The sequence below is a fragment of the Kitasatospora sp. NPDC092286 genome, assembly GCF_044755565.1.
Lineage (GTDB): Bacteria > Actinomycetota > Actinomycetes > Streptomycetales > Streptomycetaceae > Kitasatospora.
The window spans coordinates 1-56,896 of sequence record NZ_JBIVRD010000025.1; the positions used below are offsets into that span (position 1 = coordinate 1).

General features: G+C 71.0%; 49 protein-coding genes and 1 pseudogene (1 of these 50 cut by a window edge). 25 read left to right on the top strand and 25 right to left on the bottom strand.

Going from position 1 to position 56,896, the window contains the following annotated elements; translation table 11 throughout:
- Positions 1–63 precede the first annotated feature (63 nt).
- A pseudogene (locus tag ACIQIB_RS24190) lies at positions 64–327 on the top strand (tyrosine-type recombinase/integrase); the annotation flags it as partial.
- A 177-nt stretch (positions 328–504) separates the two neighbouring features.
- Here the strand turns inward: ACIQIB_RS24190 and ACIQIB_RS24195 are convergent.
- The 4 genes from ACIQIB_RS24195 to ACIQIB_RS24210 all read right to left on the bottom strand — a co-directional run bounded on the left by ACIQIB_RS24195 (position 505) and on the right by ACIQIB_RS24210 (position 2,057).
- On the bottom strand, positions 505–870 hold the full coding sequence (locus tag ACIQIB_RS24195) for a hypothetical protein (RefSeq protein ID WP_400760524.1): 366 nt from the start codon (positions 868–870) through the stop codon (positions 505–507).
- Between the two features lie 4 nt (positions 871–874).
- Entirely contained in the window at positions 875–1,231 is a 357-nt protein-coding gene (locus tag ACIQIB_RS24200) for a hypothetical protein (protein ID WP_400760526.1), read from the bottom strand.
- A gap of 192 nt (positions 1,232–1,423) precedes the next feature.
- Positions 1,424–1,675 carry a hypothetical protein gene (locus tag ACIQIB_RS24205; RefSeq protein WP_097238191.1) on the bottom strand — a complete coding sequence of 84 codons (252 nt, stop codon included), beginning with the start codon at positions 1,673–1,675 and terminating at the stop codon, positions 1,424–1,426.
- A gap of 76 nt (positions 1,676–1,751) precedes the next feature.
- Positions 1,752–2,057: a hypothetical protein gene (locus ACIQIB_RS24210; RefSeq protein ID WP_400760528.1), complete on the bottom strand. Its 306-nt coding sequence runs from the start codon at positions 2,055–2,057 to the stop codon at positions 1,752–1,754.
- Between the two features lie 181 nt (positions 2,058–2,238).
- Here ACIQIB_RS24210 and ACIQIB_RS24215 point away from each other — a divergent pair, with 181 nt between their 5' ends.
- The gene (locus ACIQIB_RS24215; RefSeq protein ID WP_400760530.1) at positions 2,239–3,441 is read left to right on the top strand and encodes a helix-turn-helix domain-containing protein; all 1,203 of its coding nucleotides are present in this window, start codon (positions 2,239–2,241) and stop codon (positions 3,439–3,441) included.
- Between the two features lie 548 nt (positions 3,442–3,989).
- Here the strand turns inward: ACIQIB_RS24215 and ACIQIB_RS24220 are convergent.
- Positions 3,990–4,370, bottom strand: coding sequence for a winged helix-turn-helix domain-containing protein (locus tag ACIQIB_RS24220; RefSeq protein WP_400760532.1), 381 nt, complete (start codon positions 4,368–4,370; stop codon positions 3,990–3,992).
- A gap of 329 nt (positions 4,371–4,699) precedes the next feature.
- Here ACIQIB_RS24220 and ACIQIB_RS24225 point away from each other — a divergent pair, with 329 nt between their 5' ends.
- The 3 genes from ACIQIB_RS24225 to ACIQIB_RS24235 are packed head-to-tail and all read left to right on the top strand — an operon-like array spanning position 4,700 to position 7,862.
- A complete protein-coding gene (locus ACIQIB_RS24225) occupies positions 4,700–6,370 on the top strand; it encodes a replication initiator (protein WP_400760534.1) in 1,671 nt (556 codons plus the stop codon).
- Positions 6,367–6,552, top strand: coding sequence for a helix-turn-helix domain-containing protein (locus tag ACIQIB_RS24230; RefSeq protein WP_400760536.1), 186 nt, complete (start codon positions 6,367–6,369; stop codon positions 6,550–6,552). The genes ACIQIB_RS24225 and ACIQIB_RS24230 overlap by 4 nt, the downstream gene beginning before the upstream one ends.
- A complete protein-coding gene (locus tag ACIQIB_RS24235) occupies positions 6,552–7,862 on the top strand; it encodes a tyrosine-type recombinase/integrase (protein WP_400760538.1) in 1,311 nt (436 codons plus the stop codon). Before ACIQIB_RS24230 ends, ACIQIB_RS24235 begins: the two co-directional genes overlap by 1 nt.
- Positions 7,863–8,089: 227 nt before the next feature.
- On the opposite strand, the gene ACIQIB_RS24240 is transcribed toward ACIQIB_RS24235, so the two are convergent.
- Entirely contained in the window at positions 8,090–8,443 is a 354-nt protein-coding gene (locus tag ACIQIB_RS24240) for a DUF6086 family protein (protein ID WP_400760540.1), read from the bottom strand.
- Positions 8,440–15,480, bottom strand: coding sequence for a polymorphic toxin-type HINT domain-containing protein (locus ACIQIB_RS24245; RefSeq protein ID WP_400760542.1), 7,041 nt, complete (start codon positions 15,478–15,480; stop codon positions 8,440–8,442). Before ACIQIB_RS24245 ends, ACIQIB_RS24240 begins: the two co-directional genes overlap by 4 nt.
- Positions 15,481–16,174: 694 nt before the next feature.
- Between ACIQIB_RS24245 and ACIQIB_RS24250 the strand changes: the two genes are divergently transcribed.
- A complete protein-coding gene (locus tag ACIQIB_RS24250; protein WP_400760544.1) occupies positions 16,175–19,831 on the top strand; it encodes a ricin-type beta-trefoil lectin domain protein in 3,657 nt (1,218 codons plus the stop codon).
- 316 nt (positions 19,832–20,147) lie between these two features.
- Here ACIQIB_RS24250 and ACIQIB_RS24255 read toward each other — a convergent pair whose 3' ends face one another.
- On the bottom strand, positions 20,148–20,672 hold the full coding sequence (locus ACIQIB_RS24255; RefSeq protein WP_400760547.1) for a hypothetical protein: 525 nt from the start codon (positions 20,670–20,672) through the stop codon (positions 20,148–20,150).
- Positions 20,673–21,527: 855 nt separating this feature from the next.
- Positions 21,528–21,992, bottom strand: a complete 465-nt coding sequence (locus ACIQIB_RS24260) for a hotdog fold thioesterase (RefSeq protein ID WP_363609334.1) — start codon at positions 21,990–21,992, stop codon at positions 21,528–21,530.
- A 260-nt stretch (positions 21,993–22,252) separates the two neighbouring features.
- On the opposite strand from ACIQIB_RS24260, the gene polA reads away from it, so the two are divergent.
- Positions 22,253–24,952: a DNA polymerase I gene (gene polA / locus ACIQIB_RS24265; protein ID WP_363609350.1), complete on the top strand. Its 2,700-nt coding sequence runs from the start codon at positions 22,253–22,255 to the stop codon at positions 24,950–24,952.
- Between the two features lie 80 nt (positions 24,953–25,032).
- Here the strand turns inward: polA and hrpB are convergent, their stop codons facing one another.
- A complete protein-coding gene (hrpB, locus tag ACIQIB_RS24270; protein WP_400760549.1) occupies positions 25,033–27,579 on the bottom strand; it encodes an ATP-dependent helicase HrpB in 2,547 nt (848 codons plus the stop codon).
- Between the two features lie 21 nt (positions 27,580–27,600).
- Complete coding sequence (locus ACIQIB_RS24275; protein ID WP_400760551.1) at positions 27,601–28,455, bottom strand: class I SAM-dependent methyltransferase; 855 nt, start codon at positions 28,453–28,455, stop codon at positions 27,601–27,603.
- 414 nt (positions 28,456–28,869) lie between these two features.
- Between ACIQIB_RS24275 and rpsA the strand changes: the two genes are divergently transcribed.
- Together rpsA and ACIQIB_RS24285 are read left to right on the top strand one after the other, a co-directional pair.
- Entirely contained in the window at positions 28,870–30,360 is a 1,491-nt protein-coding gene (gene rpsA / locus ACIQIB_RS24280; RefSeq protein ID WP_329487183.1) for a 30S ribosomal protein S1, read from the top strand.
- A 236-nt stretch (positions 30,361–30,596) separates the two neighbouring features.
- Complete coding sequence (locus tag ACIQIB_RS24285; protein WP_400760554.1) at positions 30,597–32,855, top strand: MMPL family transporter; 2,259 nt, start codon at positions 30,597–30,599, stop codon at positions 32,853–32,855.
- A 37-nt stretch (positions 32,856–32,892) separates the two neighbouring features.
- Here the strand turns inward: ACIQIB_RS24285 and ACIQIB_RS24290 are convergent, their stop codons facing one another.
- Positions 32,893–33,342: a MarR family winged helix-turn-helix transcriptional regulator gene (locus ACIQIB_RS24290; RefSeq protein ID WP_400760556.1), complete on the bottom strand. Its 450-nt coding sequence runs from the start codon at positions 33,340–33,342 to the stop codon at positions 32,893–32,895.
- 62 nt (positions 33,343–33,404) lie between these two features.
- Here ACIQIB_RS24290 and ACIQIB_RS24295 point away from each other — a divergent pair, with 62 nt between their 5' ends.
- Together ACIQIB_RS24295 and coaE are read left to right on the top strand one after the other, a co-directional pair.
- The gene (locus tag ACIQIB_RS24295; protein ID WP_363609324.1) at positions 33,405–34,046 is read left to right on the top strand and encodes an MBL fold metallo-hydrolase; all 642 of its coding nucleotides are present in this window, start codon (positions 33,405–33,407) and stop codon (positions 34,044–34,046) included.
- A 72-nt stretch (positions 34,047–34,118) separates the two neighbouring features.
- On the top strand, positions 34,119–34,715 hold the full coding sequence (gene coaE, locus ACIQIB_RS24300; protein WP_400760559.1) for a dephospho-CoA kinase: 597 nt from the start codon (positions 34,119–34,121) through the stop codon (positions 34,713–34,715).
- Between the two features lie 90 nt (positions 34,716–34,805).
- Here the strand turns inward: coaE and ACIQIB_RS24305 are convergent, their stop codons facing one another.
- Both ACIQIB_RS24305 and ACIQIB_RS24310 read right to left on the bottom strand, forming a co-directional pair.
- A complete protein-coding gene (locus ACIQIB_RS24305) occupies positions 34,806–35,444 on the bottom strand; it encodes an HD domain-containing protein (protein ID WP_400658065.1) in 639 nt (212 codons plus the stop codon).
- 59 nt (positions 35,445–35,503) lie between these two features.
- Entirely contained in the window at positions 35,504–36,241 is a 738-nt protein-coding gene (locus ACIQIB_RS24310; protein ID WP_400760562.1) for a hypothetical protein, read from the bottom strand.
- A 76-nt stretch (positions 36,242–36,317) separates the two neighbouring features.
- On the opposite strand from ACIQIB_RS24310, the gene ACIQIB_RS24315 reads away from it, so the two are divergent.
- The gene (locus ACIQIB_RS24315) at positions 36,318–37,208 is read left to right on the top strand and encodes a LysR family transcriptional regulator (protein WP_400760564.1); all 891 of its coding nucleotides are present in this window, start codon (positions 36,318–36,320) and stop codon (positions 37,206–37,208) included.
- A 234-nt stretch (positions 37,209–37,442) separates the two neighbouring features.
- Positions 37,443–37,742 (top strand): hypothetical protein, encoded by a 300-nt coding sequence (locus ACIQIB_RS24320; protein WP_400760567.1) that lies wholly within the window; start codon positions 37,443–37,445, stop codon positions 37,740–37,742.
- A 195-nt stretch (positions 37,743–37,937) separates the two neighbouring features.
- Here the strand turns inward: ACIQIB_RS24320 and ACIQIB_RS24325 are convergent, their stop codons facing one another.
- Positions 37,938–39,734 (bottom strand): Scr1 family TA system antitoxin-like transcriptional regulator, encoded by a 1,797-nt coding sequence (locus ACIQIB_RS24325; RefSeq protein WP_400760569.1) that lies wholly within the window; start codon positions 39,732–39,734, stop codon positions 37,938–37,940.
- An 846-nt stretch (positions 39,735–40,580) separates the two neighbouring features.
- Positions 40,581–40,964 carry a hypothetical protein gene (locus tag ACIQIB_RS24330; protein WP_363609310.1) on the bottom strand — a complete coding sequence of 128 codons (384 nt, stop codon included), beginning with the start codon at positions 40,962–40,964 and terminating at the stop codon, positions 40,581–40,583.
- Between the two features lie 97 nt (positions 40,965–41,061).
- Here ACIQIB_RS24330 and ACIQIB_RS24335 point away from each other — a divergent pair, with 97 nt between their 5' ends.
- Together ACIQIB_RS24335 and ACIQIB_RS24340 are read left to right on the top strand one after the other, a co-directional pair.
- Positions 41,062–41,559 (top strand): MarR family winged helix-turn-helix transcriptional regulator, encoded by a 498-nt coding sequence (locus ACIQIB_RS24335; RefSeq protein WP_363609308.1) that lies wholly within the window; start codon positions 41,062–41,064, stop codon positions 41,557–41,559.
- 446 nt (positions 41,560–42,005) lie between these two features.
- Entirely contained in the window at positions 42,006–42,356 is a 351-nt protein-coding gene (locus tag ACIQIB_RS24340; protein ID WP_400760571.1) for a hypothetical protein, read from the top strand.
- Positions 42,357–42,524: 168 nt separating this feature from the next.
- On the opposite strand, the gene ACIQIB_RS24345 is transcribed toward ACIQIB_RS24340, so the two are convergent.
- The 3 genes from ACIQIB_RS24345 to ACIQIB_RS24355 form a co-directional block, all read right to left on the bottom strand.
- On the bottom strand, positions 42,525–42,734 hold the full coding sequence (locus ACIQIB_RS24345) for a DUF397 domain-containing protein (protein ID WP_400658051.1): 210 nt from the start codon (positions 42,732–42,734) through the stop codon (positions 42,525–42,527).
- Positions 42,735–42,822: 88 nt separating this feature from the next.
- A complete protein-coding gene (locus tag ACIQIB_RS24350; protein WP_400658048.1) occupies positions 42,823–43,032 on the bottom strand; it encodes a DUF397 domain-containing protein in 210 nt (69 codons plus the stop codon).
- Entirely contained in the window at positions 43,029–43,883 is an 855-nt protein-coding gene (locus ACIQIB_RS24355) for a helix-turn-helix domain-containing protein (protein ID WP_400760573.1), read from the bottom strand. The genes ACIQIB_RS24350 and ACIQIB_RS24355 overlap by 4 nt, the downstream gene beginning before the upstream one ends.
- 260 nt (positions 43,884–44,143) lie before the next feature.
- On the opposite strand from ACIQIB_RS24355, the gene ACIQIB_RS24360 reads away from it, so the two are divergent.
- From ACIQIB_RS24360 to fxlM, 4 genes are all read left to right on the top strand, one after another.
- Positions 44,144–44,611: an ATP-binding protein gene (locus ACIQIB_RS24360; protein WP_400760576.1), complete on the top strand. Its 468-nt coding sequence runs from the start codon at positions 44,144–44,146 to the stop codon at positions 44,609–44,611.
- On the top strand, positions 44,608–44,892 hold the full coding sequence (locus ACIQIB_RS24365) for a hypothetical protein (protein WP_400760578.1): 285 nt from the start codon (positions 44,608–44,610) through the stop codon (positions 44,890–44,892). The genes ACIQIB_RS24360 and ACIQIB_RS24365 overlap by 4 nt, the downstream gene beginning before the upstream one ends.
- The gene (locus ACIQIB_RS24370; RefSeq protein WP_400760580.1) at positions 44,889–45,086 is read left to right on the top strand and encodes a hypothetical protein; all 198 of its coding nucleotides are present in this window, start codon (positions 44,889–44,891) and stop codon (positions 45,084–45,086) included. Before ACIQIB_RS24365 ends, ACIQIB_RS24370 begins: the two co-directional genes overlap by 4 nt.
- 287 nt (positions 45,087–45,373) lie before the next feature.
- Positions 45,374–46,579 (top strand): methyltransferase, FxLD system, encoded by a 1,206-nt coding sequence (fxlM, locus tag ACIQIB_RS24375; RefSeq protein WP_400760583.1) that lies wholly within the window; start codon positions 45,374–45,376, stop codon positions 46,577–46,579.
- Between the two features lie 261 nt (positions 46,580–46,840).
- Here the strand turns inward: fxlM and ACIQIB_RS24380 are convergent, their stop codons facing one another.
- Entirely contained in the window at positions 46,841–47,266 is a 426-nt protein-coding gene (locus ACIQIB_RS24380; protein WP_400760585.1) for a hypothetical protein, read from the bottom strand.
- A gap of 218 nt (positions 47,267–47,484) precedes the next feature.
- On the opposite strand from ACIQIB_RS24380, the gene ACIQIB_RS24385 reads away from it, so the two are divergent.
- Positions 47,485–47,934, top strand: a complete 450-nt coding sequence (locus ACIQIB_RS24385; RefSeq protein ID WP_363609288.1) for a MarR family transcriptional regulator — start codon at positions 47,485–47,487, stop codon at positions 47,932–47,934.
- On the opposite strand, the gene ACIQIB_RS24390 is transcribed toward ACIQIB_RS24385, so the two are convergent.
- The 5 genes from ACIQIB_RS24390 to ACIQIB_RS24410 all read right to left on the bottom strand — a co-directional run bounded on the left by ACIQIB_RS24390 (position 47,931) and on the right by ACIQIB_RS24410 (position 53,286).
- Complete coding sequence (locus ACIQIB_RS24390) at positions 47,931–48,557, bottom strand: cysteine hydrolase (protein WP_363609286.1); 627 nt, start codon at positions 48,555–48,557, stop codon at positions 47,931–47,933. The genes ACIQIB_RS24385 and ACIQIB_RS24390 overlap by 4 nt on opposite strands.
- Positions 48,558–48,614: 57 nt before the next feature.
- Positions 48,615–50,048: an MFS transporter gene (locus tag ACIQIB_RS24395; RefSeq protein ID WP_400760587.1), complete on the bottom strand. Its 1,434-nt coding sequence runs from the start codon at positions 50,046–50,048 to the stop codon at positions 48,615–48,617.
- 162 nt (positions 50,049–50,210) lie between these two features.
- Entirely contained in the window at positions 50,211–51,266 is a 1,056-nt protein-coding gene (locus tag ACIQIB_RS24400; RefSeq protein ID WP_363609282.1) for a type III polyketide synthase, read from the bottom strand.
- Between the two features lie 315 nt (positions 51,267–51,581).
- Entirely contained in the window at positions 51,582–52,787 is a 1,206-nt protein-coding gene (locus ACIQIB_RS24405) for a cytochrome P450 (RefSeq protein ID WP_363609280.1), read from the bottom strand.
- A gap of 343 nt (positions 52,788–53,130) precedes the next feature.
- Positions 53,131–53,286 carry a DUF6131 family protein gene (locus ACIQIB_RS24410; RefSeq protein WP_363609278.1) on the bottom strand — a complete coding sequence of 52 codons (156 nt, stop codon included), beginning with the start codon at positions 53,284–53,286 and terminating at the stop codon, positions 53,131–53,133.
- A 194-nt stretch (positions 53,287–53,480) separates the two neighbouring features.
- Here ACIQIB_RS24410 and ACIQIB_RS24415 point away from each other — a divergent pair, with 194 nt between their 5' ends.
- The 5 genes from ACIQIB_RS24415 to ACIQIB_RS24435 all read left to right on the top strand — a co-directional run.
- The gene (locus tag ACIQIB_RS24415; RefSeq protein ID WP_363609276.1) at positions 53,481–54,005 is read left to right on the top strand and encodes a GNAT family protein; all 525 of its coding nucleotides are present in this window, start codon (positions 53,481–53,483) and stop codon (positions 54,003–54,005) included.
- 136 nt (positions 54,006–54,141) lie between these two features.
- Positions 54,142–54,606, top strand: a complete 465-nt coding sequence (locus ACIQIB_RS24420; protein WP_363609274.1) for a hypothetical protein — start codon at positions 54,142–54,144, stop codon at positions 54,604–54,606.
- Entirely contained in the window at positions 54,593–55,498 is a 906-nt protein-coding gene (locus ACIQIB_RS24425) for a class F sortase (protein WP_400658023.1), read from the top strand. The genes ACIQIB_RS24420 and ACIQIB_RS24425 overlap by 14 nt, the downstream gene beginning before the upstream one ends.
- A 141-nt stretch (positions 55,499–55,639) precedes the next feature.
- Positions 55,640–56,491, top strand: a complete 852-nt coding sequence (locus ACIQIB_RS24430; protein WP_400760591.1) for a hypothetical protein — start codon at positions 55,640–55,642, stop codon at positions 56,489–56,491.
- Positions 56,488–56,896, top strand: partial view of a response regulator transcription factor gene (locus tag ACIQIB_RS24435; protein WP_363609269.1) — the beginning only. It continues 419 nt past the right edge of the window; the window shows 409 of its 828 coding nt (coding positions 1–409); its start codon is at positions 56,488–56,490; its stop codon lies off the right edge, out of view. The genes ACIQIB_RS24430 and ACIQIB_RS24435 overlap by 4 nt, the downstream gene beginning before the upstream one ends.

Here is a 56,896-nt window from a genome sequence, read left to right on the forward strand (position 1 = left end):
GGATCAGGCTGCCCTCAGCTCCACCGTCCTGCTGCGACAGGATCAGCGGCGAAGGCCTCTCACCTCCACTCGAACCACAGCGCCTCACGGCGCACCCACGACCTCCGGCACACGGTGGCGACCCTCCTCCTGGAACAGGGCGTCGAACTCGTCGTCATCAAGGAGCTGTTGGGTCATGCTCACATCGGCGTCACCGCGACTGTGTACGCCCACGTCCGACTCCGGCTCCAGCGCGACGCCATCGACCTCCTCGGCAACGCCCTCCGGACCCCGGCCCACCCCGCCGACGGCGATGAACCACCCGTTTGTGCAGCACCCGTCCGCTGACGTTGCCGTCAACTACTGCCGTCAGCAGCCCAGAAAGGCCCACCAATACCCCTTGGTGGGCCTTTCTGAATGAGCCGAACAGTATCAAGAACCTTCAGGATCCGTCGGAGCCACGAGTGCCGAAGGGGAAGTTAATCACCCCGGAGCGCACCCTCTCGCCGACGATACCTACGGAAACTAATTCTGCCAACCGATCCCACGGCGCACAGCGACTCGCTTGCACACAACAAAACCCTTATGAGTGGCATCTGAAACCTCAAGGTTCATGAACCCGCGTTCGTAGCGGCCTGGCGCTTGCAAGAAGCCATCCATTTCCGATGCATCGGCCGCAACCGCCACGGTGAGCCTTTTATAGTCGGACGCAAGCTTCATTCCGATCACGGAGGTAAAGACGACATCTACATAATGATCGTAATCCTCACCGGGACGCCCGCGCAGGACGAGCGTTCGATGTGACTTGCTGTATGACCACAGCTGGAAAGGGTGCTCCAGGTCCAGCGGTAGCGATTCATTGCCTTCTGGCATCTCTCGAATACCTTCCACCCTACTAAGGCTTCGCGAAGGGATTGCTGCCGTTTGCCCACTGGACGCGTGCTTGCACCTCGGGCGGAGCGGCCTTAATCATTGCTAGCTCCCAGGCAGTCAAATCTGACGCATACGGGTTTTTCAGGTTTGCAGTCTCGGCCCACTGGGCAGGGTTTCTGATCCCTTCAAGGTTGAAATGGATAATTGTTGTGCTATCAGGCTTCAGTGCAGCCCTAACAACAGATTCGAAGTCTTCCCAGTGGTCGTAGTACTGTGCACCCTTGCTGTCAGCAAAATCCTGCAAAGCGTAACGGTTTGAATCGGTCTTCGTCAGCCCCAACGCGATGGCCGTGGGGCAGCCATCCGTATTGTGAACCAATACTGGCGTGGTCCCGGCGAGTACATAGTACGTGTGCTACGCGACCCCTCTCCACCTGCCTTTTCGCAGGTCAACGGTGGTTTGACGGTCCGTTGGTGTCCGTGGATGTGCGCCGAAGTCCGTGGTTGTTGCCGTCGCTACTGCCGTCAGAGGTGTAGACCAGTTGTGCTGTCATCGGCTGCGCGCGTGATCCTACTGCCACGCTCCGGGCTCGGCACGGACGATGGTGTGGGTGGTCTGCCGATAGGACTGGTGGCCGGTCTGCGCGCAGTGTCCGGCGATCCAGCGCGTCAGGTCATCGGGGGTGTGCATCTCGCCGGACGCGGCCGCGCAGTCCTGTTCTTCGCCGGTGACGCAGAGCGCCTCGAAGGTCGGCAGCGCCAAGGGGTCCGGGTCGGTGGTCACGTTGTACTCGCGGAACCGGTAGCGGGTGGTCGTCCCCATCAGTGTGGTCCTTTGCCTCTGTCGCGTCATCGGGTCTCGAAGGTCTACCGCCGTGGTGGTGTCGCGGACTTGGCCATCAGTTGTGCTCGTCAGGCCGGGCACCCTCGGTCGCCTCCTGTGGGGCGCGGATGCGCTGCCCGCGCGAGTCCGCGATTCTGAGCACGTCCGACAGGGCCTCGGTCAGGCGGCAGGCCAGCCAGCGGTATTCGACGGCCGGCCGTACGGGCGCACCAGGTGCCAGGACGCCTCGGGCGTACTCCAACAGTTCCTCACCCATGCTGATCTGCACCGTTTCGATGTCGTCGGCGAGGGTCGAGAGGTACCCCCTACCGTCGGTGCTCAGGTAGCAGGGGTTCCCGTCCGGGGAGGTCCACGGGAGCAACCGAGGCCCCTCCCCTGCAGACTCCGCACTCCGATGAGGCAGGCGTTCCGCTTGGCTGCTGTTCTGGTTCATCGTGCCCGCCCGTGGTCGGCTCCGCTGTGGCTGTTGATCAGGGTCCCCTTTGGCGCGAACCTTGCGGAGTAGCCAGCGTGTCTGCCTCCGTGTCTGCCAAGCTGGCTTGGTGCGGGAGACGGTCGGGGAACTGGTCAGGCGGCTGCGCCTGGCGCGCGGTTGGAGTCAGCGGCGGCTGGCCGAGGCGCTGGCCGATGCTGCTCCTGAGCGCGTTCCTCCGACGCGCAACGACGTGTCCCGCTGGGAGATCGGCACGCGGTCCCCCCGGGCGTGGCTGCCCTTCCTCGCCCTGGTGCTGGAGGTGCCGCGCGAGCTGCTGGAAGCGGCGAAGGCAGTCCAGCCCCCCAAGTCCGTGCCGCGTGCGCTGACCGTCGCCGACTTCCTGCCCGAGAGCGACCCGCTGTCCGCGCTGACGGCGCGAACTGGTCGCCGGATCGGTGCCGGGCAGGTTACCGACCTGGCCCGGCGGGTGCACGGGCTCCGGCTGGCCGACGATGTGGTGTACGGGAAGGACCTGATCGCCCCGGCCCTGCGGGAACTGCGGACGGCGGTCACGCTCTACCGCGAGGGCACCCACACCGAGCAGGTGGGCCGTGAACTGCTACGGACGATTGGCGAGTTGGCGCAGATCGCCGGTTGGGTCGCCTCCGACGCGGGCGAGCATGCCGAGGCCGAGCGGATCTACCAACTCGGGATCAGTGCCGCCCGTGCCGCCGGGGACGGGGTGCTGTCGGGGAACGTGGCGGGTTCGCTGGCCTACCAGTGGAGCAACACCGGACGCCCCCGCGACGCGGTGGACCTGGCTGCCGCCGCAGTGGCAGAGGCCGGCCCCGATGCTCCGGCGAAGGCCCGCGCGCTGTACCTGGACCGGGTGGCCTGGGCGCACACCCGCGCCGGCCAGGACCGCGCAGCGATGACCGCGCTCGGGGAAGCCGGCGAGGCCCTGGCCAAGGACTCGGCCGGTACCGAGTCGCCCTCGTACCTGTACTGGATGGACGCTGGGGAACTCCAGGTCATGGAGGCCCGCGTCTACACCGAGCTGCACCGGCCGCTTCGCGCCGTACCGCTGCTGACGGACGTCCTGGGTCGTTATGACGCCAGTCACGCGAGGGAGTTGGCGCTGTACCTGTCCTGGCTGGCCGTGGCCTACGCCGACGCGAACGAGCCCGAGGCCGCAGCCGGGACCGCCGGCCGGATGCTCTCCCTGGGGCAGAGCGGCAGCGAACGCACCACCGAGCGCGCACGGATCGTCCTGGACCGGTTGCGAGCGTTCCGCGACGTTCCCGAAGTCGCCGAGCTGCTGGCGTCCTGATCGTCCCGATCGCGCGGGGGGCGAGTTCGGACTGCTGCTTGCGGGCGTCTCGGCACTCGGCGGGCTTGCGCACGGTGTGGTCGCTCGGCACAGGAGCGGTCGTGGGTCGGCGGGGAGCCTGCGCTGCGGAGCCGGGGCGGCGTCGGACACCGCCCTCGGCGGGCCCGGCGGTGGAAACGGAGGGTCGGACCCCTGGCCGACCCTGTGCCCGCGATCCGACCGTAGGACGGTCGCAGGCGACAACTTGCTCCGCGACGCGGGCAAGGAGTCCATAGGACACAACTTGCTCCGACCCTGGGCGGTGCTGGGGTAAGCAGCGCTTACCCCACAACTTGCTCCCACCGGGCACCAGTCGCCCCCCGCTCACGACCTGGTGGACCACTGTTCGCCGACACCCGTGAAGACCTCGGGGCCAGTCAGCCCTGGGTCGGTCGGCGACGGCGGGCCACCTCCAGCGGGCGGAGCCCGCCTTGAACCTCGTAGAGAAAATCTGGACGCACAGCTCCAGCCCCGGGTCTCCAGCCCCTGGCCGTCCAGGGGCCGGCGGGTCAGCGGCCTCGCTCGGTGCCGCCCGCTTCCAGGGCTTCGACGCGGGCACGCAGGGCGGTGAGCTGATCAAGCATCTCGGCCAGTGCCAGCTCCAGCGCCTCGACGCGCGCCGCCGTCCCTCCGACGGGCGTGTTCCCCGCCTCCCCGTCACCTGAGTCACCGTCGGCGTCGGGGTGGGCGACAAAGGCTCCCTTGCCGGGCCGGGAGATCGCGTAGCCGTCCTGCTTCAGCAGGGCCATGGCCTTCTGCACGGACAGGCTGGAGGCCCCGTACTCCGCCATCAACACGGCCTGCGTCGGCAGCGCATCCCCCGGCTTCAGCCCACCAGAGCGGATCCGCTCCCGCAGGGCCTCGGCGATGACCTCGAACGTCAGCAGCACCGTGCCGCCCGCCGGTCTACGCCCCCGCCGCCCCACCGTCACCACAGGTCACCCCGCCCTCTCTGCGCCATTACCACCGAAACTCGGCCCGTCCAAACCGGAAAACCAGGCCACAGTACCCGCATCCGAACCACCCACCGAAACAGATGAGGAGGGATGCACTTGAATGCGCCCTTGAAGCGATGCTACCTTCACGCACCGCCGGTGAACACCACCGCTGACCAGGCCAGACGCCCCCCGGCCCACCGCCCGCGCCCGCCGTTCCCTCGCGCGCCGGCCACTCGGTTCACCTCTCCTCTTCTCCCGACTCCTGCCGGAGGTCTGTCCCCATGCCCGCACAGCTCCAACTCCTCTCCCCCGCAACCACCTCCGCTGCGGCTAACGGGGCGTCCGCCGCACCGGCGCTCGCCAGGAGCGCCGACACGTCCGCGAACAGGGACTCGGCGCTGGAACGCCGGGGTCGCCTGACGGCCCGGTTGGCCAAGCTCGCCGCCGCCGGTTACTTCGCGCCCCTGGCCCGGCAAGTCGGCTCGCTGGGCGGCTGCGCCCGCCCGATACGCATGACAGGGCACCGCACCCGCCTCGATGCTGCCACCGGGCAGATCCTCGACCACTTCGACACCCGCCATCTGCCCGCCGGCGAACTCCTGGTGCGCTGCGGCAACCGCCGCACCACCCGCTGCCCGGCCTGCTCGAACGTCTACCGCTACGACACTTACCAGCTCATCGCCGCCGGACTACGCGGCGGCAAGACCGTCCCCACCAGCGTCTCCACCCACCCCCGCGTCTTCGCCACCCTCACCGCCCCCGGCTTCGGCCCCGTCCACAACCAACCCAGCACCACCCCCTGCACCTGCGGCACCCGGCACACCGACGGCGACCCCCTCCTCGGCACCCCGCTGAACCCGCAGCGGTACGACTACACCGGCGCGGTGCTATGGAACGCCCACGCACCCGCTCTGTGGGCCCGCTTCACCACCCACCTGCGGCGCGAGATCGCCCACGCCGCCGGACTGACCCAACGCACCCTGCGCCACCACGCCACGCTCTCCTACGCCAAGGTCGCCGAATACCAGAAGCGCGGCCAGATCCACTTCCACACCGTCATCCGCATCGACGGACCCACCGGCCCCGCAAGCACCCCGCCTGCCTGGGCCACCACCGCGCTCCTCGACCACGCCGTCCGCGCCGCCGCGAAGCGGGCCCGCGTCCAGCGCCAGCACCGCTCCGCGTCCGGAGAGACCGACGGGATGCAGCCGCCGGAGTCCACGGTGTTCCGCTTCGGCCGACAGATCGACGTCCGCGCGATCCGCAGCACCGACTTCACCGGCGACGCCCCCGTCACCGACCGCCACGTCGCCGCCTACATCGCCAAGTACGCCACCAAGGGCGCCGAAACCACCACCGGCACCCTCGACCGCCGACTGCGCTTCCTGGCCGAACTCGCCCAGCACGACCTCACCGACCACGCCCGCCGCATGATCCACACCGCCTGGCACCTCGGAGCTCAGCCCCAGCACACCCACCTCCGCCTGCGCCAGTGGGCCCACATGCTCGGCTTCCGAGGCCACTTCTCCACCCGCACCCGCCACTACTCCACCACCCTCACCCACCTCCGAGCAGAACGAACCACCTGGCGCACCCGCCAAGACGACGCCCAGGAGCGGGCTGGCGAGGGGCGGTCGGTCACTGACCAGCAGAGTGACCGCGCTGACCTGACCGCCGGTCACACCGACCCCGACTCCGGTCACCGCGCCGGTCAGCGCACAAAGAGCGGGCGGCGCGTCGGCACGGACACGACCATGGTGATCTCGCACTGGCAGTACACCGGAAGCGGCCTCCTGCCCGAACTCGCCCACCTCGCCGACCTCCTGGCCGCCGCACCAAAGCCCCGACCCGACCAGGCAGCCCGCCCCCGGCGGACGCGACGTGCCAGTGACCGGGCCGGTCACTCCACCAGCCCACTGACCGCACCCGTCCAGACGGAGGTGACCGGGTGACCGCCGACGCCGAGCTCCTGACCGTCCCCGAGGTCATGGCGCGCCTGAAGATCAGCCGCTCCACCGTCTACGACCTCATCCGCACCCGGCAACTCGCCTCCATCACCATCGGCCGCGCCCGCCGTATCCCCACCCACGCCCTGTACACCCTCGTCCACCACCAACTCGAACAGGCAGCCTGATGACCACCCCCGACACCAACCCCACCCCCAGCACCAGTTCTCGCAGGGCCCGCGCCAACGGCGACGGCACCGTCTACCAGCGCAAGGACGGCCGCTGGGAAGCCGCCGGATACGTGCTGGCCGTCGGCGACACCCGCAAGCGCGTCCGCGTCTACGGCACCACCCGCAAAGAGGCCCTTGCCAAGCTCACCGAGAAGATCGCCACCAGCAACCGCGGAGTCCCAGCCCCGTCCGCACAGGGCAGCGTCGCAGCGTTCCTCACCTACTGGCTGGAGACCGTCGCCGTCCACCGACTCCGCGAGAACACCCACACCCGCTACACCGCCTGCACCCGCCTCTACCTCATCCCCGGCCTCGGCAAGAAGAAGCTCTCCAAGCTCACCGCCAAGGACGTCCGTACCTGGCTCGACCAGCTCCGCACCACCTGCCAGTGCTGCGCACGCGGCCTCGACACCGCCCGCGACCAGCCCCAGTGCTGCGCCACAGGGAAGTGCTGCTCCAAGCGGCTGTCCCCGCTGACCCTGGCCTACGTCCACTCCGTGCTCAAGTCCGCCCTAGAGCACGCCGTCCGCGAAGAGGAGATCCCCCGCAACGTCGCCCGCAACGTCCGCATGGGCACACCCCGACCCCGCCGCTTCGAACCCCTCACCACCCAGGAAGCCCGCGCGTTCCTCGCCGCCAAAGAAGGTCACCGGCTGAGCGCACTGTTCGAACTCGCCCTGCGCACCGGGCTCCGCAAGGGCGAACTCCTCGGCCTGCGCTGGGAAGACCTCGACCTGGCCGGCGGAACCGCCAGCATCCGCCGCACCCTCCAACGCACCAACTCAGGCGGCCTGACCGCCCTGCCGACCAAGACTCAAAGCTCAGAACGGCGGATCGCGCTGCCCACGCCATGCCTGCGCTCCCTCGAACAGCACCGCGACCAGCAGCGCCAGGAACGCGAAGCGGCAGGCACCGGCTGGCAGGACACCGGCTACGTCTTCACCCGGCCCAACGGAGCCCCCATCGAAGGGGCCACACTCACCCGACACTTCACCGCCCTGCTGCACCGGGCCAGGCTCCGTCGAATCCGCTTCCACGACCTCCGACACTCGGCGGCGACCCTCCTCCTGGAGCAGGGCGTCGAACTCGTCGTCATCAAGGAACTTTTGGGCCATGCCCACATCGGGGTGACCGCGACGGTGTACGCCCACGTCCGGCTCCGCCTCCAGCGCGACGCCATCGACCTCCTCGGCAACGCCCTGCGCGACCCCGCCACCCGGCCCGACGACGGCGACGGCCCGCCGCTTTGTGCAGCACCCGTCCGCTGACGTTGCCGTCAACTACTGCCGTCAAGACGGCAAATCCCCCGCCGGAATCCGTTCCGGCGGGGGATTTAACTATTCCAGCTTCAACTTAAGATGGCTCGGCGCGCGAGGGCTGGCAAGTCGCCCGTAAGAATCGCCAGAAAACGGCCCGCCAATTCCTACCTCGCCCCTCATTTCGCGTCATCCATCGGTCTATCGCTCGATCACGTCGAGAGCTATCCGATTTGCTCCTACATCGAGCGTGCGAAGATTTCCACTTCCCCCAGAAGGGAGGCTTCCCGCTCGGACTTCGGGGCAATCACAACCCCTCCGCGCTCCAATATGACGAGGGATGTGAGTAGCACACCGCGCATTAGGCCATGCTGAACTGGGTGTCGCGTCGAGGCATAGCATTCGAGCAAGCCATCGACGAACTGCCGAAATACCTGCACGTTCACAGTGCACGTATCATCATCCGACGGCGTCAACCCAGTCGGGCGCTGGACCAGCTCAGCTGCAGCCTCCGCGAAAGACAGGTACCACTTTCCAATCCGGAGAGAGGGATCCCATACGGTTTCGCCGGAAACCTCGAAATAGTAGCTCATTGAGCGAACTCCAGCCTGATATCCACACCAGGATTCGCCTGCCGCAGATTATCAATGTGTGATTCAAGCGCAGATCGGAAGCGAGGATCAATCGAAGGATTAGTCAGCCGGAAACCGATGGGAGCATTTTCATATCCAGGCATGTACTGGCGAGCCTCGATGTACTTCTTCAGCTTCCCGTCAATCTGCTTCGAAATCCATGCGTCGTCGCCATATAGTGCGCTCTTCTCTTCCCAGAGCACACCCCCGCCGACGTGATCAATATCGGTGATCCTATTTCCGGTCGTTGGGTGATACACATCGTAATCCCGCTCACCCTCAAGCAGTCCACAGCCCGGTCCAGTGTTATGAACGAGCACCGGCGTATTCCCAGCCAGTACATAGTACGTGTGGAGGTCGGCGACGGTGAGGTTGTAGGCGGGCTGGGGGTTGGTGCGGTAGGTGCGGGTGGCAGTGACGGTAAGGGTGCTGCCGTCGGGGGTGAGGAGCTGGTGGCCGACCGCGAGTTCGCCGGCGTTGGTCCAGCGTTCGGTGGTGGTGTCCCAGTAGGGGTGGTGGTAAGTGGAGGTGAGAACAGCCTGGTCCGGCCGGTCTACCGGGTCGGTGGCGCCGACGGGGGCGAGAGTGAGGTCGGTGAAGCTCTCGTCGTCGGGGGTGAGGATGGTGTCGGTGACGGGCTTCGCAGCAGTCTCGCCGGTCTGCGGGTCGGTGGCGGCGACGAGGTCGCCCTCGGTGAGCTCCTCAATGGGCTTGGCACTGCCGTCGGCGAGCAGGACGAGGGTCCCCGGGGGGAAGCTCTTGCACGCCCGCCTGGCCGCGGTCAGGGCGTCGCCGGTCGCCCCCTTGGCATTGCTCCGCGGGTTGACGCCGATCGGACTGTCGGCCTGAGTGGAGACCATCTCCTCCAGGGCGAGGCCCGCGCACTCCAGCACCATCGCCGCGCAGACCGGTACGGCCGCGACGGCCAGGGAGACGAAGGAGACGGAGTAGACGATCCCGCAGGTGACCTTGGTGTCGCAGCCCCGCGAGTTGGGGTTGTTGAGGGGGTAATTGCCGAGGAGCAGCTCCGGCTGGCTGCCGGCCGCCGGGGTGCTGGACCCCGTACTGCCGGACGGCCCGCAGTTGTACCGCATGCCCATGGCGTAGATGCAGCCGCTGTCTTTGCTCTTCGCCTTGGTGGTGGTGCCGCCCTTGCCGTTTCCATTGCTGATCGTGGTGGCGATGTACTGCTGGGTCTTCAGGTTGGACTGGTGGTATTCCCAGCTGGAGGTCTGTTCGGCGCACTGGAGGGTGGCGCAGAAGCTGGCCGGGGCGAACGGCTCCGGGGCGCGCGGGCTGTAGTGACCGCCGCCGCAGCGTCCTTCCTTGCAGTCGTCGATGATCAGACCGCTGGCGTCGCTGTGATTGACGGGGTCGTTGTTGGCGTACGCGTACGCGTTCCACTGCTGCGGGTCGGCGGGGTCGAGCAGCGGGTCGGGGCTGATGAAGCGGCCGGTGGCGGGATCGTAGTGGCGGGCTCCCAGAGTGGTGAGCCCGGTGGTGTCGTCCTTGGTGCCGCCGACGAAGCCCTTGCCGCCGGCCCAGCTGTCCGGTGTCGGCGGGGTGCCGCGGACGTTGCCGAAGGGGTCGGTGGGCCGACGGGTGACGGTCTGGCCGGGGTTGCAGGCGATCTGCACGCCGTTGGTGCCGTGCGGGTCGGCGGCCTGGACGAAGAGCGTGCCGCCGCCGATCGGCGCGGTGACCCTGGTCAGCGAGAGGCCACCGGGGGCTCCGATGTAGCGGACGTTGCTCATCGACCCGGACGCGGTGTCCAGGGTGAGCTGGTCGGTGGTGAGCAGGAGGGTGCTCTTGCCGGGGTTGCGGCGGACGAGCAGGTTGCCCTCGGCGTCGTAGATGTAGCCGTTGGCGCTCGCCTGCTCGGTCTTGGTGAGCGTCGTCAGCTTGCCCTGGTTGTCCCAGGCAAGGCTGGTGGTGCCGCCGGTCTCGGTGATGGCGGTGGTGTTGCCGGCCGCGTCGTACTGGTAGCCGGTGGTCCTCGTGCCGGTGGGCGAGGTTGTGGTGGAGCGGAGCAGGGCGTGGGGCCCGCCGGTGCCGCCGCCGGTGTTGGCGGCGGTCGTCGGGCTGTTGACGGTGCCCGCAGGACCGAAGGTCTGGGTGGTGACGGCGTCCTTGGTGCTGTCACCACCCAGGTCGTGCTGGGTCAGGCTCTTACGATTGCCGGTGGCGTCGTAGGTGTAGCTCTGCCAGTACGGGTTCGGGCCGCCCACCGTCCGGCCGCCGGCAGCCGCTGCCGGGCCGGAGCCGTTGTTGCAGCCGCCGAGCCCGGGCACGCTGGTGCCGCCGCCGGTGCCGTGCTTGACGCCGGTGGAGTCGGTCCAGTCCGCCACCGTGTGCACGCCGCCGGTGTCGGTCCACGCCTGGGTGAGCCGGCCGAGGTGGTCGTAGGTGAAGCACTGGGTGTCGGTGACGGAGGCGGTCTGCAGGTCGGTGACCGAGGTCAGCCGGCCTGAGGGTGTGTAGGTGTAGCCGGTCTGCGAGACCGCCACCGTCCCGGACTGCTTGTCTACGAGGGAGTTGACCACCCGCCCGGTCGCCCAGTCGTACTGCTGGGTGGAGACCACCTGGGTGCCGTAGTCGCCCACCGTGGTGCGGACCGGGCGGCCCAGCGCGTCGTAGGCGACGGCCTTGACCAGGGCCTGTTCGCCACTCATCGCGCCGGTGAGCAGGCCGGTGTCGGTGTAGGAGTAGGTGAGCGTCTCGGCTGGCAGGCCGCCGGCCGCGGGCACGCTCAGGGCCGCGAGCGCGCCGGTCACCGGCTTGTAGGTGGTACTGGTGGTGTAGGTGCCGGCCAGCGCGCCCTCGGCAGCCGGGATTGTCACCGCCGTGCCCAGCGGCCGGTACACGGTGTCGTACCCGGTCACCGCCTTGGTGTACGCCGGACCGGCCGCCCCTGCGGTGTACCGGGTCGACGACGTCAGCTGCCCCTTCGCGAGCGTGTCGTACACGAAGCCGGTCAGCTGGTTCGTGGGAGACACGCTGCCGGAGTACTCGGCGGTCTTACGTCCCAGGAGGTCGAAGGTGTTGACGACGGTGCGTCCGCGCGCGTCCGTCGTCCGCTCGACGCGGGAGTTCACGTCGTAGCCAACGGTGCTGGATCCCGTGTCGGGGTCGTCCGCGGCGATCTGCCGTCCGCGCAGGTCGTAGCGGTAGGTCCAGGTGTTGCCTGCGGAGTCGGTCCGCCCGGCCGACTGCCCCGAGGGCGTGTACCGGTACGTCGTCACGTCCGCGTCTGCGGGGTTGCCGGTCGGCGTCGCCGTTCGGTACTGCCACAGCGAGGTGACCCGCCCCCGTGCGTCCGCGACCTGCGTTGCCGGGGCGGCGCCCTGCGGAAACGTTACATCCGTGCGGTCCGCGCCCGGGTAGGCCGTCACCGTCGCCCACTGCGCGTTCGCGTAGGAGCGGAACTCCTCTCGCACCGTCCGCCCCATGCCGTCGTACGAGATCCAGCTCTGCGCCGGCACCTGCGAGTCGTTGCCCGGCACGAACAGGTTCTTGCCCGGCAGACTCGACGCCTCGTAGTACGGCGACGACGCCTTCACTGGCCATCCGTGCGAGTCGTACGCCGTGTCGGTGATCAGTCGACCCGTCGGCTTGGCGTCCGACGTCTGCTGCGTCTGCCGTAGCCGGCCCAGGCCGTCGTACAGCTCCGTCTTCGACGAGTACGTCAGCCCGTTTCCCTGCAGCCACTCCGTCATCACTGCGGACGGACCGGTCGTGCCGTTCACGAAGTACGAGTACTTGAGGCTTGCCTTGTCGGTGGTCGAGCGGTCCGGCTCCCAGACGGCCGTCAGGCGGCCCAGAGCGTCGTGCTGCTCGGTCGTCCGGCGTCCGTTGACGTCGGTGTGGGTGAGGGCCTGGCCGCGGCCCGGGTCGTACTCAATGCGGGTGGTCCAGTCGGATCCGAGCGGGCCCGTGGTCGCGACCTGGGTGGGTAGCGCGCCGGTGGCCGGGGTGTTGGCGATCAGTGTGACCGCCGGCGTCGTGGTCGGGGCCCCGGTCCGGATGCCGTCCTTGTCGTAGGTGGAGCCGTCAGTAGTGGCGGTCCTGGTCGGCCGGCCGTACGCGTCGTAGGCCACGGTGCCGTGCAGCAGGTAGACGGGCGCGGTGCCGTCGAACCGTTCCAGGACCAGCGAACCGGTGTGGTCACCGGTTTCGCCTGCCTGCCCGAAGGGTTTGTCGTCGAAGAGTGTGCGGCTGGCGGAGATGGTGTTGGCGGGGGTCGCCGGGGTGCCGCAGGGCGCCGCCGTGTACGTCGACTGCGCGATCAGCTGCCGGAGCATCGGACCGGTGGCGGTCGCGTAGGTGTTGGTGGTGCAGGTCTCGGGGGTGGCGGCCGTGCCGTCGCCCTTGTCGGCGACGTGCACCAGCCGGTTGCCGTTGGCCGGATCGCTGGTGGAGACCATCGTGGTGGTCCGCCAACTGCCGTCGGTCAGCTTGGTCTTGGCGATGGCCGTGACCTGGGCAGCGGGGTAACGGGCGTAGCGGAACGGGATGTCGCCGCTGCGTGCCTGGGTCGCGGTGACCTCCTGCCCGGTGAAGAGGCTGCCCTTGACGCTCTGAACGCTGCCGCCGGCCCGGTCATAGATCTCGGTGGCCACGGTGGAGCCAGCCAGCCAGTAACTGTCGGTGACGGTGCCGCCGAGCGGGCTGGCGACCTGGACACTGCGTGTGGAGCCGTCCGCCTTCAGGTCGCCGTCCATGCCGCGCAGGTACGTCACCTTCTGCTGCGTCTTCGGCGCCTCGCCGTCGTATCCGCTGCCGGTGGTCGTCGTCACCGCCTCGAAACCGCGGAAGTCGTCCCACGTCCGGGTCTTGGGGTCCGCGTACTCCGCATCGTTGCGGTGCCACGCCGCCGTGCCGTGGTACGTGTACTCCGTCGCCTTCACCGCCGACGCGCCCGTCACCGCGTCCTGCTCGGTCACACTCGTCACCAGCGGCTTGTTGAACCAGTCGTTCACCGGCGTCGACGAGCCGGGTTTGTACCACTTCGCCGGCATACACGCCATCGTGTTTCCGTCCTCCGATGACGGCATCCGCCCCGCCACTCGCGAGCACGCCGACGAGGAGTAGTTGACGTTGATCCGCCCGCCGGTCTCCGTGTCGATCCGGGAGATCCGCGGCCTCACGAACATCGGCGCCGCCGGCACCAGTCCGTCCACCCGGTTCGCCAGCCCGATCGCCGAGAACCTCACCAGCGGCAGCGACTGCGCCGTACGCCCGTTGCTGCCCGTACGCTTCACCGAGTCCAGCCACAGCGTCTTCGGCGTTCCGTCACCCGGGTCGAAGAACGACTGCCCCAGGTCCCACGTGTCAACCGTCGTCCGCGCCGAACCCACCAGCACGGACGTCGAGATGGCGGTCAGCCGCTTCGTCGAAAAGAACGAGGGTCCCCGGTTGGCGCACGCGCCGGATACAGCGCACAGCTGGTCGATCGGGACGTCGGGCCAGAAGGCGGCATTCGCAGCGGTCCGCTGCGAGTCGGCGCAGGTCACCGCGCCCGAGGGCAGACAGCGCTCGGCCGTGGTGAAGTCCACCCGAGCGGCCGGCTGGGCTGCGCCCTTGGCGGCGACCTGTTCGGGGAGGCGCTGACCGTAGGAGATCTGCTTCAGGTACGCGGAACGCTGATAGGGCGTCAGTTCGCCGGTGCCGCCGTGCTGCCCGGCGCCACGGCTGTAGTGGTTGGTCTCGGCCGCGTACGCGTAGGTGGTCAGGTTCTGGTGCGGGTCGACGACGTAGTCCAGCTGCCAGCGCCAGCCCATGGTGCACCACGAGCCCTTGCCCTTGGCCGCGTCGTAGCACGGTTCACCGCTGTTCGGCGAGTACACCGGCACGCCCAGCGCAGACTCCGCCGCCGGGTCTGTACCGTCGCCACCGGGCAGACGATTGCGCCCGAAGTAGTACTGCACCCCGTCCGACGTCGTCACCCGCCAGTACTCACCACCGTTCAGCCCGTTCGGCGCACCCGACAGCTGTTCCACCTTCGAGCCGTCGTCGCCCTGGAGGTGCCACACGCCGGTCGCGTCGTCGCGGATCAGCGCACCCGAGTGACCGCCGAGCGCCAGGTTCGCATTCTGCCCGGCCCAGCACACATCACCCGAACCCGTGATTCCTGCTTTGTCGCACGGCTGGTAGGAGCGCTCGATGAACCCCGACTCGTACCCCCAGCCGTCCCCGATCCACGAGGACTGCGAGTTCGTCGCCGAGGTCCGCCCGTCCACCGCAGCCGAGTTGTACGACAGGGAGACGGAGGGCACTTGGCCGCCGAGGGCCGGCGGCACCTGGATGGGGTAGGAGTAGAGGAAGTTGCCGGCGTTGGACCCGGCGGTCCAGGCCATCGACGGTGCGAGCGAGGTCGCCGCGTAGCTGCCGCCCGAGCCGGCGGGCGCGGGCTCGGCCGTCAGCACCATCGGCTGGGCAGCTGAGGGGCTGGCCTGGGTCGCCGCAGCGGCGGGGGCCGACACGGGTGCGCTCGCGGCACCGATCGGCGCCGCGACCGGCGCGGGCAGGGTCACCGTGGCTGTCAGCGTCGCACCGCGGGCGTCGGCCACCGCCTCGACCGGTGTGCGGGTGCGGCACTCCGCCCGGTCCGGGTCGGTGAGGACGCAAGCCGGAAGCGTCACCAGCCGGGCGCGGTCTGCCCAGGCGGCACCCTGGAGGCCGGCCAGGTCCACCGTCACCTGTACCTCGCGGCCGCCGTCCGGGCCCTGGGTGTCGACCGGCGCTTCGGCATCGGTGAGGGTCAGCAGCGGGCCTGCGACACCGGCCGCGCGGCCCCGGTCTGTGCTGGTCACCTCGACGGTAACCACGTGGGCAGGCCGGCCGCGCCCGTCCTCGGGCGCCAGCAGTACCGGCAGGGCATCCACCCGTGCGGCGGTCGCGCCGCCCGACGCCGGAGACGCACCACCGCTGCCCGCCCGCGCCGCCTTGGCCTCGGCGCCGTCCACGCCCAGTGTGACCGTGGCGGAACCGGAGACCACCGGACGAGCCACGGCCGGCGCCGGGCCGGACGAGGACACCGGACCGGAGGGCAACGGCACCACCACGAGGTCATCGCCGGAAATCGACGGAGTGTCAGCGCCCATCGGTGTGTTCGGCGGCACCCACACCTCCCCCTCCCCGGTCGATTGGCGCGCAGCCGCCCACGCCGCCGTGGAGGGGGTGCCGACCAGACCGATCAGCATCGCGAGAACGGCCACCACGGCCGCTGGGCCGGGCCTCCGCCGGAGCGGGCCGGCGAAACCGCCACCCGCCATCCGTACACGGACACGCCAAATCATCGTGATCCCCCCAGATGTGATGTGCCGCCATGCGGTGTAACGGATCGCACACCACGCGATGAGCGCCACCGACCCTAGAAGACCATCGAAGAGGTGGTCTATACCTACCAGCCGGTAGGTTCAGCTCCTGCAATGCGCACCGTGCCATGGCACCGGGGCCATTTCAGGTGCCTATGAAACCAGGAAGAATTCCACTTGACCTGACGGCAGTTCCCCACCCACAGTTCCGATCCGAACGTCCGCCCGCCGGGGTGGCAATCGGGGAGGGTCACACATCATCGCCATGACAACCACACCGCGCACCACATACCACGATTCCGCGCGTTCGCGCCCGTACCGCCGCAAAATCGGCCGGATCGCGGCACTTGCCGCCTCCGGAGTTCTCGTCCTCGCCGTGACGGCCTCACCCGCGCAGGCCGACCCCGGCCCGTCCGGACGCGGCCCGGACGGCTTCACCACCCCCGCGCCCGCTGTACAGACAGCCGAGCAACGGGCAGTCGCAGAAGCCGTCGCGCAGGCCAAGCGGACCGGGCAGCCCGTCCAGATCGAAGCACTGACCACCGAGACGTCCTCCACCGCCGCCACCTCCGTCGGCCGACTGGTCACCACCGACAGCGCACAGCCCGTACGGACACGGCGCAACGGCACCTGGGCCGACCTCGACGCCACACTGCACCGCAACACCGACGGAAGCGTCACGCCCGCCGTGGCCCTCTCCGGGCTCATCCTCTCCGGGGGCGGCGACGGCCCGATGGCCAGCCTCACCACGGACGACGGCAAGAAGATCGCCGTCAGCGCCCCCTTCGCCCTGCCCATGCCCATCCTCGATGGCGCCACCGCGACGTACCGCGACGTCCTTCCAGAAGTCGATCTCCTCGTGACGGCGCTACCGGCCGGTGGCTGGCGGAACGTGCTGGTCGTCCGGACCGCGCAGGCCGCCGCCCGGCCAGAACTGACGGTTCTACGATTCCGTACCGACGCAACCGGTCTGACTGTTGCCGCGGACGCGGCCGGCAACATCGAAGCCAAGGACACGAGCGGGCGGACGCGTTTCAACGCTCCCGCCCCGATCCAATGGGACTCCAGCAACACCCCGGCCGCCAGCTCCACCGGTTCGCCCTCCACTGATCCCGCTCCCGCCTCGAAGGCCGTACGCGACGCCGAGTCCGCGCAGGCGTCCGAGGCTTTGCGGGAGACGCCGGCCCCGTCCACCGCCGAGAGCCCCGGTGACCACGCGATCGTCGCCCGGATGGCCACCAAGGTCACTGACGGCGCAATCGAGCTGACCCCGGACCAGAACGCGCTCGGTAAAGGCACCGGCCCCTGGTACCTGGACCCGACCCTGGTCGCCACCAGCAGCAGCCAGGGTTCGGTCGAGGTCCAGGAGAACCACCCGGGCGCCAAGAACTACGACGCCTACGCCAACCTTTCCACCGGTTTCTGCGGCTACAGCGACTGCGTCCCGAAGGGTCGTCAGCGCGCCTACTTCAAGATCGCGATCAACGATGCGCTCCGCGTCTGGCCCAGCGGTGCCCCGAACCCGCCGAGCATCTTCGGCTCGGTCCTGAATACCACCGTCACCTGGGCGGCCAGCACCGGCACTCCAACTCCGTTCGGCTTCTACTGGGCTCCCAACGGCGACATCAACACGGGCACCGACTGGGGCAGCCAGCCCTGCGGTTACGCCGGCAGGATGGACAACTGCCCCCGGATCGGCGACGGCTCGATCACCGGCGCCGGCGCTCTGAACGTCACCGTGACCTCTGCCGTCCAGCAGGCGGTCTCCCAAGGCAAGACCCACATGATCATCGGGATCGCACCGGACGACGAGAACAACATGTTCTACCGGCACCGGTTCGCCAACAACCCGTCCATCACGACGGAGTACGACCACACCCCGAGCGTCTGGTACCCGCGCACCGGCCCGTACCCGTACTACGCCAAGGAGAACCGCTCCGTCGACTGCACCGTCGGCATCAGTGGCAGCCACCCCTGGAGCAACCCTGGCTGGATCGGTGCCAACCAGAACATCTGGCTCAGCTTCAACAGCTGGTCGCCCGCCGGGTTCAACCTCACCAACCAGTTCCACGTCTGGGACGACAACGACGCCGGCTGGAGCTCCACTCCCTCCGCCGGTGGCGGGGCCTGGAACGCGCCCGCCTCCGTCCCGGTCGGCAGCCTCGCCGACGGCCACCAGTACGGCTGGAACGCCTGGTCCACCGACGGCACGCTAACCTCCGCCAGTACAGCCCTCTGCTACTTCCGCGTCGACCGGACGAACCCGCGCGCCAGCATCAGCTCGCCCGACTTCCCGCCATCCGGCACGCCGAACGACAACCCCACAGCCTTCTCCGACACCAACGCCACGTTCACCCTCAGTGGTACCGACCCGGCGCCGACCAATGGTCTCCAGGCCTCGGGGCTGGCTTGCTTCCGGGTCAGCACCGACTCGACCCCGGTCACCGGCTGGCACTGCGGCGACGCCGGCACTGTCACCGCCGACGGCAACGGCAACGGCACCTTCCGGCACACTCCCGGGAACTGGGGTACCAACCTCCTCTACGCCCAGGCACAGGACAACGCAGGCAACTACAGCGACGTCGCCAGCTACAGCTACTACGCTCCCTGGCGGGCCGGCTCGCTGCCCGTCTTCGGTGACGTCGACGGCGACCGCAAGGCCGACATCCTGCTCCCCGACGCTGCCGGCAACCTCAACGCCATTGGCGCCAACACCGACCCGACCCGCACGAACTCCGCCGTCGCGGCCTCCGCGCCCGGCAACGACCAGGACCACCACCCGACCTGGAACGACTACCTGATCACCCACCGCGGCGCCCTCATCAGCGGAGCCGACGTGGACCAGATCATCACCCACAACACCACCGACCCCGAGCTCAAGAAGCTGCTGAACCTCGTCTACAACGACGGCGCGGGCCACTTCGACAACCTCGTCTCGACCAGCCTCACCCGGCCCGCCAACTGCAAGCTGACCCTCGGCGGACCGCTCACCACCTGCTCCACCACCGGCGCCTACGCCGAGGACTGGTCCACGGTCACCCAGCTCATCGCCATCGGCACCCCCGAAGGGGAACGCAAGTCCGGCGCTGTCATGACCACCCGCACCTCGCTGCTCACCGTCGAGCGGGACGGTCGGCTCTGGCTGTACCGCCCCGGCGGCGCCAACGATCTCAGCCCCACCGCCCAGCTGATCCCCACCGAAGCCGGCCACGGCACCTGGAACGACTATGAGCTCATCAACCCAGGACCGGCCAACGGCGCCCTGAAGATCTCCGACACCGAGTCCGTCCAGCAGGCCACCGTCTGGGCCCGCTACCGGGGCCCCGGCGACCGCCACGGCAACGTCTACGCGTACGCCATCACCGGCACCGTCAACGCAGACAAGTCCGTGACGCCCGACTACACCGCCCTCACCCGGCCCGATACCGGCCGCCTTATCCTCGGCGCCAGCGGCACCAGCACCGCCGCCTACCCGCAGATGGGCTCCTCCGGCGACCTCAACGGCGACGGACTGGCCGACCTCTGGGGCATCGACACCTCCGGCAGCGTCCACATCTGGCGCGGCCTCAGCAGCGGCGGCATCGAAGGCCGGGTCGACGGCTTCGCCGGGCCCGCCTTCATGGGCAAGTCCGGCGCCACCACCTCGATTCGGTCCGCCATCGCACCTGCCAGCTGCCTCGACGCCGTGGGCGGGGTCTCCGTCGGCGCCCCCATCGCCATCTACGGCTGCTGGGGCGGCGACAACCAGCACTTCAACTTCGCTGGCGACGGCACCCTGCGCAACAACGGCCTCTGCCTCTCCAGTCGGGACAACGCGCTGGCCCCCGGCACCGGGCTGATCATGCAGGCGTGCGCCAACCTCGACGGGCAGAAGTGGGCGCTGAACTCCGACGGCACCCTGCGCAACACCGCTTCCGGCCTCTGCGTCGATCTGCCGTCCTGGAAGACCGACCCCGGCACCCGGCCGGTCCTGTGGGGCTGCAACCAGGGCAACAACCAGCGTTGGACGGCCACCGCAGAGAAGCTCACCTGAGCCGTCCCGCCCTGTTCCACCAGCTGCCGCCGCCCGCCCCTGGGCGGCGGCAGCCGCGTTCCGGGCGGGCGACGCGGCAAGGAGTAAGGGCTCGCAGAGAATCAACGTGTTGCTTCCCGTTCTGCGACTCGTTGATGTGGTACGCGCATCTCTGATCCGAATCCGCAGGTAGTGGCCGACGGTCAGTCAGTTGATCTCCGCGCTGGCCGTCGGTGTCGTTCCGGGGTGTGCGGGTAGGTGTGTGGCCCGGCTGTCGTGCCGGGTGGGCGGCTTTCCAGGGCTGGTGCGGGTGGTTCGGGGCCGTTCAGGCGCTGGGTCAGTCTGCCAGGAGTGGTCTCGTGCTGCGGATGCGGGCCAGGGCCTGGGCGGTCAACTCGCCTGCTTCGGCGGGGAAGTGGATTTCATGGCGGCGGCCGGTCGTGGTCCAGCGGGCGGCGCGGCGGATCAGCAGCCGGCGCCCGGTGGCGATGCGACGCTTCGCGGCGCCGAGTGGGCCGAGCATCTGCAGCCAGGCGGACAGGTTGCACGCCGGCGGGGCACCCCACATCCACATGCTGTTGACGGAGTGGGAGCCCGACGGCAGATGGCCCAGCCTGGCGCCGTGGGCGGTGTCGCGGAACAGCTCCTCGATCCTGGTGCGGCGGCGGAACTCCCACTCCGCCGTCGCGATCTCCTCGTCCAGGTCCGGTTCCTCGTTGGTGGCGATGAACGAGTAGGCGTATGCCTGGTCGGCGATGCCGTCCAGGACCAGGGCGAGTTGGTCCTTGCCGACGGTCCGCGAGCGGTGCGAGCGCGGGTCGGCGGACAACTCGGCGCCGTCGTAGGGCACCCGGCGCGCCATCACGCGGGCACCCCGGGCCGGCCGGACGGCACGTAGTCCAGCAACGCGACCTGCGCGTGCGGGTGGTCGAGCGCGTCGATCCAGTCGTCCTCGCGTACGGCGGCCACTGCCCGGCACAACGGCCGAGAGCGCGGCACCCCGAGTCGGAACAGCGCCTCGCGGGCCACGATCTTCTCGGCGACCTTCCCCGCGTAGTAGCCGGAATTGCCCTGGAACAGGATCTTCCCGTCCGCCCGCCCGCCCCGTTCGCGCGCACGGCGTCCACCGCCGGGTCGATCTGGGCCTGGGACGCGGTGCGGCCGTGGGAGCGGCGAGCGTACGGGCGCCGATCTGGGCCGTAGCCCGCTCGATGCCATCACGCCGGGCCTGGCCGAAGCGGGTCGCCAAGGTGGCGGCGGTGGTCGCGACGGGGACCGGCGCGGGCAGCAGCCCCTCGTCGACCGCGTCCGCGCGCAACCGGTCGAAGCCGACCAGGTGGTTCTCGTCGGTCAGCTGCACCACCGCCATCGCCAGCGCGAACTCGCCCCCGGACAGACCCCGGTCACGCTCCTTGACCGGGGCTGATCCCGGCGTCCAACGCGCGGGTGACGCCCAGCGCCCGGTCCAGCTCGGCCACCAGCACCAGGCCGCCGTTCTCCGTCAGCGACCCATCCGGCGGACCCGCCCGGGCCTCCAGCCTGGCCCGGCGCGGGCCCGGGGCACGGGAGACAGTACGGCGACGCGATAACTTCTTCGCCAGACAGGTGCGCTTTCATGTTCGAGTCGATTAGGCGTAGGAGCCTCGATCTTCTCAAACAGAAAGCGCACCTGTCGCCGTATCCGCCGCCGGACTTCGCCACTACCTGAGGATTCGGGTCAGAGGTCGCGCAGCATGCAGGTCAGGCGGCAGCTGGTGATCCGCTTGCCGGTGTCGTCGGTGATCGCGATCTCGTAGGTGGCGGCGGTGCGCCCCTTGAAGACGGCGGTCGCGACCCCGGTGACCAGTCCGGAGGTGGCCGAGCGGTGGTGGGTGGCGTTCAGGTCCACGCCCACCGCGTACCGCCCCGGGCCGGCGTGCAGCATCGCGCCGATCGAGCCGAGGGTCTCGGCGAGCGCGGCCGAGGCGCCGCCGTGCAGCAGCCCGTACGGCTGCTGGTTGCCCTCGACCGGCATGGTGCCGACCACCCGGTCGCCCGAGGCCTCGACGATCCGGATGCCGAGCTTCTCGCCGAGGTGGCCACCGGAGAAGGTGGCCGGTTCCACGCCCAGCTTGGCGAAGTGGTCCAGCACGTCCTGGGGGACCTTCAGGACGGTGGACGCGTCGGGGGTCGCGCCGGTCATGGGGAAGCTCCTGCCGCTCGGGGTCACGTCGTCGTGCTGCCTGCGATCGTACGACCGTGCTACTGGGCGGTAGCGACCGCGGCGGCGGGCAGGCGCGTCGCCCGCCCGGCCCCGCCCCGCGCGGCGTCCCTTTTGTCGGTGCCGGGCCATAGGATCGGGGGCCGGTAGTGGAATCGGCAGGAACGGACGTTGACGTGGCTACGCAGAGTACGGACAAGGGCGCGACGGGTGGCGGCGGGGCCGGATCGCGGCCCCGGCTGATGCTGCTCGACGGGCACTCGATGGCCTACCGGGCGTTCTACGCGCTGCCCGTGGAGAACTTCAACACCTCCACCGGCCAGCCCACCAACGCGGTGTACGGCTTCGCCTCGATGCTCGCCAACACGGTGCGGGACGAGCGGCCCACCCATGTCGCGGTGGCCTTCGACCTCTCCCGGCAGACCTTCCGCTCCGTCGAGTTCCCCGACTACAAGGCCAACCGCGCCAAGACACCGGACGAGTTCCGCAGCCAGGTCCCGCTGATCGGCGAACTGCTGGACGCCATGCGCGTCCCGCGGCTGACCGCCGAGGGCTTCGAGGCCGACGACATCATCGCCACCCTGGCCACCGCCGCCGAGGCGGCCGGCTACGACGTCGACATCGTCACCGGCGACCGCGACTCCCTCCAGCTGGTCACCGAGCACATCACCGTCCTCTACCCGACCAAGGGCGTCTCCGAGCTGACGCGCTACACCCCGGAGAAGGTCGCCGAGAAGTACGGCGTCACCCCCCGCCAGTACCCCGACCTCGCCGCCCTGCGCGGCGACCCGTCGGACAACCTGCCCGGCATCCCCGGCGTCGGCGAGAAGACCGCCGCCAAGTGGGTCAACCAGTTCGGCTCCTTCGACGAACTGGTCTCCCGCGCCGACGAGGTCAAGGGCAAGATCGGCGAGAAGCTGCGCGAGCACCTGGACTCGGTCAAGCGCAACCGCGTCCTCACCGAGCTGGTCCGCGACGTCGAACTCCCGCTCGGCGTCGACGACCTGGGCCGCGCCGCGTTCGACCGCGAGGCCGTCGGCACCCTGATGGAGTCGCTGGAGTTCCGCAACGCCAACTTCCGCGACCGCGTCTTCGGCATCGACCCGGGCGCCGAGCAGCCCGCCGCCGAGGCCGAACTCGCCCCCGGCGTCGAGGTCGACGGCGAACTGCTCACCGACCCGGGCACGCTCGCCGCCTGGCTCCGGCAGCACGCCGCGGGGAAGACCCCGGTCGCCCTCGCCGCCGTCTACCAGTGGGCGCTCGGCACCGGCGAGGTCACCGAGGTCGCGCTCGCCGTCGGCGAGGGCGCCGCCTGGTTCGACCCGGCCCTGCTCGCGGAGGAGGACGAACGCGCCTTCGCCGCCTGGCTGGCCGACCCGGCCGCCCCCAAGGCCCTGCACATCGCCAAGCAGGTCATGCGCGCCTTCGCCGAGCGCGGCTGGCGGATCGAGGGCGTCGCCGCCGACACCGCCCTCGCCGCCTACCTGGAGAAGCCCGGCCGGCGCACCTTCGGCCTGGAGGTGCTCGCCGAGGAGTACCTCGGCCGCTCGCTCACCCCGGCCCCCGTCGCCGAGACCGGCCAACTCGCCTTCGACGCCCCCGAGGAGGAGGACGGCACCGACGGCACGGCCGCCCGCGCCCAGGCGCTGATGCTCCAGGCCCGCGCCGTGCTCGACCTCGCCGCGCTCTTCGACACCCGCCTCGCCGAGGTCGGCGCCACCGAGCTGCTGCGCGACATGGAGCTGCCCATCGCCGCCCTGCTGGCCCGGATGGAGCGCACCGGCATCGCCGCCGACCGGGCCTGGCTCACCGGCCTGGAGGCCCAGTTCGCCGCCGAGATCCAGCGCGTGGTCGAGGAGGCGCACGCCGCGGCCGGCCGCGAGTTCAACCTCGGCTCGCCCAAGCAGCTCCAGGAGATCCTCTTCGGCGAGCTGGCCCTGCCCAAGACCAAGAAGATCAAGACCGGCTACACCACCGACGCCGACGCGCTCACCTGGCTCGCCACCCAGACCGACAACGAGCTGCCGGTCATCCTGCTCCGCCACCGCGACCAGGCCAAGCTGCGCACCACCGTCGAGGGCCTGCTCAAGACGGTCTCCCCGCAGGGCCGCATCCACACCACCTTCAACCAGATGGTCGCCGCCACCGGCCGGCTCTCCTCGCAGGACCCGAACCTGCAGAACATCCCGGTCCGCACCGAGGAGGGGCGCGCCATCCGCCGCGCCTTCGTCGTCGGCGCGGGCTACGAGTCGCTGCTCACCGCCGACTACTCGCAGATCGAACTGCGCATCATGGCGCACCTGTCCGAGGACGAGGCCCTGCTGGAGGCCTTCGCCACCGGAGAGGACCTGCACACCACCGTCGCCTCCCAGGTCTTCGAGGTCCCGGGCGGCTCCGTCGACGCCGAGATGCGCCGCAAGATCAAGGCCATGTCCTACGGTCTGGCGTACGGGCTCTCCGCGTACGGGCTCTCGCAGCAGCTGGGCATCAAGCCCGCCGAGGCGCAGGGCCTGATGGACACCTACTTCGAGCGCTTCGGCGGCGTCCGCGACTACCTGCGCCGGGTCGTCGACGAGGCCCGCGCCACCGGCTACACCGAGACCCTGCTCGGCCGCCGCCGCTACCTGCCGGACCTCAACAGCGACAACCGCCAGCGCCGCGAGATGGCCGAGCGGATGGCCCTCAACGCCCCGATCCAGGGCTCGGCCGCCGACATCGTCAAGATCGCCATGCTGCGGGTGGACGAGGCGCTGCGCGCGGCCGGCCTGGGCTCCCGGATGCTGCTCCAGGTGCACGACGAAATCGTGCTGGAGCTGGCCCCCGGCGAGCGCGAGCGGGTCGAGGCGGTCGTCCGCGAGCAGATGGCCGGCGCCTACCCGCTGCGTGCCCCGCTCGACGTCTCGGTCGGCGTCGGCGCCGACTGGGAGGCCGCCGCGCACTGACACGCGTCCGGACGGCGGCGGGCGCGGGCCTCGGTCCGCGCCCGCGGCCGTCTTCCGGGTGGGGCAGGGCGGCCCGGCCCTCATCTGCGCGTGTTGGTGCGCCGGGTGGCCTCCGCCGTGGTCGGGTCCTCCGGCCAGGGGTGGCGGGGGTAGCGGCCGCGCAGATCGGCGCGGACGGCGCGGTAGCCGTCGCGCCAGAAGGAGGCGAGGTCCCCGGTGACGGCGGCCGGGCGGCCGGCCGGGGAGAGCAGGTGGACGGTGAGCGGCACCCGCCCGCCGGCCAGCGCGGGGGCCGTCGCCCAGCCGAACAGCTCCTGCAACTTCACCGCCAGCACCGGCCGTTCGCCGCTGTAGTCGACCCGGACCCGCGAACCCGACGGGACGGTGATCCGCTCCGGGGCCAGTTCGTCCAGCCGGCCGGCCTCGCCGCCCGCCCACGGCAGCAGCCGCTGGAGGGCCGACGCGGTGTCGATCCGCGCCAGGTCGGACCGCCGCCGGGCCCGGGAGAGTTCCGGCTCCAGCCAGTCGTCGGCCGCCGCCAGCAGCGCCTCGTCGCCCACGTCCGGCCACGGCTCGCCGAGCGCCGCGTGCAGGAAGGCCAGCCGCTCCCGCAGCCCGGCCGCGCCGGCCGGCCAGGAGAGCAGACCGCTCACGCCCTCGCGGGCCAGGCCGTCCAGCAGCGCGGCGCGCAGCAGCGCCCGGTCCGGCCGGTCCAGCGGCGCCGCGGCCAGCTCGACGGCGCCCAGCGACTCCACCCGCCGGGCCGCGACCTCGCCGCGCCGGGCGTCCCAGCGCACCTCCTCCCGGGCGGCCAGCAGCGGCGCGCCCGCCAGCCGCGCGGTCTCCTCGTCCAGCGCGGCCGCGTGCAGCACCCGCGCGGACGGCGACCCGGCCGGGCGGTCCGCCACCGCGACGGCCAGCCACGGCAGGGCGCCCAGCGCGGTGCCGGGGGCCAGTTCGGCGGCCGTGCCGGAGACCATCAGATACGGGCTGCGCGCGCCCGGTTCGGGCTTCTCGACCCGGGCGCGGGCGATCCGCTCCGGGAATGCCAGCGCCACCACCAGGCCGACCGCCGCGGTGTCCGGCAGTGGTGTCGCCGGGGCGTCGCCCGCCCCGCGCAGCAGCCGCCGGACCTCCTCGCGCCAGCGGCCGGCGTAGGGATCGCGCCCCTCCCGGACGGTCCGCAGGACGGCGCCGAGGTCGTCCCCGAGCGCCCGCGGGGGCTCCTCCGACAGCAGCGCCACCACCTCGGCGGCCCGCCGGGCACCGACCGCCGGGGCGCCGTCCACCAGCGCGCGGGCGAGCCGCGGGTGCAGCCCGGTGCGGGCCAGCCGGACACCGCGCGCGGTGGCCCGCCCGTCGGCGTCCACCGCGCCCAGCGCCAGCAGGGTCTGCCGGGCGGCGGCCATCGCCCCGGCCGGCGGCGGGTCGGGCAGCGCCAGCCCGGTCGCGTCCGGGTCGCCCCAGCAGGCGGCCTGGAGGGCGAACGGGGTGAGGTCGGCGAGCGCGATCTCCGGGGTCGGGAAGCGCGCCGCCCGGGCGTCCTCGGCCTCCGCCCAGCACCGGTAGACGGCGCCCGGCGCCTCGCGCCCGGCCCGGCCGGCCCGCTGCCGGGCGGCGGCCAGCGAGGCCCGGACGGTCACCAGGGCGGCCAGGCCGCGGGCGTGGTCGGTCCGCGGCTCGCGGGCCAGCCCGCCGTCCACCACGACCCGTACGCCCGGCACGGTCAGCGAGGACTCGGCGACCGAGGTGGCCAGCACCACCCGGCGCCCGGCGGCCGGGGTGAGCGCCGCGTCCTGCACCGACTGCGGTGCCCGGCCGTGCAGTTGCAGCACCTCCGCCGGGGCGCCCGCGAGCAGTCCGGCCACCCGGGCGATCTCGCCGACGCCGGGCAGGAAGCAGAGCACGTCCCCGGACCGCTCGGCCAGCGCCCGCCGGACGGTGGCCGCGACATGCTCCAGCAGCGCCGGGTCGACCCGGGTGCCGTGCGCGGGCCGGACGGCGCGCGGTGGCGGTGCCCAGACCACCTCGACCGGGTGGGACACCCCGTGCGCCTCGACCACCGGCGCGGGCACCGCCCCGCCGCCGCCCAGCAGTTCGGCCCAGGCCGCGGTGTCGGAGGTCGCCGAGGCGCAGACCAGCCGCAGCTCCGGCCGCAGCGCCGCCCGGACGTCCAGCAGGAAGGCGAGCGCGGTGTCGGCGTCCAGGTGCCGCTCGTGGCACTCGTCCAGCACCACCACGTCCACGCCCGGGAGTTCCTGGTCGCGCTGGAGCCGCTGGAGCAGCACGCCGGTGGTGACCACCTCGACCACCGTGTCCGGGCCGACCCGGCGCTCGCCGCGCACGGTGTAGCCGACCTCGGCGCCGACGGACGAGCCGAGCAGCCAGGCCATCCGCCGGGCCGCCGCCCGTACCGCCAGCCGGCGCGGCTCGGCGACCAGCACCCGGCGCACCGGGCCGCCGCCCTCGCCGCCGTCCCCGGCCAGCCCGGCCAGCGCCAGCGGCACCAGGGTGGTCTTGCCGGTGCCGGGCGGGGCGGCCAGCACGGCGGTGCCGCGCTCGTCGAGCGCGCGGTGCAGCGCGGGCAGGGCGGTACGGACGGGCAGTTCGCGCCAGACGGGGTTCACCCGGACAGTTTCCCCGATGCGTCAGCCCCGCTCGGCGACGAAGACCGCGGTGCCCGGGATCAGCCGCCCGCGCAGCGGCGACCAGCCGCCCCACTCCTGCTCGTGCCCCTGCGGCCACTCCGGCTCGACCAGGTCCAGCAGCCGGAAGCCTGCGCCGGTCAGTTCGCGCACCCGGTCCCCGAGCGTGCGGTGGTGCTCGACGTAGGTGGCCCGGCCGTGCTCGTCCTCCTCCACGTAGGGGGTGCGGTCGAAGTAGGAGGCGACGGCGGTCAGCCCCTCGACCCCGGGCTCGTCCGGGAAGGCCCAGCGGATCGGGTGGGTGACCGAGAACACCCAGCGCCCGCCCGGCCGCAGCACCCGGTGCACCTCGCGCATCAGCGCGGCGGTGTCGGCGCTGAACGGCACCGCCCCGTACGCGGAGCAGGCCAGGTCGAACGAGCCGTCCGCGAACGGCAGCACGGCGGCGTCGGCCTGCACCACCGGCACGGGGGAGGCGCCGCGCGCGAGGTCGATCCGGCGGGAGTGCTGGAGCTGGCGGAAGGAGATGTCCAGGGCCACCGGGCGGGCGCCCTGTCCGGCCAGCCAGCGCGAGCACTGGGCGGCGCCGGCGCCGAGCTCCAGCACGGCCAGCCCCCGGACGTCCCCGAGCAGCCGGGCGTCGGCCTCGTCCAGGCCCTCCGGGCACCAGACGAACCGGTCGTCGCCGAGGAACTCCCCGTGCTCGTCCTGGTACTCGTCCGCGTTGCGGTCCCACCAGTGCCGGCTGGCCCGGCTGCTCTCGCCGGCCTCGGCCGCGCGCCTTACCGCGTCGTCGCCGTCGTCGTCAAGATCATGCAGGTCGGACTGGGGGGTGGTGGCCACGGTGATAATGCCCATCGCGTAGGGTGTGGTCTGCGGAAGCGCCGCTGCCGCGAACCCGGCCCGAAAGGCCCGGATCCTGGCGGTGGCATCCGGGGAAGGCTTCCTGCGGCCGCCACCCATGAGGTGCGCAATCGGAGGATATGGCCTGATCCATACCGGCCTCCACCGTCTTGACGCCCTTGGCGTTGACCGTTCCTGGCCGTCCCCGTATGCTACAAGTTGCGCTGCGGGCCTGCGCGCCTCGGACGGAGCAGGTCGCGCTCGCATCTGTCGAAGACCCCACGGTCGCAAGACGGACACCGGTTTTCTCGCTGTGCGGGAACCTCCGGTGCGCCGTGTTCTTGGCTGTCCGGCTTTCGGTGGGAGCGATACGGGCCCTCCGCGTGGCATTACCTACGACTTCATGTCCGTACCGGAGCCCTTTTCCTAATGACGAGCCCCACCGACTCCTCCCTCAGCACCACCCCGCAGGTCGCGGTCAACGACATCGGCGACGCTGAGGCGTTCCTCGCCGCGATCGACGAGACCATCAAGTACTTCAACGATGGCGACATCGTCGAGGGCGTCATCGTGAAGGTCGACCGTGACGAGGTGCTCCTCGACATCGGTTACAAGACCGAGGGCGTCATCCCGTCCCGTGAGCTCTCGATCAAGCACGACGTTGACCCGCACGAGGTCGTCTCCGTCGGTGACAACATCGAGGCCCTGGTTCTCCAGAAGGAGGACAAGGAGGGTCGTCTCATCCTGTCCAAGAAGCGCGCTCAGTACGAGCGTGCCTGGGGCACGATCGAGAAGATCAAGGAAGAGGACGGCATCGTCACCGGTACCGTCATCGAGGTCGTCAAGGGTGGTCTCATCCTCGACATCGGCCTCCGTGGCTTCCTGCCGGCCTCGCTCGTCGAGATGCGCCGCGTCCGCGACCTCCAGCCCTACGTGGGCAAGGAGCTCGAGGCCAAGATCATCGAGCTGGACAAGAACCGCAACAACGTGGTCCTGTCCCGCCGTGCCTGGCTGGAGCAGACCCAGAGCGAGGTCCGCCAGACCTTCCTCACCACCCTGCAGAAGGGCCAGGTGCGCTCCGGCGTCGTTTCCTCGATCGTCAACTTCGGTGCGTTCGTGGACCTCGGCGGCGTCGACGGTCTGGTTCACGTCTCCGAGCTGTCCTGGAAGCACATCGACCACCCGTCCGAGGTTGTCGAGGTCGGTCAGGAGGTCACCGTCGAGGTTCTCGACGTCGACATGGACCGCGAGCGCGTCTCCCTGTCGCTGAAGGCGACCCAGGAGGACCCGTGGCAGCAGTTCGCCCGTACCCACCAGATCGGCCAGGTCGTCCCGGGTAAGGTCACCAAGCTGGTTCCGTTCGGTGCGTTCGTCCGCGTGGACGAGGGCATCGAGGGTCTGGTCCACATCTCCGAGCTGGCCGAGCGCCACGTCGAGATCCCGGAGCAGGTCGTCCAGGTCGGCGACGAGATCTTCGTCAAGGTCATCGACATCGACCTCGAGCGTCGTCGCATCAGCCTCTCGCTGAAGCAGGCCAACGAGGCCCTCGGTGCCAACCCGGCCGAGGTCGAGTTCGACCCGACCCTGTACGGCATGGCCGCTTCGTACGACGACCAGGGCAACTACATCTACCCGGAGGGCTTCGACCCCGAGGCGAACGACTGGCTGCCCGGCTTCGAGAAGCAGCGTGAGGAGTGGGAGCGCCAGTACGCCGAGGCGCAGTCCCGCTTCGAGCAGCACCAGGCCCAGGTCATCAAGAGCCGTGAGGCCGACGCCGAGGCCGCTGCCGAGGGTGGCGACGCTGTTGCCGCCGCCGCCGGTGGCTCGTACTCCTCCAGCAGCGACGAGGGCTCCGGCGCTCTCGCTTCGGACGAGGCCCTGGCCGCCCTGCGCGAGAAGCTGGCGGGTGGCCAGAGCTGAGGCTCTGACCCTGCCGGTCGCTAGCGCATAGCGACACCGCTTGAGCGATGCGCCCCACCCGGATTTCCGGGTGGGGCGCATTGTTTTTCCTCTTCACTTATTTGTCCCTTATGTGAAGGATTTTTGTGATAAGGGGCTCATCTGTTCACTATGTGCCGTTCGGGACCTAGGACCTACCTTGGGATGAGTTGCCCGATCGGGCTGCTCACCGGCCCCGCACGCTAGGCACCCTGTATATGCGCCGTAGCACCGCAGTGACCCCCCTCCCCGCCGCCGCCTCCGCCGCTGTTTCCGCCTCCGCCGACAACAAGGTCGACGGGCGGCTCGCCGCCCTCGGCCGGTTCTGCTTCCGGCACCGGCGCTGGGTGCTCGGGTTCTGGGCCGTGGTCCTGGTGGTCGGGGTGCTGATCGGCGGCCGGGTCTTCGCGGGTTCGGTGGCCGGCGCCTCCTCGGCCAGCTCCGAGGCGGACCGCGGCGGGGCGGTGGTCGCCGCGGCCGATCCGGTCAGGGGCACCGTCACCGCCGTGGTGGACGGCAGGCCCGTCGACGACCAGGCGGTACGGGACGCCGTCACCCGCGCCACCGCCGAGATCGCCGCGCTGCCCGGGGTCTCCTCGGCCACCGACGCCTACGGCACCGACCCGGCCGCCGCCGCCCTGCGCTCCGCCGACGGGAACGCGAGCCTGATCTCCGTCCGGATGGCCGAGACCAGCACCGACGCCCAGACCGGCGCCGTCACCCAGCGGCTGGCGGACCTCAAGGCCGACGGCGCCCACGTCACCGTCGGCGGGGACCTGGTGCTCCAGGACGAGGTCAAGAAGCAGACCGAGCGGGACACCCGCTTCGGCGAGATCGTCACCCTGCCGCTCACCCTGATCGTCATGGTGCTGGTCTTCGGCGGGCTGGCCGCCGCCAGCCTGCCCGTGATCGGCGCGGTGGCCTCGGTGGGGGGCGCACTTCTGGCCATGTTCGGCTTCAGCAAGCTCATGGACATCGACACCAGCGTGCTGCCGATCGCCACCGTCCTGGGCCTGGGCCTGTCGATCGACTACGCGCTGCTCATGGTGAATCGTTTCCGCGAGGAACGCGGCCAGGGCGCGTCCATCGACGCCGCCGTCGAACGGACCGCCGCCACCGCCGGCCGGACCGTCGCCTTCTCCGGGCTGACCGTCGCCGTCGCGCTCTCCGGCCTCTTCATCTTCACCAGCCCGGTGCTCGGGGCGGTCGCCGCCGCCGGGGTGAGCGTGGTGGTGATCGCCGTCGCCGCCGCGCTCACCCTCATCCCCGCCCTGCTCGGCTTCGCCGGCCGCCGGATCAAGGCGCCCGCCGCGCCCGTCCCCGACGAGGGCTTCTTCAGCCGCACCGTCCGGCGGGTGCGCAAGCGCGCGGTGCCCGTCGCACTCGCCTGCACCGCGCTGCTGATGGCCGCCGGGGCACCGTTCCTCCACGCCGAGATGCGCAACTCCGGCGCCGCCGTGCTGCCGGCCGCCTCGGCCGGCCGACAGGTCGCCGACACCATCGACCAGCGCTTCCCGCAGGTCTCGCCGGCGGCGGTCACCGTGGTGGTCGAGAGCGGCGCGCCCGCCGCCCAGGCGTACGCGGACAGCGTGGTCGCCAAGCTCCCCGGTGTCAGCGGGGTCCGGGCGGTGACCCCGGTCACCGACACCCTCTCCACCATCGACGTGCTGGTGCACGGCGACCCCCAGGGCGGACCGGCCAAGCAGGTGGTCGAGGAGCTGCGGGCCGACCGCGGCGGGCTCACCACCTACGTCACCGGCGGAGCCGCCTCCGTGGTCGACTTCCAGCACGAGCTGCTGACCCGCGGCCCCTGGGCGCTCGGCCTGGTCGCGGTCGGGACCCTGATCCTGCTGTTCCTGATGACCGGCTCGGTGGTGATGCCGGTCAAGGCCCTGCTGATGAACCTGCTCTCGCTCGGCGCCTCGCTGGGCGCGCTCACGCTGATCTTCCAGGACGGCTACTTCAGCGGCCTGCTCGGCTTCAGCCCCACCGGCGGGCTGGAGACCTTCATCCCGGTCCTGGTCTTCGCCTTCGCCTTCGGGCTCTCCATGGACTACGAGGTCTTCCTGCTCGCGCGGATCAAGGAGCTGCGTGACAAGGGACACAGCTGCACCCGCGCCGTTGAACTGGGCGTCCAGCGCAGCGGGAAGATCATCACCTCGGCGGCCCTGCTGATGGTGATCGTCTTCGCCGGCTTCGCCGCCGGGGACATGCTGATGGTCAAGCAGATGGGCATCGCGCTCGCCGTCGCCGTGGCCGTCGACGCCACCCTGGTCCGCTGCCTGCTCGTCCCCGCCGCGATGAGCCTCTTCGGCGAGTTCAACTGGTGGGCCCCGGCCCCGCTGCGCCGCCTCCACCGCCGCTTCGGGCTCAGCGAGCACGTCGACCTGCCCGCGATCGAGCCCGCCATCGAGCCCGCCGCGCTCCCGGCGCCGCGGCCGGAGCCGAAGAAGACGCTGGTCGGCTCGACGCCCTGATCCTGTTGTCCTGACTCGGCTGCCCCGACCGGGCCGCTCAGCGGAGCCGGCGCAGCAGCGTGACGCTGTCGCGGAGGGTCTGCTGCTCGGCGGGGGTGAGGCGGGTCTCGATGGCGTCGGCGATCCAGGCCTCGCGGCGGGCACGCTGGTCGTGCAGGGCGGCGCGGCCGGCGTCGGTGGCGGTGATCAGGAGCTTGCGGCCGTCGGTGGCGTGCGGCTGCTGGGTGACCAGGCCGGCCTCGATCAGCAGGGCGACCGTCCGGGCCATCGACTGGTGGCGGACCCGCTGGAGGGCGGCCAGTTCGCTGACGGTGCAGGCGCGCTCGTCACGGACCAGCAGACCGAGGACGCCGGCCTGGTTCTGCGGCAGGGTGTCGCCGGGGCGCATCGCGCGGACCAGGTCGCCGATGGCGGCGCGGAGGTCGGCGGCGAGTTCCAGCGTGTCGGGGCGGGGGGCGGGGCCGTCGGTGGGCTGGGGGCTGCTCATAGGAGAAGTCTATCGTCAGGTTGTACAGCAAAACTGCACAGCCTTGCTGTACTGTTTTCGCCATGCGAATCACCAAGTTCGGACATGCCTGCGTACGCCTGGAGCACGGCGGCACCACCGTCGTCGTCGACCCCGGGGTGTTCACCGATCCGGCCGCCCTCGCGGGGGCGGATGCCGTCCTGATCACCCATGAGCACGTGGACCACTTCGAGGAGGCCCGGCTGCGCGCCGCGCTGGAGGCCGACCCGGCGCTGCGGGTGTGGACCAACAGCGCGGTGGCCGCGCAGCTGGACGGTGCGGCGCAGCGGGTGACGGTGGTCGGCGAGGGCGACGCCTTCCAGGTCGGCGGGATCGACGTCTCGGTGCACGGCGAGTGGCACGCGGTGATCCACCCGGACATCCCGCTGGTGAAGAACATCGGCTTCCTCTTCGACGGCCGGCTCTTCCACCCCGGCGACGCGCTCACCGTGCCGCCGCACACCGTGGAGACGCTGCTGCTGCCGATCGCCGCGCCGTGGACCAAGATCTCCGAGCTGATCGACTACGTCCGGGAGGCGGGCCCGCGGCAGGCGCTCCCGATCCATGACGCGGTGCTCAGCCCGGTGGGCCTGGCGCTGCACACCCGGCTGGTGGGGCCCGGCGGCCCGGGGACGGGCGCGGAGCTGCGGACCCTGGGGGAGGGCGAGAGCCTCGATCTGGCCTGACGCCGTTGTGGGCGGGCCGACGTCGCCGTGGGCGGCCCGACGCCGCTTCGCCCGCGCCGGTAGCCTGGCGCCATGCTGAAGATCGGACTGACGGGTGGCATCGGCGCGGGCAAGAGCGAGGTGTCGCGGCTGCTCGCCGCCCATGGCGCGGTGATCGTGGACTCCGATGTGATCGCCCGCGAGGTGGTCGCCCCCGGCACGCCGGGCCTGGCGGCCGTGGTCGGCGAGTTCGGCCCGGAGATCCTGCGGCCGGACGGCTCGCTGGACCGCCCCGCGCTGGGCGCCGTGGTCTTCGCCGACCCGGAGCGGCTCAAGGCGCTGAACGCCATCGTCCACCCGCTGGTCCGGGCCCGCTCCGCCGAACTGGAGGAGGCCGCCGCGCCGGACGCGGTGGTGGTGCACGACGTCCCGCTGCTCGCCGAGAACGGTCTCGCCCCGCTGTACGACCTGGTGATCGTGGTCGACGCCGAGGACGACGTCCGGGTCGACCGGCTGGTCCGCCTGCGCGGCATGGCCGAGGAGGAGGCCCGGGCCCGGATGGCCGCCCAGGCCACCCGGGCCGGCCGGCTCGCCGTCGCGGACGTGGTGATCGACAACAGCGGCCCGCTGGACGTCCTGGCTCCCCGGGTCGCCGAGGTCTGGGACGGGCTGAAGACGCGTCGGGCCTGATCCGGCCGGACTCCTCCGCGGCGGGGACTGCGGACGGACGGTCACGGCACTTTCGCGCCACCCGCGGTGGCGCACTGTCCGCCTCCGCGATCACTCCGGCCAGTCGGAGCGCTCGATCACCTCGACGAAGTCGGTCCGTTTGAAACCGGGGCTGAACCGGGCCAGCACATCGGCCTTGACGTTGCCGAAGGTGGTCTCCGGCTTGGGCGCGATGCCCTCGTGGAAGGCGCGCAGGATGCCGCGCTTGAAGTCCGGCCGGGGGTGGGCGGCGACGACCGCGTCCCGGGCGCCGGCGTCGATGTCGTGGTAGCCGATGCCGAGCACGTCCAGCTCGACACCGGCGGTGGTGAGGGCGATCTCGGGCTCCAGGTACTCCGGGATCCCGGGCGTGGTGTGCAGGGCGATGGCCTCCCAGACGAGGCGGACCCGTCGCTCGTCCACCCCGTGCCCGCGCAGGAAGGCGGCCGCCGCCTCGGCGCCGTCGACCTCGAACCGCCGCCCGGAGGCGCGGTGTTCGGGCCCGAGGCCGAGGTCGTGGAACATCGCGGCGAGGTAGAGCAGTTCGGGGTCGAAGGTGAGGCCGCGCCGCTGCCCCTGGAGGGCGCCGAAGAGGTGGACCCGGCGCGAGTGGTGGTACAGCAGTTCGGTGGTGGCATCGCGGACGAGTTCGGTGGCCTCGGTGGCGAGCTTGCTGTCGGGGATCTTCACCCCGGCGATCTCGGTGGTCATGCGGGTCTCTCCTCGGTTCTTCGGCTCGTTTCGGGTTTCCGGTTTTCCTGCTTTTCCGGTCAGACGCCGACGCCGGTTCCGTGCTCGACCGCGGACGCGTGCTCGACCGCGGCTGCGGCGAGCGCGCGGATCGCGGGGTGGGCGCGGGTGCCGTCCCCGGCGAGTTCGGGCTGGAACAGCGAGGCCAGGAAGAACGGGTGGCCGGGCAGTTCGAGCACCCGCACCTCGCCGGTGCCGTCCACACCACTGAACCGCAGCCCGCGCCCGCGCAGTCGCGCCAGGTAGTCGGCGTTCAGTCCGTACGCGCAGTGGTACCGCTCCAGGGTGCGGGTGGTTCCGAAGACCCGCTCGGCGAGTGAGCCGGGAGTGATCTCCACCGTGCCCTCGTGCCCGACCAGCGAACAGGTGAGCGGCACGATCAGCAGCTCGTCCCGCTCGGGGTGCGACTCGCCGTGTGCGGCGCCGCCGATCCCGCAGACGTCGCGCGCGTACTCCAGCACCGCGTGCTGGAAGCCCGCACAGGTGCCGAGGAACGGGATGCCGCGTTCCCGGGCGGTCCGGACGGCGGCCAGGGCACCCGCCTCGCTGCGGTACGGGCTGCCGGGGAGCAGCCAGATGGCGTCGAAGCCGTCGAGCGCGGTGGGCGTTCCGGCGTCCTCGGTGGGGATCCAGTAGGCGTCCAGGACGAGCTGGTCGTGCTCGGCGAGCGCGTCGAGCAGGCCGGGGACGCGGGCGTGCGAGCGGACGGCGGGGGAGCGGTCGCCGACCAGGGCGATGCGGGGGGTCAGATAGGCCATGCGGCTATCCTCACTCCCGGGCCGACATCAGTGCCAACGATGATTTCTTACTCTCTGATCAGAGGATCTGATAGCCGTGGATCCGCACCTGCTGCGCACCTTCGTCACCGTGACCCGTCTCGGCTCGTTCTCCGAGGCGGCCCGGGAGCTGGGCTACACCCAGTCCGCGGTCTCCCAGCAGATCACCGTGCTGGAGGCCGACCTCGGGGTCGCCCTGCTGAACCGCCGCCCGGTCGGCCCCACCGAGGCGGGCGGGCGGCTGCTGGAGCACGCCGGTCCGCTGCTGGTGCGGCTGGACGCGGCGCGCGCCGATGTCGCACGCCTGGCGGGTGCTCCGAGCGCCCGGCTGGTGCTCGGCACCACCCCGCTCGCGATGGGCGCCGCCCTGGGGAGCGCACTCGCCGAAGTGCGCCGGGTGTACCCGCGGGTGGACCTCGTGGTCCGGGTGCTGTCCCAGGGCGCGCTGCCCGCCCAGGTGGCCACCGGCGAGGTGGACCTCGCCCTGATCGACGGCCTGGCCGCGCCCAGCGACCCCCTGCCGCTCCCGGACGTCGGCCCGCTCGCCACGGTGGCGGTCGCCGAGCAGCCGCTCGCCGTCGCGCTCCCCACCGGCCACCCGCTGGCCGGCCGCCCCGGGCTCGCCCTCGCCGACCTCTCCTCCGCCCGCTGGCTCGACGCCCCGGACCTCGCGCCCGCCGCCGCCCGCCTGCGCGCCGCCACCGGCATCGACGGCTTCCGCCCCGCCACCCGCTACCAGGGCACCGACCTGCGCGGCCTGCTCACCCTGGTCGCCGCCGGCCACGGCCTCGCCGTCCTCCCCGTCTCCGCCCTGGACGCCGCCCCCGGCATCACCGCCGTCCCGGTCCGCAGCCCCCGTCTGGTCCACCGCACGGAACTCGTCCACGGCAGCCTCCCCGAGGGCCCGGCCGCCCTGCTGGCCCGACTGCTGGACGGGGACCGGACGTGAGCCCCCGCACTGGGTTGTGGGCAAACTGATTGACCGTCAAATATCTTGACCAGCAAAGTCGCTGATCGCTGCGTCGGTGCTCGCCGGGCGCGCGGAGGCAGCCCGGTGGCGGCGGTAGAGTGGGGGTCCTCGGGGCCCCTGTGGGATGCCCGGGTCCTTGCTCGGTCGGACGGTCGAGCCGGTCGCCAGTACCCCGGTCCTGGCGGTCGGCCCGGCCGTTCGCCGGTCGGAGTCATGTACACCGCCGACATAGCAAGGGGGACCACCGTGGCAGATCGCGCGGAACGCGAGGACCAGCAGCCCGAAGGCGAAGAGAGCCGGAAGGCGCCGGACCCCGGGGCCGGGCAGAAGCCGGGTGGACCGAAATCTGCCAGGCCCGCGTGGGTCAGGTGGGGGCGGCGAGCCCTGGGGGTCGGCATCGGCCTCTACAAGGTCCACAAGGCCTGGCGAGCCGTCGAGAGCGTGTTCGGACTCGATGATCCTTCCTCGACCGATGAGCGCTCGCCCGTCGCGGAGTTCTTCGAAGAGCTCTGACCCGCCTGCGGGCTGCGGGGCGTTCGGCCGGTCTGCCAACCGGGCCGGGCGTCGCGGCAGTTCGAAGGTCGACCAACTCCGAGATCATGTAAGCGCCTTGACCGGATGCAAGTGATCTCCCTACCGGAGTCGCCCCTCAGGAGGAGGGGCGACTCCTTTCTCTCCTGCCGTCGGGGTGGACGGCTCGGGCGGTGCTCAGGGCGGCTGGTGGGTGAACCGGTCGCGGGCCTCCGTCAGCGCGGCCAGACTCTCCCATCTGCTCCTGGCCTGCATGAGAAGTCGGACGTGGATCTCCCGGTAGAAGTCCGACCGTGTCGTTCGAGCCGTGAGATCCCGATAGGGGCCCGGTGTCGGATCCGACTCCATGATGTAATCCGCCGAGTCGGGTTGTTCCAGATAGAACATCTCCGCCAGTTCGGCCTCTTGGAACACCAGGTGTGTGAGTGAGGCCAGTGAGGGAGCGACCACACTGTCGAGAGGGATGATCCGGACATTCGTACCCGGTCTGTCGAACGTGTCGATCAGCCGTTGCAGCTGAGAGGCCATCACCTCGGCATTCCCGACCCGACGGTGCAGCACGCTCTCGTCCAGCATGAACACCGACCGTGTGGTGCCTGCAGAGAATCGCCTCTGGCGTTCCATGCGCAACTCGACCAGGCGGTTGGCCCTGGTCCGGCCTGCTTCGCCGAGGCTCTGCGCCAGGACGGCCTTTGCGTAGTCCTCGGTCTGCAGCAGACCGGGCACCGCGCGCGCCTCGTAGGTCCGCAGCTCGGATGCCACGGTCTCCAGTGACATGAGCCGGGTCAGCCAGCCCGGTGTTACGTCGAGATAGTCGTGCCACCAGGCGGGCTGGTTCGCCTGCGCGGTGAGCGACTCCAGCTCCGCGGCCTCCTTGGGAGGGAGCCGGTAGAGCGTGGCAAGCCTGTGGACATCGCTCAGCTGCGGGCGGCTCTGGCCGCGTTCCAAGCGGCTCAGCTTGGAAGCGGACATACCGGCAGCGTCGGCGGCCGCTTTCAGATCGAGGTTCAGACGGAGTCTGCGCAGGCGTGCGCCCAGGAGCATCGCCGCCACTGTGGGATTCGTGGTCCCGGCTTCCGCTGCCGGCCCGTGAGGAAGGGGTGGAGCGGTCGCGGAGTGGTGGGTCGGCCCTGTTGCCGTGCCGAGGCCTCCCGCCGGAACAGTCGGCTTCTCCTGAAGGTGTTTCAACTCCTCTTCGGCGGTGCTTAGCTGATGCCTGAGCTCGGTTATCCGGGCCTGGAGGGCGTCCACGGTTTCATCGGCGTCGCTCTCGGGCGCGCCGATCGACTCGGCAAGGTCGGCCTCCCACAGTCGCCGAAGGGCCTTCAGGTCATCGGCGCTTGCGTCAAGTGCCCTGGCCATCGCGTCAACTACGCGCCAGGGTGGTGATCCTCTACCCCTCAGGACGCGGCTCAGGGTGGAGGTGCTGATGCCGGTGTCTGCGGCGAGCTTGCGGAGGGGGGGCTGCCCGGCGGCCTCGCGAAGCGCGAGCAGGAGCGCCGTGAGGGTCTCGTGTCGGACAGGGGCTTGCTGCTCCGAAGCGGGGTCGCCGAGTGTGGTGCCGTCCGGGCGGCGATCGCGAAGCGCGGGATCGTGGCAACCGGGGCAGCGGCTCCCCTTCCGGTCGGCGGGCCTTCGCGTGCCGAACCGGCTTCCACAGCCCTCGCAGGTGTCCGACACGGCTGCGATGAGGCCGTGCAGGCCTGATTCGATCCGGAGTTCGAGATTGAGCTCGCGACGACGCTCCGCCCATGCCCGGCGGTCACCGTTCCATGCGGTGACAAGGACTGCCAGCACTTCCCGGGACGGCGTTCTGGTCCCACTGAGTGCGGCGTAGATCGTCGAGACGGGGATGCCGGTGGCCTGATGAGTCTCGGCCACCGTGAGGTGCGCGGCCTCTCTCAGGGCCCGCAGCTCGCTCGCGAACTCTGCGAGAGGGCCCGAGGTTTCGTTGAGTGAGTGGGGGCGGCCCATGCGCTTCTCCTTGCTCGACAGGCGGGTGCCATCGCCTCTGTTCTCGGATTGTCTCGCTTCGGTGAAACAGTCATCTATGATGTAACGGACGGTTGATGACGAACCCTCAGGCGATATGGCCGGAGGCATGCCTTGCCCCTGATCGGCCCTGGGTGTGGCCTCGGCTGTCTTCGTGGGCCGTGCGCGATGCCTGCCGTGCGGGAGGAGCTGGTGATGAGGAGAACCGAGCAGGAGACGACCTTGTGCACCCCTCCCTGCGAGTCGACTGCCGTCGACGGCGGCGGTCTTTCCCAAGCGTCCAGATGTGCGAGACGCTCAGCGGGACTGCCATCCCACTGAGCGTCACGGCAGCCCGAGAGCGTGCCAACTCGCGGGTCGTCCAAGCGCCTTGACCGGATGCGGACGAACCCACCTACCGGATTCACCCTCCGAGAGCAGAGGGCCGGCCCTCTCCCGAGGGCTTCCGGAGCGGTGATCAAGTCTTACCATCCGCCCTCCTGACCAGCGCCTTTGCGGCGGGGCGGTCAGTAGGGGACGTGATGGGGGACCATTACAACCAGGTTGTGCTTGATGATTCTAGCAAGGCCTCAACTCCCAGCACTGAAGCGGAGTCGATCTACACGGCCGCACGGGTTCGGCCTTCGCGGGTCAAGGGCGGCTGGGTGCTGTTGCAGGGGTGAACCTCCAACTGCCCTGCCCCGCCCCGTCCGTGCTGTTGGAGGGCCGTCGACGGGCCGGAGCGCCGGTGTGCTTCGGTGCTGTCGCGGATGACGTCATCCGCGGGTACCGGGTTGAGTACCCGGTGCGCGCCGGGAGCGGCTGTCAGGGGGTGGTCCTGCCGTGCGCTCAGGCCGTCTCTCCGGCCACTCCGCTGCGGCCGGCCGGGACCCCTTCGACGGTCACCATGGTCTGTGCCCGGACGCCGTCGCCCAGTACCCCGGCGACGGCGTCCGTGATGGCGGTGACCAGCCTGGTGGGCGCGTCCGGGACGTGGGTGAGGTGGTAGGCGGCCTCGCGCATGGCGAGGGTGACCAGCGGGGCGTCGTCGTTGGTGGGGGTGCCGCCGATGCCCCGACGGTGTTGCGGGACGCCGATCAGCTCTACGGCGACCAGGGGGCGGACCTCCTCGCCGTAGACGGAGGTGACGGCGGCGGTCAGGGCGCCGATGAGCTTCGGTTCGACGGTTCCGTCGAGGGTTTCCTCGCGGAGGTGCAGGCTGAGGTGCGGCATGGCGGAGCTCCGTTCGGGTCGGTTCGTACCATGGGTGCGCGTTCGCTTTGCATGTAAAACATCTTTGCTTTCAAAGGTAAGTGGACGGGAGTGCGTGATGTCAACGCCGAAGGCGCGGGAAACCGGGGGCAGTTGGCCCGGCGGCGGTGGGGCCGACGACGCGGTCAGGGCGTTGCTGCTGCTCATGCCCCGGATGGTCGGCCGGGTGAAGAGGATCCCCGTTCCCGAGGCGCTGCGGTCGTTCCCGCTGGCGCCACGACACCTGTCGCTGCTGTCGTACCTGCTGTTCGACGGGCCGATGACCGTCAACGAGCTGGCCGCCCGGCTGGAGGTCGCGCCGACGACGGTGAGCCTGATGGTCAGCGAGCTGAGCCGGATGGGCGTTCTGGAGCGGCGTGAGGACGAGGCCGACCGACGTCGTCGAATCGTCGGCATCGCCCCCGGGCATCGGCCCGCCATCGCCGGCTGGCTGGCCCCGGGGGCGGCCGCCTGGCGGAAGGCGCTGGAGCCGCTGACGCCGGAGCAGCGGCGGATGTTCGTGGAGACACTGCTCGCGTACGAGGCCGCAGTCGCCGAAGGGGGCGACCGCGACTGAGCCCGCGCGACGTTGGCCGGCGGAGCGGTGACCCGGTCGATCGAGGGCCACTTGCTCTGCAAGGGTGGAGAGCGTGGTCGGCCCGAACGTGTCGGCGAGCGCGGCCATGCGTCGGGGCCCGGCTGTTCGGGCCCTGACATTCCCCGCCGGGCAGCCGAACGTTCCTTTTCCCGTTGCAGGGCTGGGTTTTACCAGTTGTCGCGGATTCGCACAGGAGCGCGCCGAAGAGAGTGCGGAGCACTTTCCCGGCTTGCGTGGGAAACGGGTGCTTCCGCCCGTTGCCGCGAAACGGACATCCGCTCTATTTCGGTGTTGACGCCATTTGTCGGTCTCGTCACTCTCGAAGAGTGCCGAGGACGAATCCGCGGGGGGACTGCCGCGGCCGGTCGGGCCTCGTGCTGACCTACCTGTGGAGGGAACTCGTGTCCAAGAGCCGTGCTGTTCTCGTGAGGTTCGGAACCGGGGCCGTGGCCCTGGCCGCCCTGCTGGTGCCGGTCGTCGGCGCCCCCGCCGCCTCGGCGGCCACGCCCGCCGACTCCTGCACCAACAACTGGAGCATCAGCTCGGGCGAGGGCTACGCCAACGGAAAGTGGTGCAACAACAACACCAAGGTCATCGGCACCGTGCACGACACCAAGGCGGACGGCCGCTGTCCCTACGTGCAGGGCAATCTCTCGAACGGGGGCCACGCCGACAGCAACTGGGCGGGCGGCAAGGGGAAGTCCCGCGCGTTCACCCTCTACGCGCCGTCGGGCACGCACTTCACCTCCCTCTCGATGAGGTACATCAGCTGCTGAGAGCGGGCGCGTTCAGCTCTCCTCGTCCGGACGGCGGCGACCCGGCGCGAGGTGAGGCCTCTTCCACCTCGCCCCACGCCGGGTCGGGCCGATCATCTCACCCCCGGGCGGCCTGGGCATGCAGCAGCCCCGCGCCACCGTGGCGCGGGGCTGCTGAACGGAGGCTGATCAGAGGTGGCCGGGGAAGTCCCCGGCGCGGATGCCGGCGACGAAGGCCTGCCAGCTGTGGGTGGTGAAGGGCAGCACGGGCCCGTCGGGGTCCTTGCTGTCTCGCACTGGCACGGCACCCCGAAGGCTCTCGGCAACCTCGATGCAGTTGCCGCCTTCACTGCCGCTGTAACTGCTCTTGCGCCATGTCAGGTCGGTTGCCACGTTCATGTCCTCCTGCTCCCGCTTGTACTGCCGAGGCCTGTATGGATTTCGTGGGCCCTACGCCGTGGCGCAGGGCCCACGGAGGAGGGGAAGTTCAGGAACGGGCGGCGAATTCGCCGGCGCGGACGCCAGCGACGAACGCCTGCCAGCCGTCGGTGCTGAAGGCCAGCGCGGGTCCGTTGGGGTCCTTGCTGTCTCGCACAGGGACTACTCCGGTGAAACCGTCGGCGATCTCGACGCAGTCGCCTTGGCCGTTGCTGTATGTGCTCTTGCGCCACCGGACGCCCTGGAAGCTCTGCTTCATTCCGTGTACTCCTTTGCGACTTTCCTCAACCATGAGATGGATTTCTCGGGTTGGACCGAAGATGCCATGAGGCGTAGGAACGCGTCCTCGTGGCGCTCAACCTCAGACTGCCGCTCCGTGTAGATACTGCTGGTCGTTGCTTCGGTGTAGGCCACGCTCCCCGGGATGTCGCTGAACGACAGCACGGAGAACGATGCGCCCATGGCCGCATGTGCTCCGGCCGAGAACGGGAGCACTTGGATCGTGATGTTGGGTCGTTCGTCCGCCATGGTCGCGAGATGGTTCAACTGCTCGCTCATGGCGGGAACGCCACCTACTGGTCGCCGTATGACGGCCTCGCCGATGATGGCCCAGAACTGAGGCGGGTCGGGGCGATCGAGGATGTGCTGACGCTCCATGCGGAGTGCAACTCTTCGTTCCACTCCGTCAGCTGACTCGGTCGGATTCATCGCCCTGATGACATGCCGCGCGTACTTCTCGGTCTGAAGCAGTCCCGGGACCAACTCGCATTGATACGTGGCGATCTTCGCCGCGTCCGATTCGAAGCCCACATAGGCGCGGAACCACTCCGGCAGCGCATCACCGTAGGCGTGCCACCAGCCCTGCTGCCGGCTCTGCCGGGTCAGACTGAGGAAGTGCTTCACCTCATCGGGTGAACTCACGCCGTAGTGAGTCAGCAGCTTCGCGGCATCTCGTTCTTGTAGCGGGACTTGGCCGCTCTCGATGCGGCTCAGCTTCGAAGCGGACCAGCCGAGCGCAGCGGCCACATCCTTGGCGTTCAGCTCGCGCGATGCGCGCAACTTGCCAAGCTCGCCGCCGAGCCTACGCCGCAGCACGGTCGGACTGCCCACTCGTCACACTCCCTGGCTGGTTGGTTCCTTGCATAGTCTGCCACCTCCTCCTGGGGCTCAATCCTCTTTCTAGATCAAGCAATTGCCAGATGGAAGCAGTTGCATGCAATCACTGTTCAAGGGCATGCTACACGGAGTAGCCCAACGGTTCGCCTGAGTGATCAAGCGAGCTGCCGGCCGGGCATCCCTTTGCCCCGGCCGGGCTGCTGCTTGGCCTCACCACGCCTTCAACTCCCTGTACTTCGGAAGGTGGCTCCGCCATGCCTCAAACCCCCCACAAGCTCCCCACCCCCACCCCTGCCCCCAACCCCTCCGTGAGCAGTAGCTGCTGGCTGCCCCGCAGTCGGCGTTCGCCCGAGGGGGCCCGTCGTCACCTGGAGAAGCTGCTCGCCGGCTTCCCCGGCGGTCAGCGCTTCGCCGAGGACGGGCTGTTGCTGGTCAGCGAGTTGGTGACCAACGCCGTCCTCCACGGCACGCCCGTCGACAACAAGATCTGGCTCGCGCTCGACGTGAACGACCTCCGCCTCCGCATCGAGGTGCACGACGCCCGGGGGGAGCGCGAACCGGTGATTCGCGCCGCAACCGGCGCGGACAACGAGTCGGGGCGCGGCCTGCTGCTGGTCAAGTCCCTCTCCCAGCGCTGGGGATGCTGCCCCCGCTTCCCCATCGGGAAGATCGTCTGGTGCGAGTGCGCCCCGACGGCCGACCGCGCGGAGGCCGTCGCGTGAGGGACAACCGCCTGGTCACGGCCGAGATCACCGGCATCATGCCGCCGACGATCTACTTCCTCCTCCCCAAGGCGCTCTCGGCGCTCTGGTTCTCCCTCCAGTTCCGCTCTCTCGGCAGACCCCAGTGGGAGTGGTTCGAGCGCTACCTCACCGGCCCCAGCGCCGAACGCTTCGTCGTCGAGTACCTCAACCACACCGGCCCGCTGTCGCTGCCGGTGATCCTCCCCGAGAGCGTTCACCACCTGCGCATCCGCTGGACCACCCCGGAAGGTGACCAGTGATCCGCGGCAGACTGCTCCGGCTGCTCCACGCCCCGGGCGACTGGTGGTTCCTCCACTGCTCCCGCGCCCCGGTCGCCCGCCTCCTCCGTGCCGAACGCCGCCGCCTCGAAGCCGAGTTCGCGCAGTGGCTCCCCGAAGCCTCGGCCCGCGTCCGCCAACACGTCCTGAAAGCCATCACCGACGATCCCCGCTGACGCGGGAGGCCGCCGAGCCCCGACCCGCTGGGGCCGGCACACTCCCGTGCCGGCCCCCGAGCGCTGACGACACACGGCACGGAGCGAGGTTCCACCCGAACGCGACCACCCCCGACGCGAACGGGCTCCGATCCCGGGACTGCTTTTCGGCCGAACTCCGAAGGCCACCCCTTCAGGCGTCGCGTATCCGCCCGCAAGGCCTGGCGCCCTGGCTAGCGTCCTCGCTGAGCACCGCGCCGAGCCGGGCTGCCGCAAGCACCAACCTCCCGACAGAAACAGGTAATCGGATGACTGCCATTGATGACTCACCGGCCCGCGATCCCGACGTGCTACGCGCGAGCATGGTCCGTGCACTCCGTGACCAGGACGGGATCAAGTCCGAGCCCGTCGCCGCCGCCTTCGCGGCAGTGCCCCGTCACCGGTTCGCGCCGGACGCGCCCGTGGAGGTCGTCTACGACCTGCACCGCACCGTGCCGGTCAAGAGGGACGAGAACGGCCTGGAGCTCAGCGTCATGTCCGCGGCCCACCTCCAGGCCGTGATGCTGGAGCAGGCCGGCGTCGAACCCGGCATGAAGGTCCTGGAAATCGGCTCCGGCGGCGTCAACGCCGCCTATCTGCAGGAACTCGTCGGCAAGCAGGGCGAGGTCACCACCGTCGACATCGACCGCGATGTCATCGACCGGGCCCGGCGGTGCCTGGACGGCGCCGGATACCCGCAGGTGCGGACGGTCCTGGCCGACGGTGAGAGCGGTGTGCCCGACGGCGCCCCGTACGACCGGATCATGGTGACGGCGGCCGCGTGGGACGTCCCCCCGTCGTGGATCCGTGGGCTGACGGCGGCCGGGCGCCTCGTCGTGCCGCTGACACTGTGCGGCACGACCCGCTCGATCGCCTTCGACCGCGACGGCGACGGCCTGGTCAGCCGTTCGTACAGCCTGGCCCGATTCGTGCCCATGCAGGGCGAAGGGGCAGCCGAGGAACGCAAGGCGATGCTGCGGGAGGGCGTGGCCTTGCAGACCGACGACGTACGGGTGCCGCTCAACGCCCAGGCGCTGAACGGCGTACTGGATACGCCCAGGCTGGAACGCTGGTCCGGAGCGGCGTACGACCTGCCCGACGAACTGGAGCTGTACCTCACGCTCAACCTTTCGAGCCCGGCCCGCCTGCACGCTGCCAACGACGTGGTGGAGCGCGGCGTGGTGGAGGCGTCCGCGCTATTCGGGGTGCCCGCCCTGGTGAGCGAGGACAGCATCGCCTACCGCACCCGCCGCGAAAACGAGGACACCGGCGGCTTCGAGAGCGGCGTGATCGCCCACGGGCCCGAGGCCGAAACGCTCGCGGACGAGTACGTAACGCTGCTGCGGCGTTGGGCCCACGACCACCGCCACCGGGGAGCCGCAACCTTCCGCTACCTGCCGGGCCCCGCGCCCACCCCCCTGCCCCAGAACGCCGTCCTGCGACGCCACGGCATCGTCACGGCGACCTGGCACTGAGACTCCCGGGCCCCGTCTCGGGGCCCGGTCACCCGCCTCCTCCGGTCCGAACGCCGCTGCCTCGAAGCCGAGTTCGCGCAGTGGCTCCCCGAAGCCTCGGCCCGCGTCCGCCAGCGCGTCCTGGAGGCCGTCGCCGCCCGCGCCGCCGTCTCCCGCATCGTCGACGGCCGTGGCCACCCTCGACCCCGTCCGCCGGCGGGCCGCCGGATGGACCTACCGGGCCCTCGGGCGGCCCTGACGGCCGAAAGTGCGGGCCCGGTATCACAGGCTGAAGCGCGGGCCGGTCTTGCCGGTGAACGGGAAGAGCGGATAGCCCTCCAGGCACGCGCTGTCCGGCGGGAAGTACGGCCAGTCCATGCCGATCCGGTACACCAGGGTCAGCAGGACGGCGGCGGCGAAGGGCGCGAGCCACCTGGTGGCCCGCCCGCCCGGGAGGGGCCGCCTCCGCAGGGCGAGTTGGAGGAGAAACAGCAGCAGGGTCATGCAGAGCCAGACCGCAGGCATCGTCATCATCTGCAGCCCGATGTTGTTGCTGAAGTTGTTTCCGAGCGGGCAGCCCGCCCACGACCTGACGGTCCACACCGTGCCGACGCACACACCGACGCCCGAGAGGGCGGGAGCCAGCAGGTACCACCCGCACCCCGGCGCGGAGGAAGCCGACGCGCCCCGTGCCTGTGACTCCCGCATCCCCTTGCCTCCCCGCCGACAACCACCGCGCCAGAAGTCGGACCGGCCGACTTCTGGCGCTGCCACCGAGCTCACCTTCAGCCGTGTTGACCGAAGAAACGATCACTTCGGTTCCCGAGATTTCGCCACGGTCGCGTGACCGGTCGAGAGGCCGGCCGGGTGGGCACCCGGGTCGCGGCCCTGCTCAGGCGGCCTGGGCCCTGTCCTATGCTGGCCCGGTGAGTAGCGAACCGGTTCCGCCCGAGGGCACCGCCGTCGAGCTGATGCGGGCCATGACGCGGTTGCGGGCACGGCTGCGCACCGAGGCCCCGATCGACGACCTGCCGTGGAACTGGTCCCACCTGACCACCCTGCACCGGATCGTGCAGAACGGTCCGATGACCGCGAGCGAGCTCGCCCAGGCCGAGCACGTCCGGCGGCAGTCGATGGCGGAGACGCTGGCCGCGCTCCGCGACGGCGGGCTGGTCGCCACCGCCAAGGATCCGAACGACGGGCGCAAGTCCCTGGTCAGCGCGACCCGTGCCGGGCAGGAGCTGTGCGAGCGGATCCCGGCGGCGCGGGAGGCCTGGCTGTCCGGCGCGATCGGCTCCATGCTCCGGGCCGAGGAGCGCAGGACGCTCCAGCGGGCTGCGGAGATCATGAACCGGCTGGCGGACTCCGAACGCTAAACCGGCTCAGCGGCCGTGCTCAGTGCGGCGAGTTCCGCGGTGGCGACGACCTCGGCCTGGCGCGGGAAGACCTTCTCGGTGAGCACCCGGTGCACCTCCGGGTCGGGGTCGGCGGTGGCGTCGGCCAGCACGAAGAGGCGGTAGTCCTCGTCGGCCGCCTGCCGAAGGGTCGACAGCACCACGCCACTGGTGGAGAGCCCGGCGAGCACCAGGGTGTCCACACCCCGCGCGCCCAGCTCGGCGCGCAGATCGGTGTCGCCGGCGAACGCGCTGAACCGGATCTTGCGCACGGCCAGGTCCTGCTCCCGGATCTCCAGGGACGGGTGCACCGCCGTCGTGGAGGTGCCGTCAGTGAGGGATCCGGCCGCGGCGACCTGGGCGAAGGTCTTGTTGCGGGCGGGCACGGCAGCGGCGTCCTCCTCGGTGAGCGCGACGCGTACGAAGACGACCTGCACACCGTGGGTGCGGGCCCAGGCCAGCGCCTCGCCCGCGCGGGCGAGCACACCCTCCGGGTCGGGGACGGCGCCCAGCACGAGGGGCTGGAAGTCCATCAGCAACAACGCGGTACGGGCCGGGTCCATTGCCGCGGCGGTGTTCGCGGCGGCGGTCATGTCGGTGGTCATCTCGGTGAACCTGCTTTCTCTTGGCACTGCGGGATTCGGGCCCTGGCCGGTGCGGAGTCAATCCGCCTGCTGCCGGTCGGCCCGGGCCAGCCGACGGTCGCACACGGTCAGGACGAGGACGAGGACGGCGATCAGTACCAGCACCCACGCGATGTGGTGCAGCCCGCTGTCGTCCACGCCGCGGTGGAAGGCGGTGCCGGTGATCGCGGCCGAGGCGATGGACCCGACGTAGCCGAAGGTGCGGAGCAGTCCGGAGGCGGTGCCGACCGTGGCGGCGGGGGCCTCCTGGTAGAGGACGGTCTGGTTGGCGACCGACCCGGCGCCGGAGGTCAGGCCGAACACCGCGCTCGCGGCGACGACCGCGGCCATCGGGGTGCCGCCGTCCACGAAGAGCACGGCCCCCGCCCCGACGAGCAGCAGCACCGCGCAGGCGATCAGCGGCAACCGCACCCCCGCCCGCCGCGACACCACCCGGGCGGTCAGCGCGGACAGCACGCCCATCGGCAGCAGGACCAGCCCGGCCTGGTAGGCGGACAGCCCGCGGGCGGCCTCCAGCCACTGGGTGAGTCCGTACAGGATCACGTACGTGCCCAGCAGCGTCAGGCCGTTGCGCACATAGGTGCGGGTCAGGGCGCCGTTGGCGGCGAGCAGGCGGACGTCGAGGAACGGGTGGCGGGCGCGCAGCTCCCACCCGGTGAGTGCCGCGGCGAGAAGGAGGGTGGCGGCGAGCGCCGGCCAGTCCGGGCGCGGCAGGGCGGAGAGGAGGACCACCAGGGCGGTGAGCACGCCGCCGAAGCCCACCATGCCGAGCAGGTCGAGGCGGGTGGCCAGGGCGCGCACCGATCCGGTACGCACGGGAGCGGGGTCCGGCGCGATCCCGGCCAGCGCCAGGACGAGGGCCACCGCCGCGAACGGGATGTTGATCCAGAAGGCGGTCTGCCAGCCGAACGACCCGACCAGTAACCCGCCGATGGCGGGGCCGACGGCGACGGTGGCGGATCCGGTGACCGCCAGGCCGCCGAGCACCCCGCGCGGGGGGCCGTCCTGGCCGGCGCCCTGTGCGCGGCGGCGGATCAGCAGCATCGCGGACGGGTAGCCCGCCGAGGTGCCCGCGCCGATCAGCACCCGGGCGCCGATCAGCGCCGGCAGCGAGTGGGCCAGCGACCCGACGACCCCGGCCGCGAGCACCAGCACGATGCCCGCGAGGAATACCCGGCGGGGCCCGAACACCTCGGCGAGACGCCCGGCGGCGGGCTGGGCCAGCGCACTGGTGAGGTAGAGGCAGGAGATCAGGATCGCGGTGTCCCCGACGGGGATGTGCAGGGCCGCGGCAAGCGGGACCAGCGCCGTCGCGATGATCGAGCTGTTGACCGGATTGAGCGCGGCCCCCAGGTACAGCGGTGCCACGAAGCGCCTGCCGAAGGGATCGCCCACGGCCGGACCGCCCCCGACCGCTCGCTGCGGAACACTGGTGTCACCGGCGACAGACACGACACGACTCCGTCCTCCGGGACCTCCGCGACAGGCGGGCCCACCGTGGAGATCCCGGCGGAAGTAGGCAGGCCACCTGACAAAGATTAGCAGGTAGCCTGCCTACTTGTGGAGTGGTGACCCCGTGGAGGACGCCGGGGCCGCGCCTCCGGAGCGGGCGGCCTAGCTGCCGGGGGCCGACCAGGTGCCGAGGGCGATTTCGGCGGTGATGCCGGGGCCGAAGCCGGCGAGCAGGCCGCGGTGGCCTTCGAAGGCGGACTGTTCGTCGAACATGCGGGACAGGGCGTCGAGGACGACGGCGCTGGCGATGTTGCCGTACTCGGTGAGCGTGGCGCGGCTGAAGCGGAACGCCTCGCGCGGCACGTCGAGGAAGCGGCTGAGGTCGTCCAGGATCCGGGGGCCGCCCGCGTGGACGATGTAGAAGTCGAGCTTGCCGACGTTCCAGTGGTGTTCCTCCGCGAGGGCGCGCAGGGCCGGGCTGAGGTCCTCCATCGTGCCCGGTACCCGCTTGTCGAGCAGGAAGTGGAAGCCGGTGGAGCGGACGGCGTAGGAGATCCAGTCCTCGGTATTGGGGATGAGGTAGGAGCCGTTGCGTTCCAGACGGACCCCGTGGCCGCCGGTGCCCTTGACCACGGCGGCGGCGATTCCGTCCCCGAACAGGCCGTTGGACAGGAGTGAGCCCACGCCGAGGTCGGTGGGCTGGTAGCACAGCGAGCAGAACTCGCAGGCCACGATCAGCACATTGTCGTCGGGGTGGGCGGTGCAGTAGTCGTGGGCGCGGTTGATCGCCGCACCGCCTGCCGCGCAGCCGAGTTGGGCGATGGGTATCTGGCGGGTCTGCGGGCGGAAGCCCATCTTGTTGATGAGCCAGGCCGTCAGGGCGGGCATCATGAAGCCCGTGCAGGACACATAAATAATCAAGTCGATCTGCGTCGGCTCGAGTTGAGCGGTCTCCAGGGCGCGGGAGACCACGGCGGGCACGCGGGCCTTGGACTGGGCTTCGTAGACGGTGCTGCGCTCGTCGAGTCCGGGGTGGCGCAGGACCGTCTCGATGGGCTGGATCAGGTGCCGCTTCTGTACACCGGTGTGCTCGATCAGGCGCAGGGCCAGGTCGAGTTGGGGGTGGCCGCGGTGGATCCTGCGGGCGAGTTCGAGGGTTTCCTCGTTGGTGATGACGTATTCGGGGACGGCGATCGCCGGTTTGCACAGAACTGCCATGAGATGTCCTCCTGGCGGACGATTGTCCCGGCGCGGCCCTGACCGCTTCCGGTGTCCACCGATGGGCGGAAGCCGCTGCGGAGGTACGCTGCGCGGCCGCGCCTGTGCGTGGTGGACCTCGCGTGAGCCGAGGGGCGGAGGGCCGGCCGTCCGGAGGGCCGCGTTCCCGTCGTACGGGCCGTCTGTGCCGCGGTGGGGCCGGTCCTGGGCACCTTAGTCAATCTACGGGAGACGGCTCGCGGACGCATGCCGGGCGGCATGCGTCCGCGAGTTCGGCGCGCACCCCCGGGCGCGGTGCGCCCGGGGGTGCGGCCGTCACCAGACGACGGGGAGGGCAAGGGGGTACCGCCAGATCGAGGTGGTGTTCCACTGCACCTCGTCGGCGGGCTTCGCCAGCGCGAGGCGGGGGAAGCGCTCCAGGAGCGTTCCGATGGCGACCTCCAGTTCGGCGGTCGCGAGCGGGGCACCGAGGCAGTGGTGGGCGCCCCAGCCGAAGGTCATGTGGGGCGGGCTGGTGCGTTCGAAGTCCAGCTCGTCGGGCCGGTCGAACTTGCGGCCGTCGCGGTTGGCGGTCAGGTAGGAGACGTGCACGATGTCGCCCGCCCGGATGGTCACCCCGCCCAGCTCGACGTCCTCCAGGGCCGTTCGGGGGATGCCGACGCCCTTGCGGAAGGGGATGAAGCGCAGCAGCTCCTGGAGGGCCTGCGGGAGCATCTCGGGCCGCTCGCGCAGCAGGGCGAGCTCGTCGGGCCGGGTGAGGAGGGCGTAGGCGAGGTTGCCGATCTCGTAGGTCGTGGTGTCCTGGCCGGTGATCAGCAGAACCATGGCCATGACGGTCAGTTCCTTGTCGTCCAGGACCATGTCGCCGTCCCGGGCCGTGGCCAGCGCGCTGATCAGGTCCTCGCCGGGGTCGCGGCGCCGCCGCGCGGTCAGTTCGGCGAAGTAGGCGCGCAGGTCGGACTTGGCCCGTACCGCGTCGGGGCGGTTCTGGGCCGTGACGTTCATCATCGTCCGGGCGTGGGCGCGCAGTTGCGGGCTGTCGGCCTCGGGGATCTCCAGGACCTCGCAGATCGTGATCAGCGGCAGCGGGTGGGCGAGGTGCTCCATGAGGTCGGCCGGGTGGCCCTGTTGAGCCATCCGGTCCAGCAGCCCGTCCACCACGTGCTGGGTGCGGGCGCGCATCCGCTCGATGCGTTCGGGCTGGAACGCCTTGGACACCAGGCTTCGCAGCCGGCTGCTGTCCGGCGGGTCCATGACGTTGATCGCCTCGGCCTGGACGATCGGCTCGGGGGTCATCCGGGGGAAGTCCTTGCCGATGACGCCGGCGCGGCTGAAACGCCGGTCGGTGGTCACGGTGCGAACGTCGTCGTAGCCGGTGACCAGCCACGCCTCCCCTTCGCCGTAGGGCAGTCGGATTCGGGAGACTGACTCCTGTGTCTGGAGCTCCCTGAGGGTCGGGTCGAACTCGAGGGCGTCGGCGAAGTCGAAGGGGCACGTGCGCGCGTTGGAGCCGGTGGTCATGCGGATCTCCAGGACATGGTTCGGAGGGCCGGATTATGTGGGGGTGGGGCTGGGGGGTGAACGGGACACGGGTACCCGACCGGCGGCCCGCGTATACCGGATGAGGCCCGCAGCGGCCGGTAATTCATCCGTGCTGATCAGTCGTGGCGGCCGGGCCCGGCGTGTCGCCCGTGTTGCCCGTGTCGGCGTGTCGCCCGTGTCGCGTGGCGCCGGGGCGGGGGCACCCTGGGGCGCCCCCGCCCCGTCCGGGGAGCGGAGCCCTTTCAGAACAGCCGTGTGCCGCAGGCTGCCACCACGCTCACCGACCGTGACCGGTCGCGGTTCCGTGCCCGCGTCGGGTCACTCACCAGTAGTGGTGGCGGCCTCCCACCGCGTGCCCCACGGAACCGAGAATCCACAGGGCCAGCCCGATGACGGCCAGGATGATTCCGATCGTCCACAGGATGGAGATGTGGGCGACGAAGCCAATGATGAGCAGAATCACTCCGAGAATAATCACGGTGACCTCCAGATTCGGTAAGGCCCCCTCCGCTTAACTCTGCTTCCCACTGGTCGCACTGGCAAACGAATCGCCGACGATCACTGACCGTGGTCGTGCCGGCCGCTACCCGGTGTCGACGGGTGCCGGGGTGCCCGGCAGCCGGTGGAGATGAGGCGGGAGCCCTTCCGGCACCCGCCCGTTACAGTGCCGGGATGAGTGATGAACCGGTGATACTCCGCCCTCTCTCCGAGGCCGATCTGGTGACCGTCGAACAACTCCTGCTCGACCCGGAGGCGGTGGGGCCGCTCCAGTGGTTCGGGTGGTCGGACCCGGGCCGAAGCCGGCGGCGGTGGGCGGAGAACGGCCTGCTGGGGGAGGACATTTCAGTGCTCGCGGTGGTCGTCGCGGGGGAGCTGTGCGGCTTCGTCCAGTGGCGCCGGGCGGGGCTCGTGCCCGCGTCCTCGTACTGGGTCATCGGCATCCAGCTGCTCCCGCGGGCCCGCGGCCGGGGGATCGGCACCGAGGCCCAACGCCTCCTGGCGGACTACCTGTTCGCGCATTCGCCGGTGGTCCGGCTGGAGGCGGACACCGAGGTCGTCAACCTCGCCGAGCGGCGCGCGCTGGAGAAGTGCGGCTTCACCGAGGAGGGCGTGCTGCGCAGCCTGGTGTTCCGCGACGGGCAGTGGCGCGACATCGTCCGCTACAGCCTGCTGCGTTCGGACCGTGCCGAGCGCTGACCCCACGGTCGTTACGCAGCCGATGGGTGGCCGTGACACGACCGGCCGGGGACCGCGACACGGCCCTCCTACCGTCGCTGTCAACGCACCGGCCGCACCGGCCGGGCCGCGTCCGCGACGAAGGAAGAGACACCGTATGAGCAGGAGCCGTACCCACCGCTCGCCCGCCCGCCGGGTCCTGGCCGTCTGTGCCCTGACCGGGGCCGCGCTGATGACCGCCGTCACCGGCGGAAACGCATGGGCCGACGGAGCCCCCGCCCCGGCTGCCCCGAGCGTCGCCGGCGTCTCGGCCCCGGCTGCCCCGAGCGCGGCCCCCACCGCCGCACCGGCCGGCGGGACTCCCACCGCCACGCCCACCCGCCCGACCCCCGCCACCCCCGCCGCCGCGCCCGCCGGCGGGACCCCCACCGCCACGCCCACCGCCGGTGGCACCGGGCCCCAGGTCCGGGAGGTGCCCGCGGGTGCCGCCCAGGCCGGTGACGGATCCGGTTCGACCTCCGTCTCCGGCCCGCTGCTGGTCGGCGGCGGCACCGTCGCGGCCCTCGGCGCCGGTGCGCTGGGCTTCGCCCTGCTGCGCCGCGGCTCCGGTGCGCGCGGCTGACACCGGCCCCGGGTCCAACGGGCACCCCGGCGCCGCTCCCCCGCACCTGGCCAGGCAGGGGAGCGGCGCCGGGGTCCCGCCGGAGAGCGGGAGACCCGGCGCCGACGACACGGCCGCATCCGGCGACCGGGGCGCCCGGGCGACCGGCCGCCGCCACGCGCGCGGCAGCGGCCACCGGCGGTCCCGCACCGCCGGACCCGGCCCGAGCGCACTGCGGCGGAGCGCCTTCGGTGCCGCAGGTCTGCTCTGCCTGGTGGTCGGTGCCTCCGTGGCGCTGTCCGGCCAGCGCACCCCGGTGGTGCGCATCGAGCCCTCGGTGCACGGCGGCGCGGACACCCCGGCGAAGGCCACGGGGCCCGCGGCGAACCCGGTGTCCGGGCCCGCCCCGGCCTCCGCTGCCCCGGCCACCGCTCCGCGACCCTTCGCGGCCTCGGTGCCGACCCGCCTGCTGATCCCGGCCGCCGGGGTGGACGCCCCGGTGACCAGCCTCGGCCTGAACGCCGACGGGACGGTCGAGGTGCCGCCGGCCGACCGGGCCGGGGAGACCGGCTGGTACCGCAACGGCCCGACCCCGGGGGAGACCGGCCCCGCCGTCCTCATCGGGCACTACGACACCGTGCACGGCCCGGCGGTCTTCCACGGTCTGCCGAAACTGCGGCCGGGCGAGCTGATCCAGGTGCGGCGCGCGGACGGAAGCACGGTGGACTTCAGGGTCCGCACGCTGCTGCAGGCCGCCAAGGACCGCTTCCCGACCCAGACGGTCTACGGTGACACCCCGACGCCTACGCTCAGGCTCATCACCTGTGGCGGGCGGATCGGCTCGGACGGCCACTGGACCGACAACATCATCGTCCTGGCGGACCTGGCCGGTCCGGACGGCGCGTCCGGCTGAGGCGGCCGGGCGGGTGCCGGTGGTTCCGCCCGGCAACCCGCCCGGGCGGAACCACCGACAGCCGTCCACGCGACCTACTACCGGGGCGGGTACGGAGCGGACCCGGCGCATCGCCGCAGACCAGGAGGATGAGCACCGACCGTGGCACCGTTTACTCCCCGCCGCCGGACCGGCGCCGTGTCGGCGGCCGGACTCGCCGTCCTCATCGCCATCGCCGCCCTCGTGGCCATGGCGGTCGGCCGTGTCACCCCCGGCGGGCTGCAGGACCACGGCGCGTCCCAGCCGGTGACACCGCCGCTGAAGCCCCAGCCGCTCTGGCCCGGCCTGGATGCCTCCCCGTCGCCGGCCTCACCCGCCACCGCCACCGCTCAGCCGACGCCGCGCCCCGTCCCCGACGTGACCGTCCCCGGGAACGACATCACCGCGGTCGACGTCCGCTCCGTCCTCGCCAAGGACCCCATGGTGGGCCCGGAGGAGCGGCGCGCCCTCGACTCCTGCCCCGAGTGCAAGGTCCGCAGCCCCGAGTACCGCGACCTCACCGGTGACGGGCGCTCCGAGCTGCTCGTCGCCGTCGCCACCCCCGGGGCGGTGGTACTGCACGTCTACACCCTGGCCGACGACCGGGTCCTGTCCGTCCTCCAGGTCACGGCACGGGAGGGGTTCAGCGCCGAGACCGTCGGCTGCGACCTGTGGCTGTACGAGCTGACCACCGCCTCCGCCCGGACCAGCAGCCACTACCACTGGGACGGGGTCCGGCTCGGCCTGGTGGAGCAGAAGGTCGAGGGCATCGTCCCGGTGCCCGGCGACGGCACCGGACAGACGGGCCCCTCCGCCGGCGTGACCGGACCGGCGGTCAGCCCCGGCATGGGCGTCAGCCGCACCCCCGGGGCGGCCGGCGAGGCCAGCCCCGTCCCTCCCGGACCGGCCCCCGGCACCCCCACGAGCCGTCCAACCGCCCGACCGACCCCGGCGCTCTCGGAAGCGAAGCCATGAACCCCGCAGCCGCACCCACCCACCCGCACATCCTGATCGTCGAGGACGACGAGGTGATCCGGGAGGCCACCCGGATGGCCCTGGAGCGCTACGGCTTCCCGGTCTCCACCGCCGCCGACGGGCTGGAAGGGCTGGAGGCGTTCCACGCCGTCCGCCCCGATCTGCTGCTGCTGGACGTCATGCTGCCGCTCCTCGACGGGGTCGGCCTCTGCCGCCGGATCCGCGAGGAGAGCCAGCTCCCGATCCTGATGATGTCGGCGCGCACCGATCCGGTCGACGTGGTGTCCGGCCTGGAGGCCGGTGCGGACGACTACGTGGTCAAGCCGTTCGAGAGCGCGGTGCTGGTCGCCCGGATCCGGACGGTGCTGCGCCGGGTCCGCGTGGTCCCGGCGGCCGAGACCCCGC

Coding starts and splice junctions, on each gene's coding strand:
- ACIQIB_RS24325 (WP_400760569.1), bottom strand. CDS start 39,734: ATGGGCCGCCCCCACTCACTCAACGAAACCTCGGGCCCTCTCGCAGAG.
- ACIQIB_RS24405 (WP_363609280.1), bottom strand. CDS start 52,787: ATGACCACCGGCTCCAACGCGCGCACGTGCCCCTTCGACTTCGCCGAC.
- ACIQIB_RS24400 (WP_363609282.1), bottom strand. CDS start 51,266: ATGGCAGTTCTGTGCAAACCGGCGATCGCCGTCCCCGAATACGTCATC.
- ACIQIB_RS24380 (WP_400760585.1), bottom strand. CDS start 47,266: ATGCGGGAGTCACAGGCACGGGGCGCGTCGGCTTCCTCCGCGCCGGGG.
- polA (WP_363609350.1), top strand. CDS start 22,253: ATGCTGCTCGACGGGCACTCGATGGCCTACCGGGCGTTCTACGCGCTG.
- ACIQIB_RS24275 (WP_400760551.1), bottom strand. CDS start 28,455: ATGGGCATTATCACCGTGGCCACCACCCCCCAGTCCGACCTGCATGAT.
- ACIQIB_RS24255 (WP_400760547.1), bottom strand. CDS start 20,672: ATGGCGCGCCGGGTGCCCTACGACGGCGCCGAGTTGTCCGCCGACCCG.
- ACIQIB_RS24420 (WP_363609274.1), top strand. CDS start 54,142: ATGAGCAGGAGCCGTACCCACCGCTCGCCCGCCCGCCGGGTCCTGGCC.
- ACIQIB_RS24240 (WP_400760540.1), bottom strand. CDS start 8,443: ATGAGCTACTATTTCGAGGTTTCCGGCGAAACCGTATGGGATCCCTCT.
- ACIQIB_RS24305 (WP_400658065.1), bottom strand. CDS start 35,444: ATGACCACCGAGATCGCCGGGGTGAAGATCCCCGACAGCAAGCTCGCC.
- ACIQIB_RS24290 (WP_400760556.1), bottom strand. CDS start 33,342: ATGAGCAGCCCCCAGCCCACCGACGGCCCCGCCCCCCGCCCCGACACG.
- ACIQIB_RS24295 (WP_363609324.1), top strand. CDS start 33,405: ATGCGAATCACCAAGTTCGGACATGCCTGCGTACGCCTGGAGCACGGC.
- ACIQIB_RS24235 (WP_400760538.1), top strand. CDS start 6,552: ATGACCACCCCCGACACCAACCCCACCCCCAGCACCAGTTCTCGCAGG.
- ACIQIB_RS24335 (WP_363609308.1), top strand. CDS start 41,062: ATGTCAACGCCGAAGGCGCGGGAAACCGGGGGCAGTTGGCCCGGCGGC.
- ACIQIB_RS24310 (WP_400760562.1), bottom strand. CDS start 36,241: ATGGCCTATCTGACCCCCCGCATCGCCCTGGTCGGCGACCGCTCCCCC.
- ACIQIB_RS24205 (WP_097238191.1), bottom strand. CDS start 1,675: ATGGGGACGACCACCCGCTACCGGTTCCGCGAGTACAACGTGACCACC.
- ACIQIB_RS24285 (WP_400760554.1), top strand. CDS start 30,597: ATGCGCCGTAGCACCGCAGTGACCCCCCTCCCCGCCGCCGCCTCCGCC.
- ACIQIB_RS24415 (WP_363609276.1), top strand. CDS start 53,481: ATGAGTGATGAACCGGTGATACTCCGCCCTCTCTCCGAGGCCGATCTG.
- ACIQIB_RS24390 (WP_363609286.1), bottom strand. CDS start 48,557: ATGACCACCGACATGACCGCCGCCGCGAACACCGCCGCGGCAATGGAC.
- rpsA (WP_329487183.1), top strand. CDS start 28,870: ATGACGAGCCCCACCGACTCCTCCCTCAGCACCACCCCGCAGGTCGCG.
- ACIQIB_RS24330 (WP_363609310.1), bottom strand. CDS start 40,964: ATGCCGCACCTCAGCCTGCACCTCCGCGAGGAAACCCTCGACGGAACC.
- ACIQIB_RS24350 (WP_400658048.1), bottom strand. CDS start 43,032: ATGAAGCAGAGCTTCCAGGGCGTCCGGTGGCGCAAGAGCACATACAGC.
- coaE (WP_400760559.1), top strand. CDS start 34,119: ATGCTGAAGATCGGACTGACGGGTGGCATCGGCGCGGGCAAGAGCGAG.
- ACIQIB_RS24225 (WP_400760534.1), top strand. CDS start 4,700: ATGCCCGCACAGCTCCAACTCCTCTCCCCCGCAACCACCTCCGCTGCG.
- ACIQIB_RS24360 (WP_400760576.1), top strand. CDS start 44,144: ATGCCTCAAACCCCCCACAAGCTCCCCACCCCCACCCCTGCCCCCAAC.
- ACIQIB_RS24320 (WP_400760567.1), top strand. CDS start 37,443: ATGTACACCGCCGACATAGCAAGGGGGACCACCGTGGCAGATCGCGCG.
- ACIQIB_RS24260 (WP_363609334.1), bottom strand. CDS start 21,992: ATGACCGGCGCGACCCCCGACGCGTCCACCGTCCTGAAGGTCCCCCAG.
- fxlM (WP_400760583.1), top strand. CDS start 45,374: ATGACTGCCATTGATGACTCACCGGCCCGCGATCCCGACGTGCTACGC.
- ACIQIB_RS24345 (WP_400658051.1), bottom strand. CDS start 42,734: ATGAACGTGGCAACCGACCTGACATGGCGCAAGAGCAGTTACAGCGGC.